Raw genomic sequence first — 57,671 nt, forward strand, 5'->3', positions numbered from 1 at the left:
TTCGCCCTTTTATCGGGGTTGCGGGATATACCGGGCATTGCCTTAACGGCCGTTGTGTCCATGATGGACAGCGGCGGCAGCACCGGTCGACTGCGGGACGAGCTGGGCACCTTGCCGCCGGGGGATGTTCTCAAATGCATCGTGGCCTTGTCGCCCCACCAGCAGTTCGCGCGGCAGATCCTGCAGAAACGCTTCAAAAAGGATCGGCGACTCGAAGGGCACAATGCCGGCAATATGCTGTTGACCATGCTGTCGCGCTACACCGGGAATTTTCCCTCTGGAGTGGCGGCGCTTTCCGAAATCCTGGACACCCGGGGCACCATTCTGCCGGTCACCACCGACCAGGCCACTTTGGTGGCCGAACTGACCGACGGCACCCGCATTTTCGGTGAACAGGCCATCGATGTGCCGCGGGGCCATCAACGCGAAAAAATCCGGGATGTCTTTCTCGTGCCCCACCACTGTGATGCCATCCATGTTTATCCGCCGGTGGTGGATGCCATTGCCGCGGCGGATTTCATCATCGTGGGACCGGGCGATTTGTTCACCAGCATCATCCCCAATCTGGTGGTCCCGGGCGTGGCCGATGCCCTGCGGGCATGCCGCGCACCGTTGCTCTACGTGTTGAACATCATGACCAAGTATGGCGAGACCCACAACTTTCTGGCCATGGACTTCGTGCAACGGTTGGAGGCCTATCTGGGCAAACGGGTCGACGGCGTGATCTACAACAATCGTCCCCCGAGTGAATCGATATGTCAACTCTATCAAGCCCAGAAAGCCGATTGCGTGCGACTTGAACCTTCCGATCCCGATTGGACCGGCCGCACAATGCATGCCGCCGACCTGATAGAAACCGACGGCCCGGTGGTGCGGCACGATCCGCGCAAACTGGCCGGATTGCTGCAAACGATTTTCTTTGCAGAAAAGGATCCGAAGGAGGTGTGATGGCGCGACCCTTGATTGTCGGGGTCATGGGCGGTGCCCGGGCCGAAGCTGCCGATCTTCAGGCGGCCTACCGGCTGGGGGCCTTGATTGCCGCCCAAGGCTGGGTGCTGCTCAACGGCGGGCGCGGAACCGGCATCATGGACGCCAGCGCCCGCGGGGCCGCCGAGGCAGGCGGATTGACCATCGGGGTGCTGCCCGATGCCGATAGGGCCCATGCCAGCGAACACATTCGGGTCGCCGTGTGCACCGGCATGGGCAGCGCACGCAACACCATCAATGTGCTCAGCAGCGATATCGTGGTGGCTTGTGCCGGCGGCGCCGGCACCTTGTCCGAAATCGCCCTGGCGCTCAAGCACGGCAAGCGGGTGATCACCCTGGGATTCGAGGCGGCGGGCATCCGTGGCTTGTTGGGACCGGACATCGCCCTGGACGCGGCGCAATCCCCCGAGGCGGTCATCCGCCTCATTCAAACCCATTGTCGGTGCAAGTAGGCTTCGGCCCGCTGCAAGTCCTCGGCGGTGGTGATCTTGATGTTGGTGACATCGCCCGGGATGGTGTGCACCCGCCCGCCCATCTGCTCCACCAGGGAGGCGTCGTCGGTCGCCACCTTGGCATTTTGCCGCGCCCATTGGTGGGCTTTGCGAATCAGGGACAAGCGGAAGGCTTGGGGTGTTTGGGCCATGCAAAGGGATTCACGGGCGACGGTTTCGATGATCACGTTTTGCGGATCCACCCGTATGAGGGTATCGGTGACCGGTACCACCGGAATGCACGCCCCCCAGCGCCGGGCGGCGTCGATACAGCGTTCGATCAACTCGCCTGTAACCAGAGGCCGCACCCCGTCATGAATCAACACCACATCGTCTTCTTCCGGCATGCGTTGCAGTCCGTTGAACACCGAATCCTGCCGCCGCGGCCCACCGGGCACCAGCAACGGTTCGCGGCGCAATCCGGCGCCGGCAATAATCTCCCGCCGGCAACGGTCCATCTCCTGCTCCGGTACCGTCACGACGATCTGTTGAATGCGTTCACAATTGTCAAAGGCCCGCAGGGTGCGGGTCAGGATGGGAAGGCCGCCGATGGTCAAGTACTGCTTGGGCCGATCGGCCCCCATGCGCACCCCTCTGCCGGCGGCCACGATCAGGGCGCTGCTCATCGCAAATACTTGAGTTCGTTGGGCAGGGGAACACCCTTGCCCATGGTGTCTTCACCGTAATTGGCGGCGGCCAGTATTTCGATATCCTTCAAGGCGCGCACATCGCCTTCGAAGTTCACGCGCTCGATGTTCTCCTTTTGAATCTTGCCACCCGCCCATTGGATATCCAGCACGCTGCTGGCATCGAAGCGGTCGGCACCGATGACCAGCTCCACCTGGCCGCCGTAGTACTGGACGATTTTGGCCACCATCAAGCTGGGGCGGCTGTGAAAACCCAATTTTTGGGGGATGGGCACTTCAATGCGGCCCCGTTCGATGTTCTCGTTGAGAATCTCCCGGGCCAGCTCCTTTCCGGTACTCAAATAGTGACAGGCATAGTATAGGCCGTAATTGACGGTGCATTCGAGCAGTTGATCGGGGTCGACCAGGGCCGCCAGGCGGTCCTGCACCTGTTTGTAGATGTTCTTGTAGCCGGCCTCGTGCAAATGACGTTCGTAGAGATGCAGCAAGCGCCCCATCATCTGCAGCAGGTGAAACACAACGGAAAAGTGGCTGCGCAATTGCTTGAGCTTGCGATCACCGAATCGGAAACCGCCGTGGATCACATAGGTATCGAAGGAGGATTGAAGGTTGTGCACCACCATCTCGAATCGGCGAATGGCCACCTCATTGACCTGCACCGGCACCAACTGCCGGATCTCTTCGATGCTGTAGGGCTCATACAAGCCGAGCTGGTCGAAGCGGGTCGAGATACCTAGAAATTCGCTGGCGATCTTAACGATGTGCTTCTTCTGGATGTCTTTGGATTCGTCGTCAATGCTATAGGGCAGCATTTCGCCGGTGGTGGTGCCGGGAAAGTCTTCCGGCCCGAAGGCATGCTCCGGAATGGGAATATTCAGATGCTTGGCCTCGTTGATGATCACCGGCGCCAGCTTCATCAATGCACTGTTAACGAAGCCGGCCGCTTTGCGACCGGCGTCGCTAAACTCTTCCGTTTGTGGCAAGTCATAGAAGATCAAACGATTGGCGATATGCTTCTGCGAGTATCCGCCCAGGCTCAAATGGCGTACGGCGGCGGCCAATTCGCGATAGCAGTACCACTGCGAATTGTTCTTGGCGCCGTGAAAATCGAGGAAATCCTCCAGCACCTGGGAGGTGGACACCAACTCGGAATAAAGCTTCTTGGTGAAGGCGGCGGCGGGCAGTGGTCCACTGGCCAAATAGATGCAGCACTTCAGGTAGTCGAAGGAGAAGAGCCGCACCTTTTCGGCAAATGAGATTTCACAATAGCCTTCATCGGCGGTAACGCAAGGATTCATCGCAGCTACATCATGTCCTTTTGGGTTTCGTGGATGATGCGGTCGATCTTCTGCCGCAATCCGGCGGGCAAGCCTTCAATGTCCACGTTCAAAAACCCCCGAACGATCATGGAGACGGCCTCGTCTTCATCCACGCCGCGGGCCATCAGATACTCGATTTCGCCCTGGTCGATCTTGCCCACGGCCGCCTCGTGGGACATCTCCACTCCCGGCACGTAGCCGCGCAGCTCCGGGATGGCGTGCATCAGCCCCTCTTTGAGAACCAACCCTTTGCACTCTAGATGGGCCTTGACACCCGCCACTTTGCCCACCAACTCCCCCCGCGCCACGATGGTGCCGCCGGCGGCGATGGCGCGGGAAATGATTTCCGCCCGGGTGCCCGGTGCGTTGAGCACCACCCGGGAACCGACGTCCAGATGGCAGCCCTTGGCCGCCACCAGCACGCTGTTGAAGCGCGCCACCGCCCCTTCGCCGTCCAGGTAGGTGATCGGATTCATCTGCAAGGAGCCCACCGGCTTGAGGGAGATGTAATTGGAGACAAACACGCCCCCCTCTTCCACATGCACCACCGTCCGCGGGCGCACATTGACCCGCTCGCCCCAATCGTGAATCATGGTGAAGTGCAGTTGGGCGCCTTTTTTGACATAAAACTCCGAAACGCCGACGTGGAGGCCGGACACCAGATGGGGCGAGGTGGCACAACCGGTGATTACCTGCAAGCGGGAATCGGGTTCGGCGATGACCACATTGTGCACGTTCTGGGAAAACTTCTCTTTGGCGATATAAAGGCAGGCCTGGACCGGTTCTGTCACGTGGCGACCCGCCGCCGATCGAATGAAGTAGCCCTCATGAGGGATCTCCTTCGCACGGCTGGTAAAAGTATCTTGGGCCGGATCGATGGAGCGCCAGAGATAGTCCGCCAGCCAATCGTGGGTCTGTCGGGCCTGGGTGATGGACATCACCTCCACGCCGTCTTGCCGGGCGTGGCAGTGGATCACCGAGCGATCCTTCTGGATGAAGGTGCCGCTGCGATCCTTTTCGCTGGTGTCGATGCCCACGTCGAGGAACTTGCGCGCATCGTCCCCCGTGATGTCGGTCAGTTGCGTCACATAACCATGGTTTTCGGCCTCGGTCTCATATTCAGGCCAGTCGATGCCGTCGGGGGCATCGTTGTCTACAGTTGAACGTCCATTGCGCATCGAACACACTCCTCGTATCCAAATTCACCGATCCACTTGAGGATCTCCCGAGCGTTGCGCGAGCAGCACAAATGCCCGTTGAACAGCACCTGTCCTCTGTCCGCGGTGATGTAGTCCAAAATATGGCCCGTGTGGGTGATGATCAAGGCCGACTTGGTCTGGGGCGCGATCCGTTCCTGGTGGGATTTGCCTTTGGCGCATTTGACCCCCCGCCGCAGCAGGGTGTTGATGGTCTCGCCGATCAAGGCCATGTTCTCCAGGTCCACGCCCGACTCGGGCTCGTCCAGCAGAATCAGGTCCGGATCCTGGGCCATCAGCTGCAGCAGTTCGCTGCGCTTGATTTCGCCGCCGGAGAACTTGTGGTTCACGTCCCGATCGAGAAAGGCAGCGAAATTGACCTCTTCAGCCAACTGTTCGATATCCACGGCCCGACCGCTCAGCTTGCCGCACACCTGCACCAGATTGCGGGTTTTAAGCCCTTGGATCGTGGGCGGCCGCTGCACCGAGACCCCGATCCCCAGACGGGCCCGCTCGTGGATCGGCATGTGGGTGATGTCTTCGCCCTTGAAGGTGATTTTGCCGTGGGTGACATGATAGCCGGAAAACCCCATGATGGTCATCATCAGGCTGGTCTTGCCGGAACCGTTGGGGCCGAAAAGAATATGGGTTTCGCCTTGGGGGATCTCCATATTCAAATTGTTGAGGATCGTACGTCCGCCGACCTCAACCTGCAGCTCTTCGATGGTCAACATCCCTCTACCTCTGGCAAGTTGGGTTGTCCGAAGGGACAGTTTATTCAGCCGGACTTTGCCGCGTCCGGCATTCGGATGGATTCGGCGGCCGGAGCAGGCCGTAAGCCGAATTCTGTATCCCGCGGCGGTTACCCGCTGTCGGGATGGCGATCATTCATCTAGGATGCCGGTTGCCCGGCACCTCAAGCGACCTACCCGGGAGCTTGGACGGGCCGCCCTCAAGCACTCCCCTATTTGGTCTTGCACCGGGTGGGGTTTACCTAGCTTCCCCGGTCACCCGGAGAACTGGTGCGCTCTTACCGCACCGTTTCACCCTTACCCCGCCGCAGCGGGGCGGTTTGCTTTCTGTTGCACTTGCCTTCGCGTCACCGCGACTCCACGTTATGGAGCACCCTGCCCTGTGGTGTTCGGACTTTCCTCCGATCCGGTGGCACCGAACCGGCGAACGCCTGGCCTACTCCGGCCGCCAAACTCATATAATTATAGATGCATGTTACACGTCTTCGTCGATCATCGCCTTGGGATAGATGATCCGCTGGCAATGGGGGCACATCTGCATGGCGTCCATGCGCATCAATTCGATGAAGCGCTGGGGCGGCAGGTTCATCCGGCATACTTGGCACACTTCGTTATCCACCGCTGCCACCGCCACCCCGCGACCTTGCTGCTTGGCGCGGGTGTAGACGGTTTGCATCTTGGCGTCCAACCGCAGCCAAATGGATTCCCGTTTACCGGCCAGTCGTTCCTTCTCCGCACGCTGGGTCTTTGCCTCCCCTTCGATTTCCGCCTGGCGTGCTTGGATCTCCTGCTGCATGTCGGCAAGGTCGGCCTTGTGGCAGGTCACTTCCTTTTCGGTACCCTCCAGCTGCTCCAGCATGGCGATCATCTGATCCTCGATGGCGGCTTTGCGCATCTTCAGATCATCGATCTCCCGCAGCATGCTCTGATACTCTTTGTTGGTCTTGACCGAACGCAGCTTTTCGTCGTTGCGGGTCACCCGGTCCTCGATGGAACGAATTTCCTCCTCGTTGGATCGGTAGGTCTTGCGCAACTCTTCCAGACGCTGCTCGCCTTCGGCCACCTTCCGTTTAAAGTCTTCCAGCTCTGTTTCCAGCGCTGCGATACGCTGCTCGACACCGGCCAAATGCTGATTGATCAACTGTTCACTGCTGTCGACCAGCTGCAAGCTCGCCAGTGTCTCCAAGCATTCCCTGATGGTATTTGTCATCTACCCCTTCACTTTCACCCTTGGCTATAAAATGGATCTTGCTCCAAGGCGCACGCGTCAATCCGCACCGCCCGACCTGCATCCGACATCAGTTGACGCAACTGCGCGGCCAGCGGTTCGACAATCAAATGTTCCGATGCAAAATGGCCCACATCGATCAGTCCGCGTCCCGCCGCCTCCACGTCTCGCGCGTCATGATAGCGCAAATCGCCGCTGATAAACACCTCCGCACCGGTTTCGAAAAAGGCGGCCAACAAACCCGAACCACTGCCCGAACAAACGGCCGCCTGTTGCACCATCATGTCCGGATCCCCGGCAACCCGCACTTGGTGCAAGCCCAACCGCTGCCGCACCGCTTCAGCCAACCGGCCAAGGGTCATGGGCTGTTCGAGGCGACCGATGCGTCCCATGCCCATCCCGGCGGCGCTGCCGTCATTCGTTGCGGCAGGGGGGATCATGGGCACCAATTGTTGCAGCCCCAAGGTACGGGCCAACACCTGGTTGACCCCTTCCCGGGCACTGTCCAGGTTGGTGTGGGCGCAATAGAGGGCCATGCGTCCCTGCAAAGCGGCTTCAATCACACGACCGATGGTGCTTTCCACATCGATGGTACGCAGCGGGCGCAAGATCAAGGGATGGTGCGTTACCAGCATGTCCACCCCGTCCCGTACCGCTGACTGCACCACGGACAGCAGCGGGTCAAGGGATACCCGCACCGAACCTACCGGCCATCGTAGCGATCCGATCTGCAGCCCGCAGTTGTCCCACTCCTCGGCAAGATGCGGAGGCGCGATGCGTTCCATGGCCTTGACCAGGTCCGCAACGCAGGTTTCAACAGGGCTATCCGGGGCCATCGCGTACCATCCTTTCCCTGGTCCGAACAGATTAAAAAAGGGCGCGGTCCGTTGGATGGAACCACGCCCTTCATGAATCTTTTGATATGCATGGTGACAAGCGCAACGGGCCGCTCTGTTCATGAATCGAAGTGGGCCCACCTGGGCTCGAACCAGGGACCGACCGGTTATGAGCCGGTGGCTCTACCAACTGAGCTATGGGCCCGTCAACGACGCAGGCTTCTCTTATCGGTCACCTTCGGGTTTGTCAAGCAATCCGATCCGACCGCTCCCGGTGATCAGCGACGGGCCTGTAAATGGGCAAAATCCACCCACCCCCGGGCGTGCCCGGACAGTTAGCTCTCGATGAAGCTCTTGAGCTTGCGGCTGCGGGTTGGATGCCGGAGTTTGCGCAAGGCCTTGGCCTCGATCTGCCGAATGCGTTCGCGGGTCACGGTGAAATCCTGCCCCACCTCCTCCAAGGTGTGATCCGCCTTTTCGCCGATACCGAAACGCATGCGCAACACCTTTTCCTCGCGGGGCGTCAATGTGGCCAACACCTTGCGGGTCTGTTCGGCCAGATTGAGGCTGATGGCGGCGTCCGAGGGCAACATGAATTTCTTATCCTCGATGAAATCACCCAGATGGCTGTCCTCCTCTTCACCGATGGGCGTTTCCAGGGAAATGGGTTCCCGTGCGATCTTGAGCACCTTACGCACCTTGTCCAGAGGGATCTCCATCTTTTCGGCGATCTCTTCGGGACGCGGTTCGCGCCCCATCTCCTGGACCAGATAACGAGAGGTCCGAATCAGCTTGTTGATGGTCTCGATCATATGAACAGGGATCCGTATGGTACGCGCCTGGTCGGCGATGGCCCGGGTGATGGCCTGCCGGATCCACCAGGTGGCATATGTGCTGAATTTATATCCGCGCCGATACTCGAACTTGTCCACCGCCTTCATCAAGCCGATATTGCCCTCTTGAATGAGGTCCAGGAACTGCAATCCCCGGTTGGTGTATTTCTTGGCGATGCTGACCACTAAACGCAGATTGGCCCTGATCAGCTCGCTTTTGGCCAGCTTCGCCCGGGCCCGGCCTTCATCGACATTGGACAATATCCGCTTGAGCACCCGGCTACTGGCCTTGACCTCGTTCTCCTTGGCGCTGATTTGTCCCTGCACGTTGCTGACATGATTATAAAGAAGCTCCAATTCCGCCCGCGGCAAGTCGGATTTCGACTGCACCAGTTTCAAGAAGCGGGCACGGGTGGTCAGGCTCTCGCGCAAGGTCACCACCGGGATGCCGAGGGTTTCGGCAGTGGCCGTGATCACCCGGTTCATGGCATCGAACCAATCGATCAGATTACGGATATCCTCCTCCATCTGGTCGATGACGCTGCCCTCCAAACGCCACTCCTTGAGCAGATCGAAAAGCTTCTGGTTGCGACGGGTGATGCAGCGGCGTATGCGGCGCTGCTCATCCGACTTGAGATGGTCGTCGTTGAACAGTTGCTCGCGAAAGGACATGTTTTCGCCATGCACCTCCGCGATGGCCCTTATGGTGCCCACAAAGGCGTCGATCTGCACGAACTCGTCCTGGTAAGTGTCGCCCTCGTCCACATCCCGCAACACGTGCTTGGGACGCAACATTTGATTTTCGATGCGTGAACCCAAATCGAGGATGAACTGCACGCCGATGGTGGTTTCCAACAGCGCCTTGAGGACATCCTGCTCACCGGCCTCGATCTTCTTGGCGATCTCCACTTCGCCCTCGCGACTGAGCAGGGTCACCAACCCCATCTCCCGCAGGTACATCTTCACCGGATCGGTCACCGTCCCGTATTCGGACATGCCGTTGTCGTCGGAGGTGGTGCTGAGATCCAATTTTTGAGTCTTTTCCTTGGTCAAATTGCGATTGTTTTCATCGATGATATCGATACCCAGATCATCGAACATCATCAATGTGTCATCCACTTGATCCGCTGCCAACATCTCGTCGGGCAGGGCGGTATTGATCTCGTCATACGTCAGGAAACCTTGTTTCTTGCCCTGGGCGATCAACACCTTCATGGCCTTTTCCGTGACGGCCTTGGCACCCTTCTGGTCGCCGCCCGGTTGATGCCCCCGGGCCTTTACCGCGGCGGCGGTCAGCGCCGCGTCATCGTTCTTGGCCGCGGCATGGTCCGCCTTTGGGGTCGGTGTCTTGGCGTTTTTGGTTTTGTGATCCGTTTTTTTTGCTGCCATTGGTTTGAGCCTCCAGCACCTTGCTACAATTTGGTCAATCCCCTACCCGCCTGCTGTTGTTTTTGCATCAACAGTTTTGCAAGCAACTCCATATCGTTATTCTTTTCCGCCGATTCGATCCGGCGTTGCAGATCCTGTCGCAACCGGCGGCGGCGCCGGTCTTCGAACTGCGCCAACAGACGTTCGCACCCCTGCCGGTCCCACCTGTTGTCTTCAATGGCCAGGCGGGCCAGCAGGCTGTCCATTTCGGGATCGTCAATGGACGCCGGCAGATCCAAGCCTCGGTCGGCCGGCCGGTCGCCTTGGCGTACCACCATCCGGGCCAGCGATCGACACTGGTCGTCCTCGAAATCGTCAATCACATTGCGCCCCACGATCTCCGGAATCATGGCAGGGCAATGCAACATCATGGCGATGATGCGCATTTCCAAACGGCCGCGGTCGACCATGGCGGTTGCCGCACCGGTTGACTTGTCCGCAGCCGCCGACCGCGAACGTCCGCCGATGGGGGCATGTTGCGCCGCCTTCCGACGGATCTTGTCCAGTATGGCCGCCTCATCTATGTTCAACCGTTCGGCCAACTGCTTCACATAAAGCGAACGGGCCAGGCTGTCCTGGATCGCCGCCAGCGGCGCCTGCATCTCGTCCACCACCTTGATTTTGCCCTCCAGGCTGAGGCCATGGGTGTCGATGGCCATCTCGATGATGAACGGCATCATTGCCAGAGCATTATCGGCCGCTTTGAGAAAAACATCAGGCCCCTTTTCGCGCAGAAAGGTATCGGGATCGTGCCCTTTGGGCAGCACAAGAATGCGAGCGTCCAGGTAACCTGCCTCGAACACCTCCACGCTGCGCTGAGCGGCATTCAGCCCCGCCTGATCGGAATCGAACACCAGGATCGCATGGCCGGCGCGGCCTACCATACCCTTAAGTAATTGCACATGCTCGGGTGTCAAGGCCGTACCCAGGGTCGCCACAGAATTCTCGATGCCGAAAAGGTGCATCGCCAGAACATCGAAATACCCCTCCACCACATACACCTTGCCGGTAGCACGGGCGGCCCGGTTGGCCTTGTCCATGGCGTAAAGACAGCGCCGTTTATTGTAAACCGGGGTTTCGGGCGAGTTGAGATATTTGGGTTTGCCGTCGCCCATCACCCGCCCACCAAAGCCGATCACCTGCTGACTGAGATTGAGAATCGGAAAGATCACACGGTCCCGAAAACGGTCATAGTGCCCCCGATTGTCCTTGCGCGGCACGACCAGCCCGCTTTTGCGCAACAAGTCGTCGGGCACTTTCTGTTTTTCGAGATGGCGCGACAATCCGTCCCACCGATTGGGCGCGTAGCCCAACTGATGGCGCTGAATGATGTTTCGGGTCATCCCCCTGCCCACCAGGTAGCTCATCGCCCGAGCCCCTTCGACGCCATCGGCGAGGGTTTCCTGAAAAAAGCGCATGGCCGCCTCGTTGACGGCCAAAATACGCTCGTTTTCCGTGAGTCGCGCCTTTTGCTCCGGACTCATGTTGGCGACGGGCACCTCGATACCATATTTGGCAGCCACCCTGCGCACCGCGTCCCCGAAAGAAAGCCCCTCAAGCCGCATCAGGAAACTGAACAGCGAACCGCCGGCTTGGCAGCCGAAACAATAGTAAACCTGCTTCTCCGGGCTGACCGTGAACGAAGGCGTCTTTTCGGCGTGAAACGGGCATAGACCGGTGTAGGCACGACCGGCCTTTTTCAGCACGACGTACTCTCCCACAACCTCAAGGATATCGGCGGCGTTCTTGATCCGATTGATGGTCTCTTCAGGAATCTGATAGGCCAAAGAGAACACCCTCCATATCATCCAGTGGGCTTGTTGGGGAGGCCAACGGCCAGGGCAGACGCATCTGCTGAATCCGGCACCTCATCACGACCAAACGCAACCTTCGGTCATAATGGCGGATTTCCGGCAGACGGTAAGGGGCGGTGAATCATCGGCGGCATGGTAACACCTCGGCGGCTTAATTGATGCTCAGGTCATCAAAATTTCTGAAACTACCAAAACAGGTGTTTGGTGTCAAGGCAGCATAATAATCACGAATCGGCGCGGTGCTACCCTCGAACGAAGAAAAAACAATGTTCGGCGGGAAAACTTACAACGCACCCTTGGAGGAGGGAACACCCACCACTCCTTCATCCAAGCCCGCGGCTTGCCGCAAAGCGCGGCCCAATCCCTTGAAGACCGCCTCGATCATGTGGTGCCAATTGTCGCCATAGGCGATCTCGACATGCAGGTTCATACCGGCTTTGTAAGCCAAGGCGCGTAAAAATTCCTTGGCCAGGGAAAGGTCGAAGTCGTTCTGGCGCGGCATTGGTGAAGGCGCGCGCACATACAGGTAGGGACGATTGGACAGGTCCACGGCCACCTTTGCGAGTGCGTCATCCATCGGAATGACGGCATACCCGTAGCGGCAGATGCCTTTGCGCTCTCCCAGCGCCTGGGACAGCGCTTGGCCCAAGACCAATCCCACGTCCTCCACCGTATGGTGATAATCCACCTGGATGTCCCCTTCTGCGGTCACCGTCAAGTCCAACCGTCCGTGCACGCACATCAGGGTCAACATATGGTCGAAAAAACCAATGCCGGTGGTCACTTCGCAACGGCCATCGCCGTCGATGCACAAGCAGGCGCGAATTTGCGTCTCTTTGGTTTTCCGTTCCAACTCGGCAACGCGTTTCATGTAAGATCCTCTGCTTTATATCCGGGGGCGTGGGGGTGGGTTGCACATTGGTGCTAACAGATCCTGGAACGTCCAGCCAAACATCTGATTCATACAAGATATGAAGTGGAATTGCAACCTTGGCGACAGTTCGGGTTTGTTGTGTTTGCTCGGTCAAAAAACGCCATCACGAACCTTGATTTGCGGCGAACGGTTGGATAAAAAGACCCACCATGTTGTCAGAACATCGCATCACAACCAAGGAGAGTGCATTTGAACCAGCCCCGACCCATTGTTTTGCAAGATGCTTTTAAACAATTTCGCCACGATCAGGAAAAAATACAAGCGCCGGAAACCACCGTCGCACAATTCAAAGAGAAACTGGCCGCCAGCGGCTTGAATCTGCTGGAGGACATCGTGCGTGTCGACAACGGCCGCTTGGACATCCCGGTCTATTTCAGCATCTGCGGTTCGGACGCCCGCAATGCCATCGGCAACTACAAACAGATGGGCAAAGGGGCCACCCCGGCACAAGCCCGGGCCAGCGCCGTGATGGAACTTGGCGAGCGTTTCAGCCTATACAGCTTCCGTGCCGATGATACCCGTTTCATCGATGCACCGTTCAACGCACTTGAATCCCCGACCCTGCCCCTCGAGGCCATCGCCCGTTCCGTGAACGACGCCTCCGACGACCTGGCGGTGGCCCTGGAGGTGTTCAAACAACTGCCCTTGCGTTGGACCTGGGCTTTCAATCTGACCCGCGGCGAATCGATGCTGGTGCCCTTCAATTGGTTTTGGGCCATCAATGAATTCAACGGTGCTTCAGCCGGCAATTGCATTGAGGAGGCGCTCTGCCAGGGCATTTGCGAAGTGGTGGAACGCCATGTGTCGGCCCTGGCCGGTCGGCCGGATGCGCCGTTGCCGGCCATCGATCCCGCCAGTGTCAACGACCCGGTGGCGCGGGAGCTGCTGGACAAGTATCGAAACGCCGGCGTCCAAGTGCACCTGTCCGATCTATCGATGGAGGTAGGCATTCCCACCGTCGGTGCCCTGGCATGGGATCCGGCCACTTTCCCTGATAAAAGCGAGGTTGTGTGGACGGCCGGGACCACCACCAATCCCGCCAAGGCCCTTTGCCGTACCCTGACCGAAGTGGCTCAACTGGCCGGAGACTTCAACAGCGGCGGCAATTACGTGGCCAGCGGCCTGCCCAAATTCAACCATCCGGAGCAAGCCCGTCATGTGACCCATCCGCAAAGCCGCGTGCCACTGGACGCCTTGCCAGACGTGGGGGATGACAACATCAAGACCGAGGTGTTGCGCTGTGTGGCGGCTTTGGCCCGGCGCCGGATGGAGGTGCTGGTGGTGGATGTGCGCCATCCGCGACTGGACATCCCCGCTTTTTACACCATGGTGCCCGGCACCCGTTTCCGCGAGCGGGCAGCCGGCTCAAGTGTCGGCATGGTGTGTGCCAAGCTGATCGCCGAGCAAATGCCCGTGTCCCTGGCCATCGCCCAACTGGCGGACCTTGAGCGTCGGATGCCGGGCAAACACTACACCCCTTTCTATTTGGGGAAATTGTACCTGGACCAGGGTGCCCACCCCGATGCCCTGAACCACTTGCACCGAGCCGCCGAAAGGGAACAGCCTGCCGAAGACCGGGCCAGTGTGTTCACCTACTTGGGCATCGCTTATAAAGAGATGGGGCAGTATGGGGAAGCGCTGGCAGCCTTGTCGCAAGCCGACGCCATCGATCCCGAGCGCACCGACACCCTCAATTTGATGGGATTTTGCCACTTTAAAAAGGGGGCCCATGAGATGGCCATCGCCTGCTTCGAGCGCGTCGTCAAGTTAAATCCCGGTTCGGCCATCGACTATGCCAACCTGGCGGTCAACCATCGGGCCATCGGTAACATCGAGCAAGCGAAAACCTATTACCGCCTGGCCCTCTCCCTCGACCCGGAGATCGATTTCGCCCGGCAACACCTGGAGCAGCTGGAAAGCTGAACGCGGTGGTGCTCACCCGCCCATGCGCTGCAACAACTCTCCGGCGGCGTTGTTGTAGTCCTGCGCGCCGAAACTGCTCGTACGGTAAAACACCACCGGTTTACCCACATCGGCACTTTCGGCGATGGTGGTGTTGGCGCGCACGGTGGTGTCGAACAGCAGCGGACGGTAGCGGGGCGTTTCCTGCAGGGCCTGCAAGACGCGCTGGCTGACCCGTGTGCGGGCATCGAAAAAAGTGGGCAGGATGCCCACCACTTCGATGTCGGGATTGATGTGTTCCTTGACTGCGGCGATGGTTTCGAAAAGCTCTCCCAAGGCGCCGAAGGCGTAAGGATGGGTTTGGCACGGAACCAGAACGTAACGGGCATAGGTGAACACGTTGACCGTCAGCAGTGAGAGGCTCGGGGGCGTATCCAACAGAATCACATCGTACTGCGCCTCGATATCGGCCAGGGCCTCTTTGAGCCGATTCTCCCTTCCCTCGACGTCCGCCAGCTCCACCTCCGCCCCGGAGAGGTCCACATGGGAGGGAATGATGTCCAGGCCCGGCCATCTGGTGGACAGAACGGTTTCCGCAGCCGACAGCTTACCGTCCGGTCCCACCAAGTCATAGACAGACGGCACCTCTTCGTCCGTTTCAATCCCCACCCCCTTGGTGGCATTGGCCTGGGGATCCATGTCGACGATCAACACCTTGCGGCCCATACGACTCAGTGCAGCGCCCAGGTTGATCACGGTGACGGTCTTTCCGACACCCCCTTTTTCGTTGGCAACGGCAACAGATCTGGTTTGCATCCTCATGCCCTCCTTCTATGCAGTGGCTTCCGTTGTCGGGAAATCCTCGTTCATCAACAGGTCGATTTTGTCACGCAGGCTTGCCAATCGATCTCGCAGGTGGTTCATGGTCTGTTCGATATCCGCCAACCGGCCCTCGACCAGCGCCTTGTCGCTGCGACCGGCTTCAACGGCAGCGGCCAGCTGCTGCACGTCGCCCACGTAGGTGGTGAACTGTTGGGTCAGAAGGTCGTAGAGCCGGTTGCCGACCACCCGTGTCATGGGTTGTATATATTGGAATTTGAGATTCTCCTTGTAATCCTTGAAATGGGCGATGACCGCCCTTTCGGTTTCCCGTTTCATGCGGCGCACCCCATCCTTCAATGCCTGGATACCTTCGACGGGATCATCGGGGGATGATTTTTTCAGCACCTTGCGCAAAACACGCACCAAGGCATAAAAACCCAGACGCATCACCGCTTCGGTTTTGATGGCGGCGGAATATCGCATGGTGGCCGCCGCCGGCGGCAGGGACAATGCCATGTCGTTTTTGATCGACGCCAAATCCAGGGCGCCGTCAAATGTCCATTGGTTGGTCATGGGGTTCAGGCCGAACTGCTCCAGCGCCTCCTCGTAGCGCGCCAGGGCATCGCGCACCATGGCCTCATAGGGTTCGGCCACCAGGTGCAACTGTTCCTGCAGCTCCTTCTCCCGCTGTTGGACAAAGCCTACGATTTCGGGATTGATCTTCTCGGCCATCAATCCGTCCAGCGCCTGCTTCAGTTCTTGAAACACCCAATAGAGGGTGTGCGTGAAGCCCGAGGCGGCAAGCCGCTCACGGCAATTTGCAAGATCGACCCTGTAATCCCGCACGAAAGCCAGCACCTGTCGCAGCAACGCCCCACTGCGCGGATCGAAAAAGCGGTCCACTTCCGCCTTCAGCTCACGGGATATTTTGGCGATGGCGCCGTCCAAAGTACTTTGTATCATAGCCTCGACCCGGGACATACGATCCTGATGGATTTGCAATCGTTCGGCCATGTCGCGCGCATCGCCCGTATCCCGCCGCAGCAAATCGCGATTGAGTTGCAACCACTGCCGCAACCCGTTGAGCGTAACCGCGATGCGTGCCAACTGATTTTGCAGCAGCAGCGCCGAACGCTCGCGGGTCAATTTGTGATCCAAAACGGTTCGCAAGCGACGCAGTTCATCGGTGGAATAAGCACTGAGCGTCTCCGCCTTGCGCCATTGGTTCAATCGCTCCTGATCTTTTGGCGGCAAGGTGGCCGTGATCTTATCGAAAAGGGCGTACAAGGCGGAAAGCACGAACGGCTGGGGATCCGGCACCATCATGCTCAGCTCTTCCCGGATGCGTTGCACGAGCGCTTTCAGGTCCGCCATGCCTTCGTGTTCGTTCAGGTCGCAGTTGACCACGAACAGCATGTTGCCGGCAATGCCCATGCGCTTGATGATGGATAGAAAACGAATGTCCGCCTGACGCAATCCGGTTCGACTGCTGATGACATACAGCACCAGATGGGCCTTGAGCAGATAGTCCTGAATCATGGCCAAATGAAGGGGGTTGGGCGAATCACTGCCTTGGCAGTCGGCCATTTCCATATTGGGTGCCAGCACATCGCCCGGCACGGCCAACTCGATATCCCGAAGAAAAACCGCCAATGCGTCGTTGCCCACGAAATCGCGATGATCGGCGAACCGGTTACCGTCAAAGGAACGAGTGGTCCCTTCATCTGCGATGAACGCCTGCACCTGGTCGTACCCTTTTAAATACGAGGCCAAGAGCACGCCATTGGCGTTGAGGCTATCGTGCACGATGCGCAACTCGCTGTCCAGGGCATCCAGGGCGGATTGGAGATCGCGTCGATCCTGCCCGCGGCGAATATCGAACGCCTGTTCCCGTGATCGCCATGCATCCGTGGGGAAAAGGACCAGGGCCTGCTGCACCTCGGCGTTGACCTCGTCCCAGGATTTGAAATAGAGCTTGGCTTGCAATGCCTCGCCCTGCCGCAAGCGGGTGACGATGGAGGTCACCACGCCCGCCCCCCGCTTCAGGTAATCGCCTTGCAGCAGTGCGTTGACCAGCGTGCTTTTTCCCGATTTGATCGCCCCCACCACGGCGATACGTACCACGTGGTCATTCAATTGGCGGGCGATGGTGTCGCAAGTCGATTCCCACTGGTTGAATGCCGCCCCGCCGCCGTTGAGCACGCCGGCGGACTGCCGCAACAGCGTCTTGACTTCTGCGTTGATGGCGAGAACTGTTTCCCTGTATTGCTGATAGCGATCCATAGATGCTTTCCGTCTTCGGCACAGTTGCCGTTATGCGCCAATACCGCCTTTCGGGCCGAAGGTTGGATATAGCAACGCTTGGTCCGAATTGTCAAAACCTACCATCACCATTGATCCCCACCGGATCCCGCCAAAATGATGCGGGATTGTAAATCCAATGATTTTGTGGTATTGGAGTTAAAGTCGGCGGTGCCGCACGCAGTCCATATTAAAGGGGAACCACGATCCATGTCTGAAAAGCATCCGGAGTGCCCGCTCTACAATCCCTTGAATTGCAAAGAGTACTACAACCCCAAGTTGTGTGCCTTTGTTCGCAAAGACAAGGATTGCCTGAAAAAGAAAAAGCCGAAACAGAGCCCTGAAAAGAGCGAAGCGTGATTCGGCACGGATGCCATGCATTGTATAAAAAAGGGGGCGTCGTGGACGCCCCCTTTTTGTTGGCAGGTCTGTTCAGGCATGGCCGGCCGTGCCGGACAAGGCATGGGGATCGATTCCCAGCTTTTCGATAGCCCTTTGCCAACGCTCCGGCGGCGGAATGTCGAAAATAATGTCGCGACTGCCCGGGGTGACCAGCCAGGCGTTTTGGCTCATCTCCCATTCCAACTGCCCCGGCCCCCATCCGGCGCAACCCAGGGTGATCAGAAAGTCCTCAGGCCCCTCGCCGCGGGCGATGGCTTCAAGTATGGCGCGTGAATTGCTCAAAGCCAGCGTATCGCCGATGCGCAAACTGTCGGGCCAATCCAGGGGTGGTCCATGCAGTACGAAGAGTTCATTGGTGTGCACCGGCCCGCCGACATGGATGGCCAGGGACGCTGCCGCCGGGCTGTTCGGTATCTCCAGCTCGTCGAAAATCATGCGCCCTTCGACCCCCTCATAAATTTGATTGATTACCACACCCACGGCACCTTCATCCGTATGGGCGGCAATGCACGTCACGGACTGCCTGAAATTGGGGTCCATCAGCGTGGGCATGGCCATCAGCAGGTATCCCTGCAATGATGTGGAAGGAAAAAGTTGTTCCATGTGCGGCACCCTCGATGGTTGACGGCCGATGGATTCGGCATTCGTTTGTTCGACAAAGCCAAATGAATCCCTATCATAAAAACCGCGCCCCAACAAATCCGGCGTCGCGCAGGGTGAATTGCCTGCGGCATGTCGACGATCGAAGCCTGAAAATAATATGATGGAAATTCATTCGGATGGACGTTTGTGATCCTGGCCGAAAGCGTGTCCGGCAAGATTTTGACTTGCACCTGTTTTTGTGAAGAAAATTCTTGACACTGCGGGACGCCTGTTGCTAAACAGCCGATAACTCGCTTAGGATTGCCGAAATGAAACGCCATATTGCCCGAATCATCCTTATCAACCTTATTATTCTCGTACTCGGTGTCATTGGCGGCGCCGGGCCAAAGGGGCGGTAATGGTGTAAGCAAAATCCCCGGTGCAACAAACAAACCGTTACCCGCCCCGAATGGCCGGTAACGGTTTTCTTTTTGGAGGAGATGATAACAATGAAAAGCGAACAGGTAAAACAAGGTGTGGAACGCGCGCCCCACCGCGCACTGCTCAAGGCTTGCGGATACACGGACCATGAGATTCGGCGTCCCCTGATCGGCATCGCCAATTCGGCCAACACCGTCATCCCCGGCCATGTCCATTTGAATACCCTGGCCGAGGCGGTCAAGGCAGGGATTTACATGGCCGGCGGCACACCGGTGGAATTCGGCATCATCGGTGTCTGCGACGGTATCGCCATGAATCACGAAGGCATGAAATACTCGCTGGCCAGCCGGGAGCTGATCGCCGATTCGGTGGAAATCATGGCCAAGGCGCACAGCCTGGACGCCTTGGTGATGATCCCCAATTGTGACAAGATCGTTCCGGGCATGTTGATGGCGGCGGCCCGCCTGGACCTGCCGACCATTTTCGTCAGCGGCGGCCCCATGCTGGCCGGCCGCGATCCCCGGAATGCGGGGGCCGGCAAGATCGACCTGATCACGGTGTTCGAAGCCGTCGGGGCGGTCAAGGCAGGCCGCATGAACGAAGGCGAGCTCGCCGCCATCGAGGATGCCGCCTGCCCCACCTGCGGCTCCTGCGCGGGCATGTTCACCGCCAACTCCATGAACTGCCTGACCGAAGCCATCGGCATGGGACTGCCCGGCAACGGCACCATTCCGGCGGTGATGGCGGCCCGCACCCGCCTAGCCAAACAGGCCGGCATGCAAATCCTCTCCTTGTGGGAAAAGAATATCACCCCGAGCCGCATCATGACCCCCGAGGCCTTCGGCAATGCCCTGGCGGTGGACATGGCTTTGGGCTGTTCGACCAACACGGTGCTTCACCTGGCCGCCATCGCCCGGGAGGCAGGCGTGCCCTTCGAGCTGGACCAAATCAACACCATCAGCGGCCAGACGCCACACCTCTGCTCCTTGAGCCCCGGCGGCATTCACCATATCGAAGATTTGGATCGTGCCGGCGGTATTCAGGCGGTGCTCAAATTGCTGGCCGCCGCCGGACGGATCGATGAAACCTGCATCACCGCCACCGGGTGCACCGTGGGCGAGAACATTGCCGCCGCAAGGGATGCCGACCCGGAAGTGATCCGATCCTTGGACAACCCCTATCATGCCACCGGCGGACTGGCGGTGCTGCGCGGCAACCTGGCCCCCGACGGCTGCGTGGTCAAACAGACGGCCGTTCGACCTGAGATGATGCGCCACAAGGGCCCGGCCCGCGTATTCGAATCGGAAGAGGAAGCCACGGCGGCCATTCTCGGCGGCCGCATCCAGGCGGGCGACGTGGTGGTGGTGCGCTATGAGGGCCCCAAGGGCGGACCCGGCATGCGTGAAATGCTCACCCCCACATCGGCCATTGCCGGCATGCAACTGGACGGCCAAGTAGCGCTGCTCACCGACGGACGCTTCTCCGGCGGCACCCGCGGCGCCGCCATCGGCCACATTTCGCCCGAAGCCGCGCAAGGCGGACCGATCGCCCTGGTCCAGGAGGGCGACATCATCACCATCGACATACCGGCCAAGGCGATCTCCCTGGAGGTGGATGAACAGCAACTGGAAACCCGCCGCAAGACCTGGCAACCACCCGCACCGCGGGTGACAAAAGGGTATCTGGCGCGCTACGCCGGCGCCGTCGGCTCAGCCGCCGGAGGCGCCGTTTTCGAATAGGCATGCAGGGTAAAGGGCGCCGCTCGAGGCGGCGTCGAACCCACCGTTGTCGAAACGATCAAGGAATGGAAACAGCACAATGAAAAAGACAGGCGCGGAAATCTTGATGGAGATCCTGAAAGAAGAGGGTGTGGACACTCTTTTCGGGTTCCCCGGAGGCGCGGTCATCGACCTTTATGATGCGTTGATGCGCAGCGATTTGAGACATCTACTGGTGCGTCACGAACAGGGCGCCGTGCATGCAGCCGACGGCTACGCCAGGGCAACGGGCAAGGTGGGGGTCTGCCTGGTCACCTCCGGACCGGGGGCCACCAACACGGTTACCGGCATCGCCACCGCCTACCTCGATTCCATCCCCCTGGTGGTCATCACCGGCCAAGTGCCGACCCAACTGATCGGCAACGATGCTTTCCAGGAAGTGGACATCGTGGGCATTACCCGCCCCTGCACCAAGCACAACTACTTGGTCAGCCGAGTGGAAGACCTGGCGCGCATCCTGAAAGAGGCCTTTCACATCGCCCGCAGCGGACGACCGGGACCGGTCCTGGTGGACATCCCCAAGAACGTCGGACAAGCCGTTACCGACTATGCACCCGTCGGTCCGGTGAGCATCAAGTCCTACAACCCCACCTATGCGCCCAACATCAAACAAATCCACAAGGCAGTGGCGTTGATTCGCAACGCCAAGCGACCGGTGGTCTTTGCCGGCGGCGGCGTGATCTTGTCCGATGCTTCCGCCGAGCTGACCACCCTGGCCCGCACCCTGCAAATCCCGGTCACCACTTCCCTGATGGGGCTGGGCGGCTTTCCGGGAACCGATCCCTTGTGGCTCGGCATGTTGGGCATGCACGGCACTTACCGCGCCAACATGGCCATCTCCCACTGCGACCTGTTGATCGCCGTGGGGGTGCGATTCGACGACCGGGTGACCGGCAAAACCGACTGCTTCGCCTGCAACGCCAAAATCGTGCACATTGACATCGACCCCACCTCCATCCGCAAAAACATTGCCGTGGCCGTTCCGGTGGTGGGCGATTGCAAACACAGCCTGACGGAAATCAACCAGGTGGTGGAAGAGCAGGGTCTGGGGCGTGACAGCGAAAAGCATGCGACGTGGCTGGAACAGATCGACACCTGGCGCAAGGAGCATCGTCTGTCCTACCGCCAGCAGGACGTGATCAAGCCCCAGTACGTTGTGGAAAAGCTCTTTGAATTGACCCGCGGCGATGCCATCGTCGCCACCGAAGTCGGCCAGAACCAAATGTGGGCCGCCCAATTCTATCACTTCAAGCGTCCCCGGCAATGGATCACCTCCGGTGGCCTGGGCACAATGGGATTCGGCTTGCCGGCGGCCATCGGCGCCCAGGTGGCCTTTCCCGAGGCCGTGGTGGTGGACATCGCCGGTGACGGAAGCATCCAGATGAACATCCAGGAGATGGCCACCGCCGTACAATACGGCCTGCCGGTCAAGGTGGTGATCCTCAACAATCGCTGCCTGGGCATGGTGCGCCAGTGGCAGCAGTTGTTCTACGACAAACGCTACTCCCAAACGCTCCTGGAGCAAGGACCCGACTTCGTCAAACTGGCCGAGGCCTACGGTGCCGCCGGCTTGCGAGCGGTACATCCGGACGAGGTGGAAACGGTGCTGGCCAAAGGGCTGGCCACCGCCGGACCGGTGATCATGGAGTTCCTGGTGGACAACGAAGAGTGCGTCTACCCCATGGTGCCGGCGGGCAAGCCCATAACGGACATGCTGTTGGTGTAACACCGGGAACCAGTAAAGCGAGTTCCCTAATCGGGTCGGCTTCAAGCACAAGTTGTAAAGTGAGTTGCCGGCCTAAGCCTTGGAAGAAGACAGGGACCTATGAAATCCGAAAAACATACATTGACCATGCTGGTGGATAACGAGCCGGGCGTCTTGTCCCGGGTGGTGGGCCTGTTCAGCGGCCGGGGATTCAACATCGACAGCCTGTGCGTGGCGGAAACCATGGATCCCAAGGTGTCGCGGATCACCATCGTCACCCAGGCCAACCCGCTGCTGTTGGAACAGATTGAAAAGCAGTTGCGCAAACTGATCAATGTGGTCAAACTGCGCGAAATGTCCGATGACCGGGCGGTACGGCGCGAAATGGCGTTGATCTGCGTTCACGCCCGAGCGGAGAATCGGGACGAAATCTTGCGCCTGGTCAATCTGTTCCGGGCCAAGATCATCGATGTGGCATCCAATTACTACATCATCGAAGCAAGCGGCGACGCGGACAAGATGACTGCCCTGATCGGGCTGCTCAAACCCATGGGCATCAAGAAAATCGCCCGCACCGGCACCGTCGCCCTTTACCGGGAACCCAAACGGGGCATTTAACCGTTCAACAAGTTGTGCGAACCTTCGCATGGCAATTCACTAAAGGAGAGATTAACACCATGGCACAGATCGATTTTGGCGGAGTTGTGGAAGAGGTGATCACCTCGGAAGAGTTCACCCTGGAAAAAGCGCGGCAGGTGTTGGCCGACGAAACCATTGCCGTGCTGGGGTACGGCGTGCAGGGCCCGGCCCAGGCGCTGAACATGCGGGACAACGGTTTCAAGGTGATCATCGGTCAACTGGAGTCGGACAAGGTTTACTGGGACAAGGCCGTGGCCGATGGCTTCGTGCCCGGCGAAACCCTTTTCTCCATCGAAGAGGCGGCCAAGCGGGCCACCGTGATCCAATATCTGCTCTCCGATGCAGGCCAGATGGCCACCTGGGACGCGGTCAAGGCTTGTCTGAACCCCGGTGACGCCCTTTACTTCTCCCATGGTTTCTCCATCGTCTACAAGGACCAGACCAAGATCATTCCGCCGGACAACGTGGATGTGATCCTGGTGGCGCCCAAAGGCTCCGGACGTAATGTGCGGATGAACTTTTTGGACGGCAGCGGCATCAACTCCAGTTTCGCCATCTTCCAGGACGCCACCGGCCGCGCCAGGGAGCGCACCCTGGCCTTGGGCATCGCCATCGGTTCGGGCTACCTCTTTCCCACCACCTTCGAAAAAGAGGTCTACAGCGATTTGACCGGTGAGCGGGGCGTTTTGATGGGCTGTTTGGCCGGCGTGATGGAGGCCCAGTACAACCTGCTGCGCAAACACGGCCACAGCCCCAGCGAAGCTTTCAACGAGACCGTCGAAGAGCTGACCCAGAGCCTGATTCGCCTGGTGGCGGAAAACGGCATGGACTGGATGTACGCCAACTGCAGCACCACGGCGCAGCGGGGTGCCCTGGATTGGGCACCCAAGTTCCGGGATGCGGTGGTGCCGGTTTTCGATCGGTTGTACGAAAGCGTAATCGACGGCTCGGAGACCCGCCGGGTGCTGGAAGCCAACAGTACCCCCGACTACCGCGAGAAACTGAATGCGGAGCTGGCCGTCATCGGCGATTCGGAAATGTGGCGAACCGGCCGTGCCGTGCGCAGTCTGCGTCCGGAGAACCGAGGAAAATAGAAGGGCAAAAAGAGATAATTGTCATGGAAAAGGTACTGATCTACGACACCACCTTGCGCGACGGCAGCCAGGGGGAGAACATCAGCTTCTCCTCCGACGAAATGCTGAGCATCGCCAAGCGATTGGACCAGATCGGCGTCCATTACATCGAGGGCGGGTGGCCCGGCTCCAATGCCCGGGACGCCCGCTTTTTCGAACTGGCCGCCAGGGAAGGTTTCGTCAACGCACGCATAACGGCCTTCGGCAGTACGCGCAAACCTTTCACCGAAGCTGCCGACGACCGCAATCTGCAAGCCTTGATCGACAGCCGGGCCCCGGCAGTGGCCATCGTGGGCAAGTCCTGGACCCTGCACGTGGAGCAGATCATGGAGAACACCCGGGAAGAGAACCTGGCCATGATCCGCGACAGCATCACCCTGATGAAAGATCACGGGCGTGAAGTGATCTACGATGCCGAACATTTCTTCGACGGTTATCGGGAAGATGCGGCCTATGCCCTGGAGACGGTGACGGCGGCGGCCCGCAGCGGCGCCGACGCCGTCATCCTCTGCGACACCAACGGCGGCACCCTGCCCTTCGACATCGAAACCGTTTTCGACCAGGTCCGCCGATCCCTGGCGGCACAGGATCTGCCGGTGCGCCTGGGTATCCATGCGCATAACGATTGCGGCCTGGCGGTGGCCAACAGCATCGCGGCCGTGCGCACCGGTGCGACCATCGTTCAAGGGACCATCAACGGCTACGGCGAACGGTGCGGCAATGCCGACCTGATCACCATCATTCCCATCCTCAACCTGAAGATGGGACGCGCCTCCATTCCCGACGACCGTTTGGCGCAACTGAAAATCCTTTCCCGGTTCGTCAGCGAAACGGCCAACCTGGTGCCTCTCAACTCCCGCCCCTTCGTGGGCCGCAGTGCCTTCGCCCACAAAGGCGGCCTGCACGTCAACGCCATCATGAAAGCACCCCGGGCCTATGAGCATATCGATCCCGCCCGGGTGGGCAACAAGCGACGGGTGCTGATGTCCGACCTGGGCGGTAAAAGCAACGTGGTGTACAAAGCCAAGGAGTTGGGGGTGGAACTGGGGTGCAACGGCCTGGACTGCCAGCGCATCGCCACCGAGATCAAAACCTTGGAGGATCAGGGATACCAATTCGACGTGGCGGACGGATCGATGAAGATTTTGCTGCAGAAATTCACCGAACAGTTCAAGCCGCTTTTCGAGCTGCAATCGTTCCGCGTCACCGTGGAAAAGAACCAGTCCCAGCCTTGCACGGCCCAAGCCACCATCAAAATCGCCGTGGACGGCAACGATGAAATCACCGCCGCCGAAGGCGACGGGCCGGTCAGCGCCTTGGACAACGCCCTGCGCAAGGCCCTGGCCAAATTCTACCCCGGACTGGAGGCCATGCGCCTGGTGGATTTCAAAGTGCGGGTGATCGACGGCAGGGAAGGAACTGCGGCCCGGGTGCGGGTCTTCATCGAATCCCGGGACCACAACGACATTTGGAGCACCATCGGGGTCTCCGAAGACATCATCGAGGCCAGCTGGCACGCCCTGGCGGACAGCTTTCAGTACAAGTTGGCCAAACAGCAGGAACAGACCGAAGGATGACCACCCATGAAGAAGGCAGGTAAATACGCCGCAGGGTACTCGATTACCCTGCGGCCCATGCTTTGCTCGTGTTGGCGACCGTGAACGATACGAAACATCCATCACCCATCAACCGAGCGAGGTAAACCATCATGACCGAAATCGTCAAAATCTTCGACACCACCCTGCGCGACGGCGAACAGTCCCCCGGCGCGACCATGAACACCGGCGAAAAGCTGCGCCTGGCCATGCAGTTGGAAAAGCTGGGCGTGGATATCATCGAAGCCGGATTCCCCGCCGCCTCCGAAGGGGACTTCGACGCCGTGGCCCAGATCGCCGGCAAGCTCAAGCGCACCGAAGTGGCCGGCCTGTGCCGCACCGACAAGCCCGACATCGACGCCGCCTGGGGGGCCATCCGGCATGCGGTCAAACCGCGCATCCACACCTTCATCGCCACCTCGGACCTGCATCTGGAGTACAAGCTCAAAAAGACCCGTGACCAGGTGTTGGCCGACATCAAGAAGGCCGTGAGCTACGCCAAGACCCTGTGCGAAAACGTGGAGTTCTCCGCCGAAGACGGTTCGCGCAGCGATCGCGATTTTCTGTGCCGCGCCTTCGAAGTCGCCATCGCCGCCGGTGCCACCACACTCAACCTGCCCGACACGGTGGGTTACGCCATCCCCAGTGAATTCGCCGAACTGGTCCAATACGTGATGCAGCACACCCCCAACATCCACCAGGCCGTGCTCAGCGTCCACTGCCACAACGACCTGGGGCTGGCCACGGCCAACACCCTGGCGGCCCTGGCCGTCGGCGCCCGCCAGGCCGAAGTGACCATCAACGGCATCGGCGAACGGGCGGGCAACACCTCCCTGGAGGAGGTGGTGATGGCCCTGCACACCCGCAGCAACCTGCTGCCCCTGACCACCAACATTCAGACCGAGCAGATCCATCCCACTAGCCGTCTAGTGAGCATGATCACCGGCATCATGGTCCAGCCCAACAAGGCCATCGTCGGCGCCAACGCCTTTGCCCACGAAGCGGGCATCCATCAGGACGGGGTGCTCAAAAACCCCATGACCTATGAAATCATGCGCCCGGAAACCATCGGCCTGAGCGCCAACAAGCTGGTGTTGGGCAAACATTCGGGCCGCCACGCATTGCGCGACCACCTGAAGAATCTGGGTTACGATTTGTCGGCTGAAGAGCTGCAGGTGGTGTTCACCCGCTTCAAGGCACTGGCCGACAAGAAAAAGCATGTGATGGATGAGGATCTGGAAGCCATCATCACCGAAGGGGTGCTGCGCACCCACGAGACCTTCGTGCTGGAGTACCTGCACGTCACCGCCGGCACCACCGTGCTGCCCATGGCCAGCGTCAAACTGGCCATCAACGGCCGTTCGGTCCAGGGGGCCGGCTATGGCAACGGTCCCATCGATGCCGCCTACAACACCATCGCCAAGCTCACCGGCACCGAGGCCGAACTGATGCGATTCTCCATCAGCGCCCTGACCGGCGGCACCGATGCCCAGGGCGAAGTGACGGTCCGCTTAAGAGAAAACGGACTTGTGGCCCTGGGCCGCGGTTCGGACATGGACATCATCACAGCCAGCGCCTTGGCCTTCGTCAACGGCTTGAACCGTTTGGAATACCTGAAAACCCATCCGGTTGAAAAGGCCCAAAGCCTCTAAATGCCATGGGCCGGGGAGGCGGACACGCCGCCTTCCCGGCCCCTTACCCGTAATAGATCATCATGGTGACGGACATGACGAACCATGCAGACAACTTGGCGCGCCTGCGGGAACTGATTGCCCAAAGCAGTCGAATGGTCGCTTTCACCGGGGCCGGCATCAGCACCGAATCTGGCATTCCCGACTTTCGCAGCCCCGGCGGCTTGTGGACCAAATACCGGCCCATCGAGTTTCAAGACTTCATGGCATCCGAAGAGATGCGGCGGGAATCGTGGCACATCAAATTCGCCACCGAGAAGGTGATTGCCGACGCCAAGCCCAATAAGGGACACCTGGCACTGGCCCACCTGTACCGACAAGGCAAATTGAGCAGCGTCATCACACAGAACATCGACGGGCTGCACCAGGTGTCGGGCATCCCCGACGACCGGGTGATCGAGCTGCACGGCAACACCACCTACGCCCTCTGTCTGGATTGTCATCAGCGCTACGAATTGGACCAGATACGGGCCATCTTCCTGCCCGATGAAACCGTCCCCCATTGCGACCGGTGCGGCGGTTTCATCAAAACGGCCACCATCTCCTTCGGCCAGGCCATGCCGGTCGAGGAGATGCGTCGCGCCGAAGAGGAGACCCTGGCCTGCGATCTGTTCGTGGCGCTGGGATCGTCGCTGGTGGTTTTCCCGGCCGCCGGTTTTCCCTTGATGGCCAAACAGAACGGCGCCCGCCTGGTCATCATCAACCGGGATGCCACCAAGCAGGACCCCTATGCGGACCTGGTGATCAACGGTTCCATCGGCGAGGTGTTGGGCGGTCTGCTGGACGGTGATGAATTATCAATGGGAAGGGACGATTAATCCACCTGCAAAGTGCCGATCAGATCCCTCACGCGGGTCATGCCGTGGGCCAGCAGGTAATCGGCGATACCGTCGACGATTTGCATGGTGCAGCCGGGATTGACGAAATTGCCGGTGCCGATCTGGACGGCCCCGGCACCGGCGATGATGAACGCCAAGGCGTCCTCGGCGTTCATGATACCGCCGATACCGATGATCGGCAGCTTGACCGCCCGGGCCACCTGCCACACCATGCGCAAGGCCACCGGTTTGATGGCCGGCCCGGACAGGCCCCCGGTGATGTTGGCCAGTTTCGGCCGCCGCGTATTAATATCGATGGCCATGCCGGTGATGGTGTTGATCAGGGAAACCGCGTCGGCACCGCCGTCCGCGACGGCGCGGGCAATGACGGTGATATCGCTCACATTGGGCGACAGTTTGACCACCACCGGCCCCTTGTAACGCACGCGCACCGCCTCGGTCACCTGCTGCGCGGTCCGCGGATCGGCACCGAAGGCAACCCCCCCCTCCTTCACATTGGGACAAGAGATGTTCACCTCCACACCTGCCACGCCCTCAATCTCGCTAAGGCGCGCCGCCAACTCGGCGTAGGCCTGCACATCGGTACCGTAAATGTTGGCCAGCACAGGAGTTTGCAGACGCCGTAAAAATGGCAGCTTGTCCCGCACAAAGGCCTCCACCCCCACATTTTCCAGGCCGATGGCATTGAGCATGCCGCAAGGGGTCTCCACGATGCGCGGCGGTGGATTGCCCTTGGCCGGCAGCAACGACAACCCTTTGACCACAATGGCGCCCAAGCGGTTCAAATCCACCAGCGCGTCAAACTCCTTGGCATACCCGAAGGTACCCGAAGCGGTCATCACCGGGTTTTGCAATTTCAGCGGGCCGATGGCGACGCTCAGATCGACGTTTGTCATGCTCGTTCACCCCTTGGGTTGCCGGTTGCGCGGTGGCCGAAGGGCGCCGAACCGCCCCTATCGTACCGTGGCACCCTTCTATATCGCATACGGAAAAATATGCAAGACAACCAAGCAACACCCGCATGAGTGACCGGACACGTCGCACCACAAAAGGGTGACTGCATCCAAATCGAAATCGAAATCGGGATCGAAATCAAACAATCAACAAGACGCTACGCCACAGTCTGCGAATTAAATAAAAGCGATTTCGATCCCGATAGCGATCCCGATTTCGATTTATAATGGGGGCAGGTCCGAACATGGGCGTTGTAGATAAACGCATAAAGTTTTTCCCTCAAGGGGCGATATCTTACGAAAGAGCAATGGTCGCCTGCGGCGATACCGGATCGTTGGCGGTCGGCCGATGCAAATACCATTACCGGCACCGAACACAATTGTGTGTTGCAGGCACCACGGATTTTTAAAACCATGGGATGGTTCAGCCGAAACAACGGATCAACGGAAGACACCGATCTCCAGCTTGCTGCCGAACAGAGCGCCTTGCTGGAGGAGCGCAGCGCCATGCTGCTGCGGACAGTGAATGTGCTGCTTCACCTTTTGCAAGCTTTTGCCTTGGATATCAAAGAGATCCACGCCGATCGCTTCAAGGAGGAACTCCAGGCGCTCAACGAACGACTGCAAAGCGCTGAAAAGCCCAAACGGCTTGAGGTCCATTTTGAACACCAGAAAGAACGCATGTTGGCCTTCATCGACCGGCAGCGCGGCTATCTCGAAGACCGCGAAAAGGAGTTGCGGGACATCATCGATTTGCTGACCCGTGCCATGGCCAATCTGAACGTGGAAAACCGGGAATTTTACGAACGCATCTACGACCAAAGCGACAAACTGATCGCCCTCAACGACTTGGACGATATCAAAAAACTCAAAAGCGCCTTGCAGGCGGAAGTGGACCAGATGCGGGATATGGTCCACATCAAACAGGACCAGGAACAGCGCCAAATCCAGTTGCTGGCCGGACAGGTCCAAACCCTGCAAAACGAGCTGCACAAGGCCCGGGAAAAGTCCATGACCGATCCCTTGACCGGCATCTACAACCGGCAAGCCCTGGACGATGTCCTGGCCGAACGCATCATGCGCAGCCGAATCGTCGAAAGCGATTTCTGCCTATTGATGATCGATGTGGATGACTTCAAGCAGATCAATGACCGGTATGGTCATATCATCGGCGACCGGGTGCTGATCGCCATGGCCCAGAAATTGCGGAACGCCATCCGCGGCGACGATCTGCTGGCCCGCTACGGCGGCGAGGAGTTCACCATCATCCTGGAAGGCGCAATTCTACGTCATGCTCAGAAGAAAGCACGACAAATATGTGACACCATCGCATCGGTCCGCTACGCCACCAGCGAGACCCAAACCGACAATTATCTTACGCTCACCGTCAGCATCGGGGTAACCGCTTATCGCAATGGCGACACCGCCGAGGACTTGATCGGTCGCGCCGATCAGGCGTTGTACCAAGCCAAGCATAAAGGTAAAAATTGCGTCGTTGCCAAAAAATCTTGAACAAACCATCAATCTGGATTAGAAACAAACAGATTTGGCACCGGGCGGCCGATAGCACCCTGCCTGAAGGCGTAACCGCCCCAATACCTTATCGCCATCGCCGAATCCATCAAGGAGCCTTATTTCATGCATTCCAATGATCGTGTTCAATTTGCGAAGCCGGACTTGGCTTTGCTCGCCGAAAACCATACCGTCGTCGACCTCCATTTCCATTCCACCTATTCCGACGGATTGAACCGCATTCCCAAAATTGCGGCCCGTGCCCGCAAATTGGGGATCGGCATCGCCATCACCGACCACAACGAGATCCGCGGCGCCCTGGAGATCGAACAATACGACGACCTTCTGACTATCCCGGGCATCGAGCTGACGGTGGCCGAAGGTTCCCACCTGCTGGTCTATTTTTACACCACGAAGGCGCTGCGCCGTTTTTACGAGAAGGAAGTGGCGCCCCACATGGGACAGGGCGTGATGCACTCACTGCGGCTGACCATGGTCGAGGCCATCGAAAGGGCCCGGCGCTACGATTGCGTCATCATCTTCCCCCACCCGTACTGTGCCATGTACACCGGTATCTGCAATGTGCAGTTTTCCGAAGCGCAAGTGGGTCGAATGCTCGAAACAGTGGACGGTGTAGAAGTGATCAACGCCAACAATATGAGCAAGTGGAATCTGAAATGCGCCGTCCTGGGTTTCAACCTGGGCAAAGCCATGGTGGGCGGCAGTGACGGCCACGCCTTGCATCACATGGGTCGGGCGGTCAGTTTCGCCGACTGTGCCGCCAACCGTCACGACTTTCTGGATGCCGTCCGCCACCATGCCAACCAAGTGGTGGGCAAGGAGATACCGCTGCTGCACAAAGTGACCACCAACGGTCTCAAAATTCGCAAGAGTATCGGCAACTGCCCGGACTTGTTCGAAAAAAATATCCGATACGGCCGCACCTTCATCAACGCCAAGTCCAAGGCCCTGTGCGGCCGAATTCAACGCCGCGTCGGCCAACACGTCAAGACCCAGGATCTGTGGAGCCACTTCGGGATGTGAGGTTGTCCCGCAGTTGATCGACGAATCCGCCGATGAGGTGGTGCACACGCGACGATCCCTCGCCGCGTAGAATGCCGTGCCGGTTCATGTGAAAAAGGACATAGCGCTTGTCCGCGGAACCGATGCGTTGAAATATGCGCTCGGATCCTTTGGGATTGACCACGGGATCTTCATCGGCCTGCACCACCAGGGCGGGAATGGTGATGTTGCCCAATAAAGGCTCCACCCGATCCATCAAGCGCTCCAGCTCCCGCACGCCGGATATGGGGTTGCGCAGGTAGTTGATCTCAGGATTCTCCGGGTGGTTCTCGACAAACAATTTGCGCGCCTCCTCCCAGCGCATCTTTCCCATGAAGCGGTTCCAGGCATCCACCACCGGCGCCAGCTTGGATGCCGCGTACTGCAAACGCAACGGGGTGGCCACGGCGAACACACCGGCCAACCCATCGATGCGGGCGGCCAGTTCCAATGCCAGTGCGGCCCCCGTTGAAAAACCGCCCACCGCCACCCGCCGGCAGCGGTTGCGGATCAGCAGATACCCCTCTTCCACCGATCGAATCCAATCCATGTAAGTGCAGCGGGCCAAATCCTCCGGCGCCGTTCCGTGCCCCTTCAGGCGGGGCGCATGGACCCAATACCCCTTGGCCCCCAAATACTCCGCCAAGGTTTGCACCTCCGCCGGTGCGGCCATGTAACCATGACAGAGCAAAATACCCATTTGCCTGGAGCGACCGCGAATCAACAAGGGGTGCCCGATGTCGCGGGGTTTGCTTTCCCCATCGATGGCATAGTGGCGGTAGTCGGTTTCGAATTCCAACTCGCCCTTGTCCAGAAACCAGCGAAAAATCCGGCGCTGCAACCAGAAACGGGGCGTCCGGCACAACCGGGACACCCTTTTCTGCAAACCGTTCAACGGCTCGACCTCATTGGCCATCACGGCCACCGGATTATCGATACGGGCCCGATGGAAATCGAAAAAGGTCTTGAGCTTGCGGCGGTTGCGAATCAAGTAGGGGGGCACATGCTGCACCACCTCCGTCTCTTGGGCGACCGAGATGAAATCGGCCAGTTGTTGAAAGCGATCATCGAGCAACAGATGGTTCTGATTCTCCTGCAAACTGGTGTGCAGGTGAATGGCGGGCTCGGCCGTGCCCTGTTGAATGGCCAGAAAGGCGCGTCGCAGCAGATCCGCCACATGAATTCGGTCATGCAGGCTGTGTTTGAGTAAGGAGGCGAAGATGTGATCATGATTGACCGTGGTCAGTCCGTAAATGGCGCCCATATAGTGCTGCATGATCAGCCGGGCGTTTTTGCGCAATAGCTTGAGGCACGACAGGCGGTCATCAAAATCGATGGATTGGGGGCGGCGAATGTCGCGCAGAATCTTGCGGTGACGCAGCCACGGATCGATGGCGATGGGCCGGCCGAAGCGAAGGTCGATATCCACCCCGGAGAGCAGCATGGCCCCTTCGGTCATCAACTCCTCGGTCAAGCGCTCCGGCACCGTATCCATCAACCGTTTGGCCAACTTGTTGAGAATGTTGATGCGTGCCCGCAAGGGATAGTAGGTCAAGTTGACCGGCACGATGTGGGTTTGCCGCGAGCTGAGTTGGGAAACCCCATCGATCCGGAACAGGGAAAGCAACCGCTGCGCTTCCGGATCGCCCTGTTGTGTCAGCCACAGCAACCGTTGGCGATAGAACTCAGTGCGCAGCGCAAGGTTGGCCGCGCCGGTGTGGGGTGCATGCTTGCCGGTGGCGGAAGAAACGATGAATCGGCCCTTTTCCACGATCTTCTTGTTCTTTACCATGCGGCCTTCCGGGAAGATGATCCAATCCGCCTCGCCTGTGAGCAGCGTTTTGACGATCAGGCGATCCCGGTGGGGATCATTGGTGGAGACGGCGCCCACCGCATCGAGGAAACGGCCTATTGCGCCGACGAAAAACTCCTTCGATGCCAGCGACCAAATCGGTTTTTGCAGCAAATTGTGCAGATAGAAGGGGATCAGCACCGTTTCCAGGCGGGTGAAATGGTTGACCACGAAGATGTTGGCCCCTTCGGGAATGTGGTCGGTGTCGTGCAGCACGACCCGGGCTTTGGTCAAGTTGGCGAAGGTTTTCAGCACCAGGTTGGTGGTGCGATAGGCAATCGGATTCATAAGGTGCAGGCCATCCCAAGGGTGTTGACAGAAGGTGCGGTTCCCACTACAAATAGGTGCTCAGCGACCAAAGACCGCCCCACCGATGCCGCCGCCAAGCGACCATGGGCGCTATATGGCCGCAATGTAAGGCATCCGGAGGTTATCGTGTATTCCAAAATTCTCGTCCTGCGTTTTCCCAAAAACGAGGTCCAAAAGCCGCTGGTCTGCAATCTGTCCCGCAACCACGACCTGGTTTTCAATATCCTCAGTGCGGGCATCCTGCCCGGCAAAGAGGGTTACATGGTCCTGGAGCTCTCCGGCCAGCACAAAAATTTCAAGGAGGGCGTCCAGTACCTCAAATCCCAGGGGGTTGATGTACAGAACGCCTCCCAGGAAGTCAAACGGGATGATGCGGTTTGCATCCAGTGCGGCGCCTGTACGGCCGTTTGCCCCACCGGCGCCCTCTCCATTCAACGCCCCGAGATGGTGGTGCTGTTCGACCAACGCAAGTGCAGCGTCTGCGAACTGTGTGTCCCCGCCTGCCCCCCGCGGGCCATGCGGATCCGCCCCGCGAAGCAGGTGCTCAGCTGAATGGGTGAAACCATCGCCGTTGCCTTGAGCGGTGGCATCGATTCAATGGTGGCGGCCGGCCTGCTCAAGGCACAGGGACACCGGTTGATCGGCCTCCATTTCCTCCATGGGTACGAGACCGGCATCCCGCAAGGCCATACCGCGGACGCCGCGGGAGATCCTTTTGCAGCCGTTCTGAACCGTGCCCGGCGGACCATGGCGGAGCTGGCTGAGCAATTGGGCATCCCTGTACATATTATCGACCTGCGCAAGGAATTCCAAAGCCGCGTGGTGGATTATTTTGTCGCCACCTATGCCGCCGGCGCCACGCCCAATCCCTGCCTGGTCTGCAATCCCTCGATCAAATTCGATCTTTTGCTTCGTCAAGCACGCACCCTGGGGGCCGAGCGTTTGGCCACGGGCCATTACGCCCGCATCGCACCGGCGGAGGGCCATCGACGAATACGCCTGTTGCAGGGGGTCGACCCACAGAAGGACCAATCCTACTTTCTGGCTCGCCTCACTCAGGATCAATTGGCCGGCGCCGTATTACCCCTGGGCGACCTGCACAAAAGCGAAACCCGCCAAATGGCACGCCGCCTGGGATTGGTTGCGCCTGTAACAGGCGAAAGTCAGGATGTCTGCTTTATACGGGACAACCGCTACGCCGACTTTCTCGGGCGCAGCGTCGGTTTCAAACCACAACCTGGCCCCGTCGAAGACCTGCACGGCAATGTCATCGGCCGCCATCCCGGGCTGCACCATTTCACCATCGGTCAGCGGCGCGGCATCAATTGCCCCGCCGCGGCACCCTACTACGTGGTTCGTCTGGATCACAAGCGCAACTGCCTGATTGTCGGCGGTAAAGAGGACCTGCTGCAATCGCGTTGCACGGTGACGACGATCAATTGGATCGCACCGCCGCCGGCGGCGCCCATGGCGATCCGGGTCCGCATTCGTTACCGCCACGCGGCAGTGCCGGCCACCCTGGTGCCCACGGCCGCGCAACAGGCGGAAATCCATTTCGCCACCCCCGAAGCCGCCGTCACCCCGGGCCAGGGTGCCGTCTTTTATTGCGGCGAAGAGGTGTTGGGAGGTGGATGGATCGCATGAAGCGCTATCGCATCGTCACGCTGGGTTGCAAAGTCAATCAATGCGAATCGGCCGCCATCGGCCACTTGTTGGAGCAGCAAGGTTTCGACTGCGACGCCGGCGCCCCTGATCCGGACGTGGTGGTGATAAACACCTGTACCGTCACCGGCAAGGCGGCGATGCAATCCCGACAGGCCATACGCAAAGCCGTTCGCAGTCATCCCGGCGCACGCATCGTTGTCACCGGCTGCCATGTCGAAGTGGCCGCTCCAGCGGTGGGTGCCATGGAAGGCGTCCACCTGGTGGTCGACAATGGGAACAAAATGGAACTGGTCGCCCTGCTGGACCGCCTGTCCCCCGCCGGCGGGTCGGCGGCGCCTGCATTCGCGCTGCGCGATGGCTGCACCGACCACTGTTTCGCCGCCTTACCGGCGGTATCGCGAGATGATCGCACACGGGCCTTTTTGAAAATTCAGGATGGCTGCAACACCTGTTGCACCTATTGCATTGTGCCCCGCACCCGCGGTCCGAGCCGCAGCATGCCCACGGCCGATGTGCACCGACACATGCGCCGCCTGGGCGAAAACGGCTTCCGGGAAGTGGTGCTGACCGGCATCCACCTGGGTGCTTACGGCCTCGATCTGGAACCGCCCACAACACTGACCGATTTGATCGACAGACTCTCGAGCCCGCCCATGGTGGATCGCCTACGGATCAGCTCCATCGAACCCACCGAGATCACATCCGCACTGGTGGCACTGTTCGCACAACGCGCTGGTGCCCTGTGCCCCCATTTTCATGTGCCGCTGCAAAGCGGCGACAACGGGGTGCTGCGCCGCATGGGCCGCCAGTACACCCGCGAACAGTATACCGAGGTTATCCACACCATTGCCCGTTCATTGCCTATGGCGGCCATCGGCGTGGATGTGATGGCCGGTTTTCCAGGCGAAAGCGAAGCCGCCTTCGAGCAAACCTGCGCGCTCATCCAATCTTTGCCTGTCACCTATTTGCACGTATTTCCCTTCTCTCCGCGCCAGGGAACACCCGCCGTGCGGTTCACGGCTAAAGTGCCCGAACGGATCGCCAAGGAACGATGCCGTTATTTGCGGGCCATCGGTGAAGAAAAACGCAGGCGTTTCATGCAATCCATGGTGGGACGGGAACTTGTCGTACTGACCCAGACCCTCTCATCCACCCCCTGCCCAACTGCGCGGGGGATGAGCGAAAACTACCTTCCGGTGCTGCTCAGCGGTGTGCGCCTGGAAACGAACAGTCTGGTACGCGCCCGAATTCAAGGCGTTTCAGATGCGGGCATTCTGCTTGGCGAACAGTTGCCCCCCGTCAATCCATGAACCTGGAGGAAGCCGCCTGCTTACCTGCGGATGACCCGGTGCCCCCCTGATCGGTCCTCTTCGTGTGCTGGCAGGATGGTGCCGGCGAGCGCAATTGCCGTACCTTTTGCATGAGGGCATCTTCGAGCCACAAAGCAGGAAAAACCGCCAGATCGTAAAGCTGCACCACCAAACGGCCGGCGTAAAACGCCAAATGACCGGTCAACCGCAACAGCAATGCGGTCATGCGCAGCAGCCAAGCCGCAAAGCCACCGATCAGCGCGCGGGTCGAGGTGACAAACGACTCGAAGGGGATGGCCACGAAGGCCAAAACGAAGGGCAGCGTGAATCCCATGATCATCTGCCCGATGGTGGGAATTGCGCTCTCGACCATGGGCGCCAGTTCCTCGCCGGCCACGGCCTGCCGCAACGCCTCCATTTCACCGACCAAGCGGTCCCTTAGAAAAGCCAGGGAGGCCTCCATGCCGGCCAGCACGGCCAAAAAAAGCAGCAGCACCCAGAACAAAACCTTCCGTTGGCGCTCCGCCAAATGGCCGATAACGGAAAAGAGGCGGGTGATGCGCAAGGCATCCATCAAGAAGAAACCCACCACGATTTGCAGTGCGACAAGGAAAACGCCGGCCACGTCGGCGGTTTTGAAACTGCCGATAAAGCTGTTGCCGCCCACCATCTCTGCCATGGGCAAGGCCACAAGGTTGAAATTGATCACCGCGCCGACCGCCGCCACGGCCAAGACCAATGCGGAAACGAAAAAGCGGGTCAAGGAAGAGGCGGCCAGATGTCGGCGGGCCGGATCGGTCTGTGCCTGGACCGCCTCGAAGTGGTCCATGTAGCGATCAATCTTGTTGGATCTTTCGGTCAGGCGGGCGATTGCCTTTTCAACATTGCCCAGGGAGCGTTGTACCCCCCGCCAGAAGGGCAGCATGCGGCTCAGAATGGCATGGCGTTCGGCCATGTCCCGCCGGTGACGCTCCAGGGCGGCCCGATGCTGCTCGCTGAGGGTCTGGTGTATCTCCTCCAACATATTGATCACCATACGGTCACCGCTGGGCTTGATATGGGCAATGGCGTCGATCACCTTGACCCAGTCGGGCAACGCCTGGGGAACGGCGGCACTCTTGGCGTAATCCTCCTCGATCTTGGCCAGGTCCTGCATGACCGTTCGCTGCAACCGAGGATAGCCTTCCAGATCCCGTTGCACATCCTCACTGATGCGCGCGAATTCGAGTGCGACTTTACGATCCGCCAAATCGAGGCCTTCGCGCATCAAAACCTGGTGATTGCGAAGCTGAAGGCGCTTTTCGGCCAACCTCACCGAGGCCGCAGCTACGCGCATGGCATTGCGCACCATGCGGCCCACGGCGTACACCGTGCGATGAAACGGCTTGCGCGCCAAGTACATGGCCGATATCAACAACACCAGCCATACTAAAAGGGAAAGCAACGGCACGGGCGTAATGGACCAGAGACTCTCCATGGGCCCCTCCTCTCTTATATGGTATCGGCGTGCCCCGGCGACCTGTCGTCCGAAGTGATCGGGCGATGGTTGGCGGCCAGGGTCTGGTTGCCCTCCAGGCGCACGTCATAAAACACGTAAGCTTTGGCCATGGCCCGCAGGTTTTCGATGGCCCCTGCCAGCTGGTCCAAAGCCGATTGAAGCTCCGTTGCGGATGAAGCACCCTTTTCGTAAGCCGAACCCCGCCGGAGTGTCTCTAAACTGTGGGCGCACTGCCCGGTCTGCTTCCAGATATGCAGCAACAGCTCTTGCAGATTGGCCGCCAATTCGTTGATGCCGTTGCCGATGCGACCGAATTCGTCCGCAGTGTCGATGGCAATGGTTTCGTTGAGTTTGCCCTGGGCCATGCGATCCACCGCATGCTGTATCTTTCGAATGGGGTGTTGAATGGCGCGCGCGGCAATGCGCAGCCAGAGCAAGGAAACCAAAGCGGCGGCCGCGCAGCCGCCCCCGATGATCAACAAGAGGCGATATTTGAGTTCCGCGACAAGAACGGCGGCGTCTTTGGGCAGTTGCCGGCCGGCATCGGCATCCGAATGGACCAACAGTGCCAAAGCGTCCGAAAGCTCATTGAACACAAGTAGGTAGGTGCCGACGATGGTGAACCCGACCAGCAACATGAACAGCCAAAACCATCGACGTATATAGGAGAAACCATTGCGTTTCATCGGCGTCCATGCCGGCGATTCGAGAGTCGGCCTTAAAATTCGAAGCGTCCGATCAACAGCCGGCGTTTCCCTTGCCTACTTGACAGGGATGCTCTCCAGGACGCTGACCTCGTCAGCCCTGAAAATACGATCCAGGGCCACAATCATCATCATGCCTTTGTCCGTCTCGCAAACGCCGCGAATGTATTTGCTGCGCAAACTGGACAGCAACATATCCGGCGGCGGCAGAATCGCATCGGCGCGCATGCGGACGATGGGGATCACCCCGTCGACGAGAAAGCCCACCCGCCGCCGGCCGGCCAATCCGATCAATACCCAGGGCCGATCATCCAACCCGCGCCGGCCGTCCACTCCCAAGATACTCCCCAATGAAACCAACGGGAGGTATACCCCCCGCAACCGGATCAAACCGTGCACGAAGTCCGGATCCCCGCTGTTCTTCTGCTCCACAACGGGGTTGCGCAATATCTCCCGCACGGTCAGAATGGTCGCACCGAACAGCTTGGTGCCGATTTGAAAACCGATCAGTTGAACAATATCCACATCTTCGTTGAGCAGTGCCACGTTGGACTCGCTTTCGACACTCGTTTCCCGACGATCCGGCCGAAATCACCTGCCGCCGGTTCCCCGGTCCACAAGCCGCGCTTCGGCCGGACCGGAGCTCTCAACTGTTCACGGCAGCCCCGTTGGGAGCAGCGCATCAGGCTTCGACATCCGGCTTCTCGTCGGGGTTGTCCGCTGCCATCTGCATTCCTTCAACCACTTCACCTTTTTGAATCTTGAACTGGGCCACCTGACGCGTCAGATTGGCCGCCAAGCGTTGCATCTCCAGGGTGATCCCCACCACCTGACCGGCACCGCTGGCGGTCTGCTTGGCGCGCTCCGCGGTTGTGGTGGTGATTTCCCGCAACTGTTGGGAGCGGCCGGCCTGACTGTCGGTCATCTTCTTGACCTGTTCGGAACGCTGCACGATGGCGCGCATCTCGCCACCCACATTGGTGGCCTGTTCGGTGGTTTTGGATACCTGCTGGGAAATGGCGTTGGCTTTTTCCACCAAGGCGGCCAAGGCCCGCTGAGCGGCTTCGCGCCGTTGCCCCTGTTGGCCGGCCATGCCCACAATTTCCTGGGCGAGGCGGTTCAAGTCTTCTACCAGGCTGTTGACCTGCTCGGTGTTGTCGGCCAGCAATTCCGATGCATGGGCGATCTCCTCGATGGCCCGCATATTGATCTCACCGCCGCGGGCGATCTTGTGCAGCACATCCTGGGAGCGGTCGGTCAACCGGGTACCTTCTTCCACCTTGTTCGTGGAATCCTTGATCAACTGGGTGATCTCCTTGGCGGCTTCCGACGAACGCTGGGCCAACTTACCCACTTCATCGGCAACCACCGCGAAACCGCGGCCGTGAACACCGGCACGCGCCGCCTCGATGGCGGCGTTGAGGGCCAGAAGGTTGGTTTGCTCGGAAATCTCGGTGATCACGGTGATGATCTCCGAAATCTGTTCCGAGGATCCCTTGATGGCGGCCATACCGTTAACGGTGGCATCCACGGTGGAACGGCCTTCCTGGGCGGCTTCGAGCACCACACGGCCTTGCTCGGTGGCGCGTTCGGCGGCACGGGTCATCTCTTCCACCGACTTGGCGATGGCGCGCATCGACCGTGTCATCTCCAACACCTGTTGGCCCTGTTGCTGGGCCGTACCGGTTACCTTGGCGGCGGTTTCACCCATGGCGGCCACACGTTCGGTGGCGACACTGGCCTCTTGAATCTGATCGCTGGTGGCCTCATCGACCTGTTTCATGTTGGCGATCAGATCCGCCATCCGTTCGTAGGATTGATTGGCCACCTCGGCCTGCGCCAAGGACGCCTGCTGCACCTGACCTGCCGTTTGGCCCATCTGGCTCACGGTGTCCAGGATCTCGTTCATGTACTTCTCATCCTGCTCGGCACGGTCCCGGTTGGCGGTGGCGCGCTTGGCCACCTCGCCCGATTGACTGTTCACGCCCTTGGCGGCATCTTCCACCAAGCCGAAGGACTCCCGCAGGGCCGTCATCATGCTGTTGAACTCGTGGCCCATCAGGCCGATCTCGTCCTTCGACGTAACGGGCACGTCCAGGGTCAAATCGCGTTCCTTGGCCACTTGGCGGATGGTGTTGGCCATGCCGAGAACGGGCCGCGTCAAGTTGCCGACCAGCAACCAGACAACGACCGCCAGAATCACGAGGGCCAAAATGCCGATGGCGGCAGCTTGATAGACGATCTGGCGCGCCCGTTCGTTGATCACCTCCAACGGGATGTTGGTGGCGATACTCCATGCCTTGTCGGCAAAACCGACCCGAATCGGTGCGAAGGCGTAAAAGGTTGTTTGTCCTGTGGTCAGAGACACTTTATATTCCGTGGTCTCCAAACCGTTGCGAACAGCCTCGATGCTCTGCGGCAAAAATTCGAAATACTCCATGGGCAGGCCGACGTTGGACCAACGGGTGGGGTGCGCCGCGAACATCCCGTTGTTGGCGATCAGGAAACCGTAGCCCACCTCGTAAAAGCGAACCCGTTTGATCATCGGCTCAAAGGCGCTCAAGGGGATGTCGATACCCACAACACCCACCGTCTCGCCTTCGAACCGAACCGGCACGGCCAGTACGGTTTTGTGCTGTTCAATGCCGTTCATTTCAAAGGTGGAGGGATCGAAGATCACCTCCTTGCCGGTGCGCAAGGGCTCCAGATAGTAATCGCCACGGCCCTCGACATCGTAGGCATGCAGCGGTGAAACCGACGGGATGCCGTCGAGCCGGTTCCAATAGGGTATGAAACGCCCCGTTTCATCGTGCCCGATGGCGTTGGCGAACTCTTTGTCCCGGCCGTCCAGAGCATTGGGCTCCCAGCAGGACCAAACCGCCACGAAGTTGGGGTATTCGTCCAGCACGTTGCGCAACATCCCGTTGACCATGTCGCGCGGCGGGGTCCCCCTCTTTTTCATGCCTTCGAAGGCCTGGGCCAGGGTACGCGCGGTATCCATAGCCACCTGCATATCCGCCTGAACCACGGTCGCCCAGTGGCGGGCAACTTCGACGGCCGCCTCTTCGGCTTGCTCCATGGCCGACCGCCGGGCCTGCCAGCCGATGTAACCAATGGACAAAAAAAGCGCCAAAACGGCGACCAGCAAGATCTGGGCCGCCATCTTCTGTCTCATACCGAGTGATCTCATCCTCTCCCACATACGCTTTGCCTCCTGTCCGTGTTTCCCGATGGCCTCTGCAGGCAATACTCACGGTGCAACCGAATATGTAAACAATCTCTGGCAGCCGGTCGGCCGTTTTCATGGCGTGTCGCGCCATTACGAGACGGTTTGAAATCAACCGCGCCAAAGCAGATCATTGAACGCCTGATGGGTGGTCGGCACCGCACGGGCATAACGACAGCGCCTCCGGTAATCCACCAGTCCCGGTTTCCCTTTACCATCTATCGGTCGTCGTTGAGATTTCTTTACATAAAATTTGCATCGATAGGTGATTACGAATCGAACCATGCACCGACGGTGCATCAAAGCCTGTCTTACCGAGCATGTGTTGAAAAAGGTATATAGAGCAATGCATCGAAGGTTGTCAAACAAAAGATCGACGGCGGCATTACGGAATTGATAGCAATATTTGGAGGTTGTTCCTCATGGAAGGCCGGGGCGGCGTCATCGTCCCGGTAAAACGGTCCCGCAGGCCATCACGATGGCGGTGATGGTCGGGAAGTCGCCTTGCGGCTACGGCTCAAAGCGTTGATCTGGATCTGTTGCGTGAGGGACGGCTTGTCGAAGGCAACGCCGATGCGCCGGATGGGCAACGAGGGCAGCCCACCGTCGGTGCAGAGAGTGATGTTGGAAACCACCCTTGCGGACACTCGGCGCAGGTAATAACCTTGACCTGCGGCGAACAGGTCCAGGCAAAGCCGTTCCCGCCCGCCGAGCCGTTGGCCGGCATCCCCCATGTCCACAAAGGTGAAGGCCATTCCAGTGGCACTGATTTCGATCATCTGCCCAACGATCTCAGGCTGCGTGTCGATCACCACGTAAACCTGGTTGTCAAAAACGGTGCGCTCCTCTTTGCGACGATTTGCAGCGGTGGATGGGTCCATTTTCTTCCTTTATCAACCGAATGGTGAAACGATGACCTTGTGCCGATGTCCCATGCCTTGCAACGGGGCGTGTTGCACCTCCACCCGCGACAGGGAACCGGTTGCGATGGGGATTGTTCGGCCACGTGTGCCGCAACCTGGTGGGCGGAGCTTGTCGAAGCAACGGGTGAAGCAAGGAGTGTGCCACACACTGATCGTGCTGTACGAACGCTTTGATGCGCTACCCCCGGCGTGCGCTCCGCTTGAAAGTTGCGCGTTTGAAGCAATGTGCACCATTTTTGCGCACTTGTCATATCGACCTGTTTTCGTTATGAATGAAATTCAAACTCACCTCCAAGAAAGGTTGCCTCCTCCCCATGGCCCGCTTCGCCCGTTTGATATGCGGATTGGCGATATTCCCGATCTTCTGCTGGGCTTCGCCGGCCCATGCATTGGAGGTTATCGAACAGGATCGATTTTATGTTTATGCCGCGCCGGCCCAAAAGCATATCGCCGCAGCGCTTTTGAAGGCCTGCGGACCGATGGCCGCCTTTCTCGAAACCAAGGGGTTGCCGGTGCGACGGCCGTTGCACATCATCCTGGATGACACACTGGATCGCCCCCAACCCCGTGTCCACATGATCCCTCACCGCGAAATCCGAATACCGATCCGAGCGCCGGGCGTGCTGGAAGACGGTTTCCAGGAAGCCGATCCATGGCGCTACTTCCTTTTCCTGGGATTGAGCGCCCAGGGGATCTACAGCGAGCGCTCCGGTCTTCCCGCGGCAGCCCACCGCTTGATGGGCGAAATCATCTCGCCCACCATCATTTTACCGGAATGGTGCATCGACGGTATCGGCGCCCTGTTATACGAAGAATTCAAGCAAGGCTCCGCGCTCCACGCACTGGACGCCATGAAGGCCCGCATCGGCCCGATTCCAGCCCTGGACCGTGTCAGCAACCACCCCGATATCTGGCCGGGACGCTTCAGCTATCGTATCCATGGGCGCCCCTTTGTACAATGGCTCAGCAGCCGCTACGGATGGGAGCGGCTTCACACTTTTATTCGCCTGCACGGCAGGGGCATCGTGCCGTTGGAAATCGACACCAAAGCCCGCACCGCCTTCGGCCGATCATGGGCCCGGCTATGGGACGCCTATCGCGCGACCCACCCACCGGCTGTGGCCGAAGGGGCCGCACTGCCCATGATCGGCTACTGGAACGCCCCCTTCGTCTACTGGAACGACATGGGCGTTTATCCGGGTTTGCGCCGCAACGCCCACCGTGGTCGATACGGCCATGTGAACCCCGAGGGATGGCTGCATATCAGCCAATTCGATGCCGACGGCGTATCTCGATTGCAGGCACAACGGGGGGACCGGGTGCGGCGGGCCCCGCGGCCCCATATCTGGGATCCGGGCCCCGGTGATGTGGCCGTTACCCGCGAGGGCCATCGGCCCCTGTTGATGATCGGCACACCCATTGAAACCGGCGAGCGATGGTTGCCGGGATCCGCATCGGAGCGGCCGGTCACGCTGATCCCACCCCCGGAAGGCATGCTGCAGCTTTCCGGTCCCGTTAGGGGGCCGGACGGTACCGTGGCGGTGGCCGGCAATATGCACGGCCAATGGGATATCTGGTGCTATGACGGCCGGTGGCACAACCTCACCGACCGGCCCGCCATCGATCTGGATCCCTGGTTTGAAAACGGGCGACTCTTTTTCAGCTCCAATGTCCGCGGCCGTTTCCAGATCCATGATGCCGGCGACCGACCGGTTACCGCCAGCGCCACCGCCGCCATGCTGCCGCGGGGAGACACCTATGTCGAACTATCCCCCGGCGGATGGACACTCCGCCCACTGCCGGAACAGCAAGCACAACAGACCATGTCGGACGTCCCGACGCCATCCGATGATGCCGCATATGAAAAGAAAATAAGCACAGCCGACGGCACCGCAACGGCTGAGAAGTTGATGACGGCCCCGGCGCCCAAACCTTACCGCCCCTTCAGAACCCTTGGCACCAATTACATCTCGCCGGACATTTTTTACGATGCCGAATCGACCCAATTCGGACTGGTAACCGACGGCCGCGATGTGACCGAGCAGTACGCCTGGAACGCCGGCATCCGCTACTCGCTGGACCACGCCTTGCTCTCATGGCGCATGGGCGCCGGCTATCGCGGCTGGCAGGGACGGGCGACCCATTACCCCATGGATTACACCACCCACCGCGGCACTACTGTGGCCCAAAGGCGGTACGATGTCCGTTTGAGTTGGTCACCGTGGCCCGGCGAAGCATTGGATGTGGGCGTCAACTGGCGCCGCCATGCACCGCTGCGCGGCGAAGAACTCTGGTCCGACGAGTGGTGGGGCAGCCTCGGCTACGGCCTCGCCTTCGGCAACCTGCGCATGCGACTGACAGGCGATCTGTTCGATGGCGGCGACCCATCCGTGTACGGCGACATCCTCTACTGGTACGGCGAACGCATCACCACCATCACGCGTCTGCGGGCCGGCAAGGCCTGGGGCGATCCGCGCCCGGGCCACAACACTTTTCGCATCGGCGGCAACACCAGTGAAGGGTTTTTCACCCAGCGCCCCACCCGCCTATTCCCCTTGCGCGGATTTAAAACCAATCTGCTGGAAGCCGAACTGGCCGCCGCCGGCACGGTGGAGATCGTCTGGCCCCTGATGGAGCTGCAATCGGGATACAAATCGTTGCCCCTGTTCTTGCGCAATCTGCGCCTGGGCACCTTCGTGGATGCCGGCTTTGCCGCCGACAATTTCAGCAGCGACGAACTGTTGATCGGCGCGGGATTTCAGTTGATCACCGGCATGGAGATCGCCTGGAGGTTCATGGCCGATTTCAGCATCGGGCTGGCCTGGCCGGTCAGGCAGCCCGACGACATGCACTACTCCGGGCCCCAATTTCTCATCCAAATCGGCCGCCCGTTGTAATTCCCCGACGCTGTGATATAGAGGCGTTCCGTGTGACCCTTGAACGAGGCTTCAACATGAACAGCTTTGCCCAATGGTGGCAGTATTTGCCCCATCACATCGATCCGGTCATTTTCCAGGTCGGCAGTTTCCGTTTGCAGTATTACGGTTTGATGTACCTGGCGGCCTTCGGTCTGACCTATTTACTGGCCCTCTACCGAATCAAAAAAGAGACCCGTTGGACCCTGGACAACGATCATCTGCAGGGCATGCTCACCGCAATGATCATCGGCCTTATCGTCGGCGCGCGCCTGGGCTACGTGATTTTCTACCAGCCGGCCTACTATGCCTCGCGTCCGCTGGAGATTTTCCTGCCCTTCGGGTTTGACAACGGCTTTCACTTCACCGGCATTTCCGGCATGTCCTACCATGGTGGTTTGATCGGCACCACCATCGGCATGGCTTGGTATGTGCGCAAGTATCGTCTGGGTTTCCGGGAGATGGTCGACCTGCTGGCGCCGTGCATCCCGGCCGGGTACACCTTCGGCCGTATCGGCAATTTCATCAACGGCGAGTTGTGGGGCAGGATCACCACCAGCCCCGTCGGCATGTACTTTCCCCATGCCCCGGGCAATTTTCCCCGCCACCCCTCCCAACTTTATGAAGCATTCGGCGAAGGCGTTCTGCTCTTCGTGGTGTTGTGGGCGTTGCGCAAGCGCATACAAACCCCTGGCGCCATGCTGGCCTTCTACCTGATCGGCTACGGCAGTGTCCGTTTCGTCATCGAGTTCTTCCGCGAACCGGATGCCCACTTGGGCTTCATCCTTTTCTTCTTCTCCATGGGACAACTGCTTTGTATGGCCATGATCGCCGCCGGCGTCATCCTATACGGGGTGTTTCGCCGCATGGCCTACAAGTCGATAAAATAGCGGTGAAAGGCATCTCCGGGGTGCAACTCGGGATGAAAGGTGGTGGCCATCAAGCGGCCGTGCTGAACAAAAACCGGATCATTGTCCATGCACGCATGCACCGCTACCGCGTCGCCCATGGACAGGATACGGGGCGCCCGGATGAAAATGGCCGGGTAGGCCCGCAGTGCCAGCAGCGGCACATCGATGGCGTGGGTGTCGCTGGCGATTTGGCGCCCGTAAGCGTTGCGCTGAACCGCGACGGGCATTCCCCCCAGCGATCCGGGATGCCCGTCCACCTGATCGGCCAGCAAAATGGCGCCGGCGCACACCCCCCAGACCGGCATGCCGTCATCGATCCGGCGCCGCAGCGGCCCTCGCATGCCGAAAGCCTCCAAAAATTTTGCCATCACCGTGCTTTCGCCACCGGGGATGATCAAGCGGTCGACGGTCGACAGGGCCTGTGCATCGCGCACGATACAAGGCGTCACGCCGCAACGGTGCAAGTGGGCAATGTGATCCAGAAAGGCGCCTTGCAATCCCAGCAATCCGACCCGCATGGAGCACCCCCGCAACGCCCTCTATACCCCTCTCTCCGCCATCTTGACGTCCAGGGCGCTGTTCTCCAGCCCGATCATCGCAGAGCCGAGATTCTTTGAAATTTCAATTAGTCTGACCGGATCCTGGTAGTGGATCACCGCCTGCACGATGGCTTGGGCCATGCGGGGTGGATTCTGTGATTTGAAAACGCCCGAACCGACGAACACCCCGTCGGATCCCAGGGCCATCATCAAGGCCGCGTCGGCCGGTGTCGCCACGCCGCCGGCGGCAAAGTTAACCACGCTCAGACGGTCGAGGTCGCGGGTCTGGCGCACCAATTCCACCGGCACCCGCAGCTCACCGGCCAATTGCACCAATTGATGATCGTCCAAACCCTTCAGGGCGTTGATCTCCTCGGTGATGGCCCGCATGTGGCGCACCGCCTCGACGATGTTGCCCGTTCCCGCCTCCCCTTTGGTACGGATCATGGCCGCCCCCTCGTTGATCCGTCGCAACGCTTCGCCCAGGTTGCGGGCACCGCACACGAAAGGCACCTTGAACAGGGACTTGTCCACGTGACGGCTTTCGTCGGCCGGGGTCAGCACCTCGCTTTCATCCACAAAATCGACCCCCAACGCTTCCAGAATGCGGGCCTCCATGAAGTGGCCGATCCGCACTTTGGCCATAACGGGAATGCTCACCGCATCCATGATGGCCTGGATCATGGCCGGATCGCTCATGCGGGCCACCTGCCCGTCCTTGCGGATATCGGCCGGCACCCGCTCCAGGGCCATCACCGCGCAAGCGCCGGCCTCCTGGGCGATCAGCGCCTGTTCGGGGGTGGTCACATCCATGATCACACCGTTTTTGAACATCTCGGCAAAACCTTTGTTGACTTGTTCGCGTGCCATGTCGCTTTCCTTTGCATAACGGGTTATGGCCCGCGTTCGGCGGGACCGCGTCGATGCCGGCAGCGCCGGGGCGATACCGGTTGCTTTTAACGCCACAATGTATTAAGTGGGTTAGTACAATTAATACTTTGTATGGTGTGTGTCAAGAATGAAATCCAAACAACCCCTCTATGCTCAAATCGCTGCCGTGATCAAAGCCCGGATCGTCGAAGGCCTTTACAAGCCGGGCGAAAAGATCCCGCCCATCCGGCAGCTCACCGAAACCTTCGGTGTCAACAAGGCCACGGTGCACAAAGCGTTCGAGTGTCTCAAGCAGGAAGGGGTTTTGGAAAACCGGGTGGGCAGCGGCTCGTATGTGCGCTATCCTGAAAAAATCGCCGCAGCGCCGGGTTTGTTCGACTTCCGCACCGACTATCTGCATGAGCGCTTTTTCCCCCACCAGCAGGTGCAGACCGTGTTCAACACCCTGTTCGAGCAGGAAGGCGCAGGTGCCCTGGCACCTGTGCCCACCGAAGGAGATCCTGAACTGCTGCAAGTGTTGGGACAACACTACCACTTGCCGGCCGAGCGCATGCTCATTGTATCCGGCGCCCAGCAGGGGTTGGACCTGGTAGCCAAGGTGTTCAGCGCCGATATCAGCGCATCGATGCTTTTCGAAGACCCCACCTATCCGGGCGCCATTTCCCTTTTCAGGGCGCGCCATTTCGTACCCCTTGAAGCGGACGGCCCCGACCTGGCTCATATGGATCGGCTGTTGCCGGGCCAGATCCGCCTCTATTATGCCATGCCCTCGGTCCACAACCCGACGGGCATCGCCTACTCCCTGGAGAAGAAAAGCGCCGTTGCCCGAAGGGCCCGGGACCATGGCTTTTTCATCATCGAGGACGATTATCTCGGCGAGCTGAAACCCGACGCGCCGCGGCTGGTGGATCTGGCGCCCGAGCGCACCATCCACATCAAATCCTTTTCGCAAACCACCCTGGCCGGTTTGCGCCTGGGATTCATGGTGGTGCCGACAGACCTCTACAAGCGTTTTGTCTTTGCCAAATACTCGTCGGACATCACCTCCTTCGGATTGCTGCAAAAAGCGTTGCGCGAATTCATCCGCCAGGGGAAATACAGCCGCCACCTGGCCGATTTGCGCCGCCTCGCCGCCGAACGGCGGCGGCGACTGCTCGATCTGTTGCAATCCTTCCCAGCGCTGCACGCCGCCAATGACCGGTGGGGCTACAGTCTGTGGGTGCGCCCCGCAACGCCGCTGCAATTGGACGCGCCCCCCTGGTCCCGTGGCGAGGAGTTCTCCTTCTCGCCCACCCTACGCCACTGCTTCAAACTGGCCTTCATGCACATGGACGATGCCGCCTTCGACCAAAGCTTGCCCTATTTGCAGGACCTGCTGCGCCGCGGCATTGCCAATGGAACCGTTTGATGCAATCAGCACCGCGCATCCTTTACAGCGACGATGAGATCGTTGCCGTGCACAAACCGGCGGGCCTCAAAGTACACCGCTCCGGCCGCCAGGGCGCAAACACCCCGACGACCCTGGCCTGGGTGCGCAACCACCTGGGGCAATGGGTCTATCCGGTCCATCGGCTGGATCAACCCACCTCGGGGGTATTGCTGTTTGCGCGCAGCCCCGAAGTCGCATCGGTTCTGGCTGCCGCCTTCGCCGGGCAGCAGGTGCACAAAACCTATTGGGCCGTAGTGCGTGGACACACACCTCCCGGCGGCCTGATCGACCACCCCCTGGTGGGCAACATTCACCGTCCCAAGGCCGGCCAAGTGCCGAAACCGGCCCGCACCGCCTTCGAGCGGTTGGCCGCCGTTGAATTGAATCACCCTGTGGGACAATATCCCACCAGCCGCTATTGCCTGCTCCGGGTTCATCCCTTAACCGGCCGCATGCATCAGATTCGGCGCCATCTACACCACATCAGCCACCCGGTGATCGGCGACACCACTTACGGAGACGGCCGCCACAACCGTTTTTTCAGGTCCCATTTCGATTGCCGCCGGTTGTTGCTGGCCGCCGTGCAAATCGCCTTGCGCCACCCCCGCACGGGCCTTGACCTTACCATCACGGCACCGCCGGAATCCTCCTTCGCCGCCGTTTTGCGTAAGATGGGGATGGTTTTTGACGGCCACATTCCGCCTGACGGCTACAAGCCGGTTGTTTAGCAGCGAGGCACTGGCGGGCACTGGCGGGCAGTTTTAAGTTTTAAGTGTTAAGTTTTAAGTTAATGAATTCTATCGATTACAAAGAGTTGCAAGAGGGTTTCCTGCCGTAAAAAGTGAAATTGCTTGTTCTCGCACGGAGGCGGGTGGGTCGGGGGGCTGGGTGATGCAATGCGTGCAGGCGCATAGGGGCCGTTATGGGGTGGGCGCAGGGCGTTCGGCCCGGATTTTTTGAGCGCTACGCGTTTGCGGGTTTAACGCCTCCTTGCGAAAATAGACAATAATTCTCTACCGGTTGCGAGAATCGATTCGTAGCATACACATCTGCTCGTCCGCTCTAACCACCTATAATCGATAGAATTCCTCAACTTAAAACTTAACACTTAACACTTAAAACTCCTTGCCAGATGCCCCCTGTTGGGATACTAAATTCCTTTTTGCAACCCTGTAGCAACGGAACGGCCAATGATCACTTTGCTCGATTATGGCGCCGGCAACGTCCGCAGCGTCATCAACGCCATTGAACACCTCGGCGGATCCGTCCGCGTGGCCGAACGCGCCGAGGACATCGCCTCGGCCGAAAACCTGGTCTTTCCGGGGGTCGGCGCCTTTGGCAGCATGATGGAACGGCTGCATGCGGCGGGGTTCGTGGCACCGCTCAAGGCCTATCTACAATCGGGCCGCCCTTTTCTGGGCATCTGCCTCGGCATGCAGGCGCTGTTCAACGCCAGCGATGAGTCGCCGGGCATCCCCGGTCTCGGTCTGTTCAATGGCACCGTGCGGCGTTTTGCCACAGGCCTGGCGGTCCCCCACATGGGATGGAACAACATCCGCATCCGGCAAGCGTCGCCCCTGTTCGCCGGCTTGCGGGGTGACGAAAAATTTTATTTCGTGCACTCCTACCACGTCACCGCCGACAACCCGGAGGAGATCCTCACCACCACCGATTACGACTACTCCTTCGTCAGCGCCGTTCAGCGCGGCGCCATCGTGGCGACCCAATACCACCCGGAAAAAAGCGGCGCGGCCGGCCTGCAACTGCTGCGCAACTTCCTGGCCGCCGGCACCGCACCGGTGTGCCCCCCCTGCCCGGAAGGGCCGACCCGTCTGGCCAAACGCATCATCGCCTGCTTGGATGTACGGGCCAATGACCAGAACGATTTGGTGGTGACCAAGGGGGATCGTTACGATGTGCGTGAAGCCGGCGCCGTGCGCAATTTGGGTCAACCGGTTGCCCTGGCCCGCGCTTATTATGAAGACGGGGCCGATGAAATCACCTTTCTGAACATCACCGGTTTCCGCGATTTTCCTCTGGAGGACATGCCCATGCTGGCGGTGCTCAAGGAAACTTCGCGCCGGGTATTCGTCCCCCTGACCATCGGCGGCGGCATCCGGGACTACACCGACGTTCACGGTCGCCATCATGATGCACTGGCGGTAGCGGCCGAATATTTCCGCTCCGGGGCCGACAAAATTTCCATCGGCAGCGACGCGGTGGATATCGCCGAAACCTACCTGCAGCGGGGCCGCGCCACGGGCGACAGTGCCATCGAGCAGATCTCGCGGGTCTACGGCAGCCAGGCCGTGGTCATCTCTATCGATCCGCGCCGGGTCTATGTGGCCACACCTGACGAGGTGCCGCACCATGTGCTGCAAACCGCCATCCCGGGCCCCCGGGGTGAACGCTACTGCTGGTACCAATGCACCGTCAAAGGCGGGCGCGAAGGCCGACCCATCGATGCCGTGACCCTGGCGCGGGTGTGCCAGCAACTCGGGGCGGGGGAAATCCTTCTGAACTGCATCGACCGCGACGGCACCCGGGACGGCTTCGACATCGAGCTGATCGATGCCGTCAAAAAGGCCGTCCGAATCCCGGTCATCGCCTCCAGCGGCGCCGGTTCGGCCGCCCATTTCCTCGAGGTGTTCACCCGCACCGGCACCGAAGCGGCCTTGGCGGCAGGCATCTTTCACCGTCGCGAGCTCTCCATCCAGGAGGTCAAAGGCTTTCTGGCGGACAAGGTCGAAATCCGGCGTTAAAGTTGACCGTTTTCCATCAGGCTGTATTGCCGTTCGTGATTGAATATGATGTGGTCCAACACCCGGATCCCCAGGGTCTCCCCGGCGGCTTTAAGCTGTCGGGTGACGGCCAGGTCGTCGGTGCTGGGTGCCAAATTGCCGGAGGGGTGATTGTGCGCTACGATCACGGCCGAGGCCCGGTCGGTGATCGGATCGGCAAACACCTCGCGGGGATGCACCAAGGCGCGGTTGACCAACCCCACCGATACCGTGCGTACGGCGATCACCTCGTTGGCACCGTTGAGGGAGATGCAGAGAAACTGCTCTCGGGTGCGATCCGCCATATGGCGGATCAACGGGTAGGCATCGGAGGGAAGGGCGATCTTCACCCCGTGGGGTCGAATCCGGCGGCGGGCGAATTCAAGTCCGGCCACCACCAATGACGCCTTGGCCCGGCCCACACCCGGAATGGCCACCAACTCCTCCACGGTGGGGGCCGTGCCCACACTGTCCAACAAAGCCAACAACCGCGCCGACAAGGTGAACACATCGACTTGGCGGTTGCCGCTGCCAAGCAACACGGCCAGCAACTCCAGATCCGAAAGGGCCTGGGCGCCCATTTTGTGCAGTTTTTCCCGCGGACGCTCATCCAGCGGGAGTTCCTGAACCCGTTTCATAAAGGTGTTGCGTCTCCAAATCATGAAGGTAAACAAACGAAAAGCGCCTTGCCGAAGCGCTGGTGGCGCAAGCGTTGGAAGATGCGTTCCGGGTCAAAGCCGACTGCGGGTGGGGGGGCGTGCGCACTTCTATTTGACACTGCAGCCCAATATAATCTATTTTCGAACCTGTCAATTTCTCTTTTTCGGGCTTCACTTGCGCATCGAAATCAGCAGGACATGATCAGGCGATGCTGAAACAGGACAGGAACCAACTTCCATATCCGGTTGCCAAGACGGCACTGCTTGCCCGACTCTGCCGCACCTGCGGCCAGTGGCGGCAAGAGGACCTGTTGCTGGAACAAATTGTGGATGCCATACCACAATTGCTCGACAGCCAGGGGAGCATGATGCTGCTGTTGGACCAAAGCCAAACCGGGCTGCTGATCCCCGCGGTCCGGTTGGTCGGCCCAGCTGACACACAATCCTTGGCATCGATCCGTTTGCCGGCGGCCCTTGAAATGGCCGGGGAGGTGTGCCGCACCGGACAACCCCTGATTCAGCACGATTTCGGCAACTCCGCCTACGCGAAAACCCTTGCGCCGACCTCACTGCACCACCGGATCACGGACCGCTTGGATGTTCCGCTGCAATTGCAATCGCAGACCATCGGCACACTCTGCGCCATCAACAAAACCAAAGGACATTTCGGAGCGCAGGATGTCGATCTTCTGTCCGCCCTCGCCGGCTTGTGCGCCCTGGGACTGGAAACCATCCGCCGGCGCAAGAACGCGGTTACGGCCGATTTACGCATGGAAGCGTTCGACCACGCCCGCGACCGGGTGATAAACGATGTGTCCCACGCCCTCAAAACGCCGCTGGCGGTATTGACCGCCTCGCTCAAATTGCTTGAAAAATTTCTCGTCTGCCTGCCCGACCGGCAATGGCAGCCGATTTTCCAACGGTCCCAGCGCAACCTGACCCGTTTGCTGCGCATCGAGTACGATTTGGAAGATATTTTGCGGCGCACCACCGAGGATGGTCCGAACCTGGATCCGGACGCACCAGAAAAGGACCACTTCTTTGAACAAGTCAACATCCCCTTTCTGGTTCACGAACTCAAGGAACCTATCAGTGTCATCGAAACAGCAAGCCGGATGCTGTTGGACCGACAGCCCACCGATCATCCCATGGCGCCGGCTCAGCATCGGTTTATTCAGCGGATCGTCCGCAACACCCGCAAAGCCCGGGACATGTTGGGCGCGCTGTTGGAGGTCGGCCGTGCGCAGGCGAACACCTTCCAGTGTGAATCCTTCGCGCCGTGCGAACTTTTGCAAAGTTTAATCCTTGATATCATTGAATTTCAAGCGCCTGAGTTGAACGACGCCCTCTCGGACCTGCCGGAGACTTCCGTCAAAATTGCGGCGCTGGCGAAAGCGGGCATCCGTTTGGACGTGACCCCGTTGGCAGCGACGATACGCATGGCCCATGACGAGACCAAGTTTCGTCAGGTGGTGGGCAACCTGTTGAAAAATGCGCTTTATCACCGGCGGCACCATGTGTTGATCCATCTCTCGTGCCAAAGGGAGCAAGTCACGGTGGCGGTACGCGATGACGGGCCCGGCATCGCCCCGGCCTATCATGAAACAATTTTCCAACGATACAAGCAGGTTGCATCGAGCGATAGTGTGGCGCGCGCCGGACATGGCCTCGGGTTGGCCATTGCGCGAACCCTTGCGCGATCCATGGGCGGCGACATCACATTGGAAAGCGAGCTTGGCCAAGGCGCCGTGTTCCGCTTGACCTTGCCGATCAGCTTTGCATGCGAAAATGTGACGGATTTCAAGAAAAGGCTAAATTCCCGGTAAAAACGGCCGATAGAGAATTAGGTTTTTTTTTCATGTCATGGTATATGAGGCCCTTGAAGGCCTGAACAGTATCAGCAAAAGGGGGTAATTTCATGAGAAGAACGAAAAAGTTCGCCTTGATGGTGGCGCTCTGCCTGGTGTCCATGCTCATGGTCACCACCGCCTGGGGTCAGAACAGCATCCGCATCGGCGTCATCGGGCCGATGCAGTTCTCCCAAGGCCAAGGCCACTGGAATGGCGCTTTGATGGCGGCCGAAGAGCTCAACGCAAGAGGGGGCGTTCAGGTCGACAATCGTACGATGAGAATCGATCTGGTCCAAGCCGACTCCAACGAGTTCATCAGCCTGGAAGATGCCGCCAAGGCCATGAACCGGTTGATTGCCCGCGACAAAGTGGATTTCGTCATCGGCGGATTCCGGACCGAAGCGGTGCTGGCCATGCAGGATGTGGCCATGGACGCCAAGAAAATCTTCGTCGGTGTCGGCGCCGCCCACCCTGAGTTGTGCAACCGCGTCGCCCGGGATTATGACCGATACAAATACTTTTTCCGCAGCGCGCCGTTCAGCTCCGCTTATTTGGTTAAGACCGTTTTCATTCAATTGCGCACCGTCGGTTCCTTGTTGCGACAAACACTGGGGGTCGGCCGGATCAAGGTCGCCATTGTGGCCGAGCAAGCCATGTGGGCCGATCCCATGGTGGCCGCTGCGGAAAATTATATCCCCCGCATGGGCATGGAAGTCGTCGGCGTTTGGCGGCCATCCCCTCGGGCAACCGATGTATCGGCCGAGCTTGCCGCGATCCAACGCGCCGATGCCCATATGGTCTTCACTATCTTCTCCGCCCCCGTAGGGGTGGCCTTGGCCCGCCAAGCCGGCGAGATGAAGCTGCCGGCCGCCATTGTCGGCATCAACGTGGAAGCTCAAAAAGAGGAGTTCTGGGAAGCCACCAATGGGGCGGCTGACTACCTCATGACCATGTCCACCTACGCCAGGGGCATGGCCTTCAATGAGCTGACCCGAGATTTTGTGGATGGCTACTACAAGCGTTTTGGCGAAACCCCCAGCTTCACCGCGGACACTTACAGCGCAATCAAACATCTGCTGGCGCCGGCCGTAGCCGCCACCGGCGGCCTCGATGCCGAAAAGATCATCACTTACCTAGAGGAAACGGTCCACCTTATCCCCTCCGGGAAGATAGCGTTTCTTAAAGACGAGCAGGGACGCCATCTGCACGATCTGGCCTGGGGACCGGGGGGGCAAACCGGCATCGCCGTTCAGTGGCAAAACGGCCGTCAAGTGCCGGTCTGGCCCCACTTCAAATGGATGAGCCCCCAGTGGGAGTTCAGCGCCGAGCCGCCCGAAACACCCCACGAGATGTCCTACGAGGGTATTCAACCCTATGTGATCGCACCGTGGGTCATTGCCGCCCATAAACAATAAAGGCCACCAACGGACGGATCGTTGGCACCGCCTGCGCCTTCAAACCGGTTGTTCGCATCGTATTCGTAATCGCAGCGTCACCCGCCATTTCTGATTGCGAATACGATCAACAACCGTTACCGTGTTGCTTTTCCCACCCGCACCATCCTCTCGGCCGCTGCTTTCAACCGTCCGGAGCGATGCAACCAACCAAAAAACCCACCTCTACCTCTGTAAACACCTAAAACGTTACCGTATTTTCAGGGTGTTTATTTGGTATTGTGTTTTGTCATTTTACTGGTATACTTCGTCGCAGCTTACTTCCTGCGGAGAGCGAAGTTACGGTTGACCCTGGAAGAAACGCATACTGCCTTAGGTTTCGCTGCTTACTCGGTTAAAAGGAGAGATGGAAATGAAAGAGCTGATCAGTTTCATTGCACAGTCATTGGTGGATCGCCCCAACGAAGTCAATGTTTCGGAGGTGGAAGGCAACCAGACCACAGTATTGGAGTTGAAGGTAGCCAAGGAAGACCTTGGAAAAATCATCGGCAAACAAGGACGCACCGCCCAGGCCATGCGCACGATCCTCAGCGCCGTCTCTTCCAAGGTGAAAAAACGAACGGTACTGGAGATCATTGAATAGCGAGATGACTTGATCATTCGGCGCGAGCGCGCCATTTTCGACCTCCGGGAACGACGGGCACTCCCATCAAAATAAGGCTTCAGCCCACTGTCCGACTCGCGAGGGATACCGCAACGCTTCGTTCAACATCAACATAAAATCGGTTCGAGAGAGCAGGCGTGCGCCCATGCGCTGCATGTGATCGGTAGGCACCTGGCAATCGATCAAGCGGTAGTGTTGCCGAACGAGATGGCGCGCCAGGTGGACCAAACACACCTTGGATGCATCCCTGCGCATCGAGAACATGGATTCGCCGAAGAAGGCCCTGCCCAGGGCGATACCGTAAAGTCCGCCGCTGAGGCGACCGTCACA

The 57,671-nt window shown here is 59.4% G+C and carries 48 protein-coding genes, 1 tRNA gene and 1 other RNA gene (2 of these 50 running past the window's edge); 24 read left to right on the forward strand and 26 right to left on the reverse strand.

Annotation, left to right across the window (positions count from 1 at the left end; translation table 11 throughout):
• Nucleotides 1-948: the 3' portion of a gluconeogenesis factor YvcK family protein gene (locus MRX98_RS08415; protein WP_246905427.1), read on the forward strand. 66 nt of this gene lie to the left of the window's left edge; only the last 948 of its 1,014 coding nucleotides appear in the window; the start codon falls outside the window, past its left edge; the stop codon is at nt 946-948.
• Nucleotides 948-1,439, forward strand: a complete 492-nt coding sequence (locus tag MRX98_RS08420) for a TIGR00725 family protein (RefSeq protein WP_246905430.1) — start codon at nt 948-950, stop codon at nt 1,437-1,439. The genes MRX98_RS08415 and MRX98_RS08420 overlap by 1 nt, the downstream gene beginning before the upstream one ends.
• Here the strand turns inward: MRX98_RS08420 and ispD are convergent.
• From ispD to hisB, 11 genes are all read right to left on the reverse strand, one after another.
• On the reverse strand, nt 1,415-2,104 hold the full coding sequence (gene ispD, locus MRX98_RS08425) for a 2-C-methyl-D-erythritol 4-phosphate cytidylyltransferase (RefSeq protein ID WP_246905433.1): 690 nt from the start codon (nt 2,102-2,104) through the stop codon (nt 1,415-1,417). The two genes, MRX98_RS08420 and ispD, sit on opposite strands and share 25 nt — an antisense overlap.
• Nucleotides 2,101-3,423, reverse strand: coding sequence for an HPr family phosphocarrier protein (locus MRX98_RS08430; RefSeq protein WP_246905436.1), 1,323 nt, complete (start codon nt 3,421-3,423; stop codon nt 2,101-2,103). Before MRX98_RS08430 ends, ispD begins: the two co-directional genes overlap by 4 nt.
• A 5-nt stretch (nt 3,424-3,428) precedes the next feature.
• A complete protein-coding gene (locus MRX98_RS08435) occupies nt 3,429-4,622 on the reverse strand; it encodes a SufB/SufD family protein (protein ID WP_246905438.1) in 1,194 nt (397 codons plus the stop codon).
• Entirely contained in the window at nt 4,598-5,374 is a 777-nt protein-coding gene (locus MRX98_RS08440; protein ID WP_246905441.1) for an ABC transporter ATP-binding protein, read from the reverse strand. Before MRX98_RS08440 ends, MRX98_RS08435 begins: the two co-directional genes overlap by 25 nt.
• A gap of 86 nt (nt 5,375-5,460) precedes the next feature.
• Nucleotides 5,461-5,835: RNase P RNA component class A (gene rnpB / locus MRX98_RS08445), an RNA gene on the reverse strand.
• Nucleotides 5,836-5,867: 32 nt separating this feature from the next.
• Nucleotides 5,868-6,602, reverse strand: a complete 735-nt coding sequence (locus MRX98_RS08450; RefSeq protein ID WP_246905443.1) for a zinc ribbon domain-containing protein — start codon at nt 6,600-6,602, stop codon at nt 5,868-5,870.
• A 14-nt stretch (nt 6,603-6,616) separates the two neighbouring features.
• Nucleotides 6,617-7,456: a Nif3-like dinuclear metal center hexameric protein gene (locus MRX98_RS08455; RefSeq protein ID WP_246905457.1), complete on the reverse strand. Its 840-nt coding sequence runs from the start codon at nt 7,454-7,456 to the stop codon at nt 6,617-6,619.
• Nucleotides 7,457-7,588: 132 nt separating this feature from the next.
• Nucleotides 7,589-7,661: transfer RNA gene (locus MRX98_RS08460), tRNA-Ile, on the reverse strand.
• 130 nt (nt 7,662-7,791) lie between these two features.
• Nucleotides 7,792-9,678, reverse strand: coding sequence for an RNA polymerase sigma factor RpoD (rpoD, locus tag MRX98_RS08465; RefSeq protein ID WP_281432273.1), 1,887 nt, complete (start codon nt 9,676-9,678; stop codon nt 7,792-7,794).
• A 23-nt stretch (nt 9,679-9,701) separates the two neighbouring features.
• Nucleotides 9,702-11,504: a DNA primase gene (dnaG, locus tag MRX98_RS08470; RefSeq protein WP_246905460.1), complete on the reverse strand. Its 1,803-nt coding sequence runs from the start codon at nt 11,502-11,504 to the stop codon at nt 9,702-9,704.
• 310 nt (nt 11,505-11,814) lie between these two features.
• Complete coding sequence (hisB, locus tag MRX98_RS08475; protein WP_246905463.1) at nt 11,815-12,402, reverse strand: imidazoleglycerol-phosphate dehydratase HisB; 588 nt, start codon at nt 12,400-12,402, stop codon at nt 11,815-11,817.
• Nucleotides 12,403-12,654: 252 nt separating this feature from the next.
• Here hisB and MRX98_RS08480 point away from each other — a divergent pair, with 252 nt between their 5' ends.
• Nucleotides 12,655-14,388 (forward strand): YcaO-like family protein, encoded by a 1,734-nt coding sequence (locus tag MRX98_RS08480; RefSeq protein WP_246905465.1) that lies wholly within the window; start codon nt 12,655-12,657, stop codon nt 14,386-14,388.
• Nucleotides 14,389-14,400: 12 nt separating this feature from the next.
• Here the strand turns inward: MRX98_RS08480 and MRX98_RS08485 are convergent, their stop codons facing one another.
• Nucleotides 14,401-15,183 (reverse strand): ParA family protein, encoded by a 783-nt coding sequence (locus MRX98_RS08485; protein ID WP_246905468.1) that lies wholly within the window; start codon nt 15,181-15,183, stop codon nt 14,401-14,403.
• 15 nt (nt 15,184-15,198) lie between these two features.
• The gene (locus MRX98_RS08490; protein WP_246905471.1) at nt 15,199-17,472 is read right to left on the reverse strand and encodes a dynamin family protein; all 2,274 of its coding nucleotides are present in this window, start codon (nt 17,470-17,472) and stop codon (nt 15,199-15,201) included.
• A 228-nt stretch (nt 17,473-17,700) separates the two neighbouring features.
• Between MRX98_RS08490 and MRX98_RS08495 the strand changes: the two genes are divergently transcribed.
• Nucleotides 17,701-17,850, forward strand: a complete 150-nt coding sequence (locus MRX98_RS08495; RefSeq protein WP_246905474.1) for a hypothetical protein — start codon at nt 17,701-17,703, stop codon at nt 17,848-17,850.
• Nucleotides 17,851-17,922: 72 nt separating this feature from the next.
• Here the strand turns inward: MRX98_RS08495 and MRX98_RS08500 are convergent, their stop codons facing one another.
• Nucleotides 17,923-18,495 carry a YqgE/AlgH family protein gene (locus MRX98_RS08500; RefSeq protein ID WP_246905477.1) on the reverse strand — a complete coding sequence of 191 codons (573 nt, stop codon included), beginning with the start codon at nt 18,493-18,495 and terminating at the stop codon, nt 17,923-17,925.
• On the reverse strand, nt 18,450-19,007 hold the full coding sequence (locus tag MRX98_RS08505; RefSeq protein WP_246905480.1) for a hypothetical protein: 558 nt from the start codon (nt 19,005-19,007) through the stop codon (nt 18,450-18,452). The genes MRX98_RS08500 and MRX98_RS08505 overlap by 46 nt, the downstream gene beginning before the upstream one ends.
• Here MRX98_RS08505 and ilvD point away from each other — a divergent pair.
• The 7 genes from ilvD to MRX98_RS08540 all read left to right on the forward strand — a co-directional run bounded on the left by ilvD (nt 18,984) and on the right by MRX98_RS08540 (nt 28,274).
• The gene (ilvD, locus tag MRX98_RS08510) at nt 18,984-20,654 is read left to right on the forward strand and encodes a dihydroxy-acid dehydratase (protein WP_246905483.1); all 1,671 of its coding nucleotides are present in this window, start codon (nt 18,984-18,986) and stop codon (nt 20,652-20,654) included. The two genes, MRX98_RS08505 and ilvD, sit on opposite strands and share 24 nt — an antisense overlap.
• A gap of 79 nt (nt 20,655-20,733) precedes the next feature.
• Nucleotides 20,734-22,419, forward strand: coding sequence for a biosynthetic-type acetolactate synthase large subunit (gene ilvB, locus MRX98_RS08515; protein WP_246905485.1), 1,686 nt, complete (start codon nt 20,734-20,736; stop codon nt 22,417-22,419).
• Nucleotides 22,420-22,518: 99 nt separating this feature from the next.
• On the forward strand, nt 22,519-23,016 hold the full coding sequence (gene ilvN / locus MRX98_RS08520; RefSeq protein WP_246905488.1) for an acetolactate synthase small subunit: 498 nt from the start codon (nt 22,519-22,521) through the stop codon (nt 23,014-23,016).
• A 59-nt stretch (nt 23,017-23,075) separates the two neighbouring features.
• Nucleotides 23,076-24,131 (forward strand): ketol-acid reductoisomerase, encoded by a 1,056-nt coding sequence (ilvC, locus tag MRX98_RS08525; protein ID WP_246905491.1) that lies wholly within the window; start codon nt 23,076-23,078, stop codon nt 24,129-24,131.
• A 23-nt stretch (nt 24,132-24,154) separates the two neighbouring features.
• Complete coding sequence (gene cimA / locus MRX98_RS08530; protein ID WP_246905504.1) at nt 24,155-25,747, forward strand: citramalate synthase; 1,593 nt, start codon at nt 24,155-24,157, stop codon at nt 25,745-25,747.
• A 131-nt stretch (nt 25,748-25,878) separates the two neighbouring features.
• The gene (locus tag MRX98_RS08535; protein WP_246905506.1) at nt 25,879-27,417 is read left to right on the forward strand and encodes a 2-isopropylmalate synthase; all 1,539 of its coding nucleotides are present in this window, start codon (nt 25,879-25,881) and stop codon (nt 27,415-27,417) included.
• A gap of 74 nt (nt 27,418-27,491) precedes the next feature.
• A complete protein-coding gene (locus MRX98_RS08540; protein ID WP_246905509.1) occupies nt 27,492-28,274 on the forward strand; it encodes an SIR2 family NAD-dependent protein deacylase in 783 nt (260 codons plus the stop codon).
• On the opposite strand, the gene MRX98_RS08545 is transcribed toward MRX98_RS08540, so the two are convergent.
• Nucleotides 28,271-29,191, reverse strand: coding sequence for a dihydroorotate dehydrogenase (locus tag MRX98_RS08545; RefSeq protein ID WP_246905510.1), 921 nt, complete (start codon nt 29,189-29,191; stop codon nt 28,271-28,273). The genes MRX98_RS08540 and MRX98_RS08545 overlap by 4 nt on opposite strands.
• 471 nt (nt 29,192-29,662) lie before the next feature.
• On the opposite strand from MRX98_RS08545, the gene MRX98_RS08550 reads away from it, so the two are divergent.
• Both MRX98_RS08550 and MRX98_RS08555 read left to right on the forward strand, forming a co-directional pair.
• Complete coding sequence (locus MRX98_RS08550; protein WP_246905522.1) at nt 29,663-30,760, forward strand: GGDEF domain-containing protein; 1,098 nt, start codon at nt 29,663-29,665, stop codon at nt 30,758-30,760.
• A 126-nt stretch (nt 30,761-30,886) separates the two neighbouring features.
• Entirely contained in the window at nt 30,887-31,804 is a 918-nt protein-coding gene (locus MRX98_RS08555) for a PHP domain-containing protein (protein ID WP_246905525.1), read from the forward strand.
• Here the strand turns inward: MRX98_RS08555 and MRX98_RS08560 are convergent.
• A complete protein-coding gene (locus MRX98_RS08560) occupies nt 31,767-33,962 on the reverse strand; it encodes an alpha/beta fold hydrolase (RefSeq protein ID WP_246905528.1) in 2,196 nt (731 codons plus the stop codon). The two genes, MRX98_RS08555 and MRX98_RS08560, sit on opposite strands and share 38 nt — an antisense overlap.
• A 147-nt stretch (nt 33,963-34,109) precedes the next feature.
• Between MRX98_RS08560 and MRX98_RS08565 the strand changes: the two genes are divergently transcribed.
• Genes MRX98_RS08565 through mtaB form a run of 3 tightly spaced genes read left to right on the forward strand, consistent with a single transcriptional unit; the run spans nt 34,110 to nt 36,958 of the window.
• Nucleotides 34,110-34,535: an NIL domain-containing protein gene (locus MRX98_RS08565; RefSeq protein WP_246905530.1), complete on the forward strand. Its 426-nt coding sequence runs from the start codon at nt 34,110-34,112 to the stop codon at nt 34,533-34,535.
• Nucleotides 34,536-35,627, forward strand: a complete 1,092-nt coding sequence (gene mnmA, locus MRX98_RS08570; protein ID WP_246905533.1) for a tRNA 2-thiouridine(34) synthase MnmA — start codon at nt 34,536-34,538, stop codon at nt 35,625-35,627. It abuts the gene before it with no gap.
• Nucleotides 35,615-36,958, forward strand: coding sequence for a tRNA (N(6)-L-threonylcarbamoyladenosine(37)-C(2))-methylthiotransferase MtaB (mtaB, locus tag MRX98_RS08575; protein WP_246905547.1), 1,344 nt, complete (start codon nt 35,615-35,617; stop codon nt 36,956-36,958). The genes mnmA and mtaB overlap by 13 nt, the downstream gene beginning before the upstream one ends.
• On the opposite strand, the gene MRX98_RS08580 is transcribed toward mtaB, so the two are convergent.
• From MRX98_RS08580 to MRX98_RS08600, 5 genes are all read right to left on the reverse strand, one after another.
• Entirely contained in the window at nt 36,948-38,435 is a 1,488-nt protein-coding gene (locus MRX98_RS08580; protein ID WP_246905550.1) for a hypothetical protein, read from the reverse strand. The genes mtaB and MRX98_RS08580 overlap by 11 nt on opposite strands.
• A 14-nt stretch (nt 38,436-38,449) precedes the next feature.
• Nucleotides 38,450-39,142 (reverse strand): HAMP domain-containing protein, encoded by a 693-nt coding sequence (locus tag MRX98_RS08585; RefSeq protein ID WP_246905553.1) that lies wholly within the window; start codon nt 39,140-39,142, stop codon nt 38,450-38,452.
• Between the two features lie 75 nt (nt 39,143-39,217).
• Nucleotides 39,218-39,706 carry a chemotaxis protein CheW gene (locus MRX98_RS08590; RefSeq protein ID WP_246905556.1) on the reverse strand — a complete coding sequence of 163 codons (489 nt, stop codon included), beginning with the start codon at nt 39,704-39,706 and terminating at the stop codon, nt 39,218-39,220.
• A 136-nt stretch (nt 39,707-39,842) separates the two neighbouring features.
• The gene (locus tag MRX98_RS08595) at nt 39,843-42,335 is read right to left on the reverse strand and encodes a methyl-accepting chemotaxis protein (protein ID WP_246905561.1); all 2,493 of its coding nucleotides are present in this window, start codon (nt 42,333-42,335) and stop codon (nt 39,843-39,845) included.
• A gap of 524 nt (nt 42,336-42,859) precedes the next feature.
• Nucleotides 42,860-43,267, reverse strand: coding sequence for a PilZ domain-containing protein (locus MRX98_RS08600; protein WP_246905564.1), 408 nt, complete (start codon nt 43,265-43,267; stop codon nt 42,860-42,862).
• Between the two features lie 356 nt (nt 43,268-43,623).
• On the opposite strand from MRX98_RS08600, the gene MRX98_RS08605 reads away from it, so the two are divergent.
• Complete coding sequence (locus MRX98_RS08605) at nt 43,624-46,206, forward strand: BamA/TamA family outer membrane protein (protein WP_246905565.1); 2,583 nt, start codon at nt 43,624-43,626, stop codon at nt 46,204-46,206.
• Between the two features lie 56 nt (nt 46,207-46,262).
• The gene (lgt, locus tag MRX98_RS08610; RefSeq protein ID WP_246905576.1) at nt 46,263-47,114 is read left to right on the forward strand and encodes a prolipoprotein diacylglyceryl transferase; all 852 of its coding nucleotides are present in this window, start codon (nt 46,263-46,265) and stop codon (nt 47,112-47,114) included.
• On the opposite strand, the gene pdxT is transcribed toward lgt, so the two are convergent.
• Together pdxT and pdxS are read right to left on the reverse strand one after the other, a co-directional pair.
• Nucleotides 47,096-47,653: a pyridoxal 5'-phosphate synthase glutaminase subunit PdxT gene (gene pdxT / locus MRX98_RS08615; protein ID WP_246905579.1), complete on the reverse strand. Its 558-nt coding sequence runs from the start codon at nt 47,651-47,653 to the stop codon at nt 47,096-47,098. The genes lgt and pdxT overlap by 19 nt on opposite strands.
• A 21-nt stretch (nt 47,654-47,674) precedes the next feature.
• Nucleotides 47,675-48,544: a pyridoxal 5'-phosphate synthase lyase subunit PdxS gene (gene pdxS / locus MRX98_RS08620; protein ID WP_246905582.1), complete on the reverse strand. Its 870-nt coding sequence runs from the start codon at nt 48,542-48,544 to the stop codon at nt 47,675-47,677.
• 148 nt (nt 48,545-48,692) lie between these two features.
• On the opposite strand from pdxS, the gene MRX98_RS08625 reads away from it, so the two are divergent.
• From MRX98_RS08625 to hisF, 3 genes are all read left to right on the forward strand, one after another.
• Nucleotides 48,693-49,973, forward strand: a complete 1,281-nt coding sequence (locus tag MRX98_RS08625; RefSeq protein ID WP_246905584.1) for an aminotransferase-like domain-containing protein — start codon at nt 48,693-48,695, stop codon at nt 49,971-49,973.
• A complete protein-coding gene (locus MRX98_RS08630; protein WP_246905586.1) occupies nt 49,973-50,722 on the forward strand; it encodes a pseudouridine synthase in 750 nt (249 codons plus the stop codon). The genes MRX98_RS08625 and MRX98_RS08630 overlap by 1 nt, the downstream gene beginning before the upstream one ends.
• Nucleotides 50,723-51,184: 462 nt before the next feature.
• Nucleotides 51,185-52,756, forward strand: a complete 1,572-nt coding sequence (gene hisF, locus MRX98_RS08635) for an imidazole glycerol phosphate synthase subunit HisF (RefSeq protein WP_246905588.1) — start codon at nt 51,185-51,187, stop codon at nt 52,754-52,756.
• On the opposite strand, the gene radC is transcribed toward hisF, so the two are convergent.
• Nucleotides 52,753-53,412: a RadC family protein gene (radC, locus tag MRX98_RS08640; RefSeq protein ID WP_246905590.1), complete on the reverse strand. Its 660-nt coding sequence runs from the start codon at nt 53,410-53,412 to the stop codon at nt 52,753-52,755. The two genes, hisF and radC, sit on opposite strands and share 4 nt — an antisense overlap.
• Nucleotides 53,413-53,642: 230 nt before the next feature.
• Between radC and MRX98_RS08645 the strand changes: the two genes are divergently transcribed.
• From MRX98_RS08645 to MRX98_RS08655, 3 genes are all read left to right on the forward strand, one after another.
• On the forward strand, nt 53,643-55,259 hold the full coding sequence (locus MRX98_RS08645; RefSeq protein ID WP_246905593.1) for a sensor histidine kinase: 1,617 nt from the start codon (nt 53,643-53,645) through the stop codon (nt 55,257-55,259).
• 92 nt (nt 55,260-55,351) lie between these two features.
• Complete coding sequence (locus tag MRX98_RS08650; RefSeq protein ID WP_246905599.1) at nt 55,352-56,698, forward strand: ABC transporter substrate-binding protein; 1,347 nt, start codon at nt 55,352-55,354, stop codon at nt 56,696-56,698.
• A 391-nt stretch (nt 56,699-57,089) separates the two neighbouring features.
• Nucleotides 57,090-57,320, forward strand: coding sequence for a KH domain-containing protein (locus tag MRX98_RS08655; protein WP_246905602.1), 231 nt, complete (start codon nt 57,090-57,092; stop codon nt 57,318-57,320).
• 66 nt (nt 57,321-57,386) lie between these two features.
• Here MRX98_RS08655 and aat read toward each other — a convergent pair whose 3' ends face one another.
• A protein-coding gene (aat, locus tag MRX98_RS08660; RefSeq protein ID WP_246905606.1) for a leucyl/phenylalanyl-tRNA--protein transferase crosses the window boundary here: on the reverse strand, nt 57,387-57,671 show its 3' end. The gene runs 405 nt beyond the window's last position; 285 of the gene's 690 nt are visible here — the last part of the coding sequence; its start codon lies beyond the right edge, outside the window — the gene reads right to left on this strand; its stop codon occupies nt 57,387-57,389.

It is taken from the genome of Desulfatitalea alkaliphila (genome assembly GCF_022968795.1).
In the GTDB taxonomy this organism is placed as follows: Bacteria; Desulfobacterota; Desulfobacteria; order Desulfobacterales; family Desulfosarcinaceae; genus Desulfatitalea; species Desulfatitalea alkaliphila.

Coding starts and splice junctions, on each gene's coding strand:
- MRX98_RS08625 (WP_246905584.1), top strand. CDS start 48,693: ATGAAATCCAAACAACCCCTCTATGCTCAAATCGCTGCCGTGATCAAA.
- MRX98_RS08585 (WP_246905553.1), bottom strand. CDS start 39,142: ATGAAACGCAATGGTTTCTCCTATATACGTCGATGGTTTTGGCTGTTC.
- MRX98_RS08650 (WP_246905599.1), top strand. CDS start 55,352: ATGAGAAGAACGAAAAAGTTCGCCTTGATGGTGGCGCTCTGCCTGGTG.
- radC (WP_246905590.1), bottom strand. CDS start 53,412: ATGAAACGGGTTCAGGAACTCCCGCTGGATGAGCGTCCGCGGGAAAAA.
- MRX98_RS08560 (WP_246905528.1), bottom strand. CDS start 33,962: ATGAATCCGATTGCCTATCGCACCACCAACCTGGTGCTGAAAACCTTC.
- hisF (WP_246905588.1), top strand. CDS start 51,185: ATGATCACTTTGCTCGATTATGGCGCCGGCAACGTCCGCAGCGTCATC.
- MRX98_RS08645 (WP_246905593.1), top strand. CDS start 53,643: ATGCTGAAACAGGACAGGAACCAACTTCCATATCCGGTTGCCAAGACG.
- MRX98_RS08580 (WP_246905550.1), bottom strand. CDS start 38,435: ATGGAGAGTCTCTGGTCCATTACGCCCGTGCCGTTGCTTTCCCTTTTA.
- MRX98_RS08435 (WP_246905438.1), bottom strand. CDS start 4,622: ATGCGCAATGGACGTTCAACTGTAGACAACGATGCCCCCGACGGCATC.
- MRX98_RS08550 (WP_246905522.1), top strand. CDS start 29,663: ATGGGATGGTTCAGCCGAAACAACGGATCAACGGAAGACACCGATCTC.
- MRX98_RS08630 (WP_246905586.1), top strand. CDS start 49,973: ATGCAATCAGCACCGCGCATCCTTTACAGCGACGATGAGATCGTTGCC.
- ilvN (WP_246905488.1), top strand. CDS start 22,519: ATGAAATCCGAAAAACATACATTGACCATGCTGGTGGATAACGAGCCG.
- pdxT (WP_246905579.1), bottom strand. CDS start 47,653: ATGCGGGTCGGATTGCTGGGATTGCAAGGCGCCTTTCTGGATCACATT.
- cimA (WP_246905504.1), top strand. CDS start 24,155: ATGGAAAAGGTACTGATCTACGACACCACCTTGCGCGACGGCAGCCAG.
- MRX98_RS08500 (WP_246905477.1), bottom strand. CDS start 18,495: ATGGAACAACTTTTTCCTTCCACATCATTGCAGGGATACCTGCTGATG.
- MRX98_RS08450 (WP_246905443.1), bottom strand. CDS start 6,602: ATGACAAATACCATCAGGGAATGCTTGGAGACACTGGCGAGCTTGCAG.
- ispD (WP_246905433.1), bottom strand. CDS start 2,104: ATGAGCAGCGCCCTGATCGTGGCCGCCGGCAGAGGGGTGCGCATGGGG.
- mnmA (WP_246905533.1), top strand. CDS start 34,536: ATGGGTGAAACCATCGCCGTTGCCTTGAGCGGTGGCATCGATTCAATG.
- MRX98_RS08455 (WP_246905457.1), bottom strand. CDS start 7,456: ATGGCCCCGGATAGCCCTGTTGAAACCTGCGTTGCGGACCTGGTCAAG.
- MRX98_RS08495 (WP_246905474.1), top strand. CDS start 17,701: ATGTCTGAAAAGCATCCGGAGTGCCCGCTCTACAATCCCTTGAATTGC.
- MRX98_RS08535 (WP_246905506.1), top strand. CDS start 25,879: ATGACCGAAATCGTCAAAATCTTCGACACCACCCTGCGCGACGGCGAA.
- pdxS (WP_246905582.1), bottom strand. CDS start 48,544: ATGGCACGCGAACAAGTCAACAAAGGTTTTGCCGAGATGTTCAAAAAC.
- MRX98_RS08545 (WP_246905510.1), bottom strand. CDS start 29,191: ATGACAAACGTCGATCTGAGCGTCGCCATCGGCCCGCTGAAATTGCAA.
- MRX98_RS08490 (WP_246905471.1), bottom strand. CDS start 17,472: ATGGATCGCTATCAGCAATACAGGGAAACAGTTCTCGCCATCAACGCA.
- MRX98_RS08605 (WP_246905565.1), top strand. CDS start 43,624: ATGGCCCGCTTCGCCCGTTTGATATGCGGATTGGCGATATTCCCGATC.
- hisB (WP_246905463.1), bottom strand. CDS start 12,402: ATGAAACGCGTTGCCGAGTTGGAACGGAAAACCAAAGAGACGCAAATT.
- MRX98_RS08655 (WP_246905602.1), top strand. CDS start 57,090: ATGAAAGAGCTGATCAGTTTCATTGCACAGTCATTGGTGGATCGCCCC.
- MRX98_RS08420 (WP_246905430.1), top strand. CDS start 948: ATGGCGCGACCCTTGATTGTCGGGGTCATGGGCGGTGCCCGGGCCGAA.
- MRX98_RS08440 (WP_246905441.1), bottom strand. CDS start 5,374: ATGTTGACCATCGAAGAGCTGCAGGTTGAGGTCGGCGGACGTACGATC.
- mtaB (WP_246905547.1), top strand. CDS start 35,615: ATGGATCGCATGAAGCGCTATCGCATCGTCACGCTGGGTTGCAAAGTC.
- MRX98_RS08595 (WP_246905561.1), bottom strand. CDS start 42,335: ATGAGACAGAAGATGGCGGCCCAGATCTTGCTGGTCGCCGTTTTGGCG.
- ilvD (WP_246905483.1), top strand. CDS start 18,984: ATGAAAAGCGAACAGGTAAAACAAGGTGTGGAACGCGCGCCCCACCGC.
- rpoD (WP_281432273.1), bottom strand. CDS start 9,678: ATGGCAGCAAAAAAAACGGATCACAAAACCAAAAACGCCAAGACACCG.
- MRX98_RS08540 (WP_246905509.1), top strand. CDS start 27,492: ATGACGAACCATGCAGACAACTTGGCGCGCCTGCGGGAACTGATTGCC.
- ilvB (WP_246905485.1), top strand. CDS start 20,734: ATGAAAAAGACAGGCGCGGAAATCTTGATGGAGATCCTGAAAGAAGAG.
- lgt (WP_246905576.1), top strand. CDS start 46,263: ATGAACAGCTTTGCCCAATGGTGGCAGTATTTGCCCCATCACATCGAT.
- MRX98_RS08600 (WP_246905564.1), bottom strand. CDS start 43,267: ATGGACCCATCCACCGCTGCAAATCGTCGCAAAGAGGAGCGCACCGTT.
- MRX98_RS08430 (WP_246905436.1), bottom strand. CDS start 3,423: ATGAATCCTTGCGTTACCGCCGATGAAGGCTATTGTGAAATCTCATTT.
- MRX98_RS08555 (WP_246905525.1), top strand. CDS start 30,887: ATGCATTCCAATGATCGTGTTCAATTTGCGAAGCCGGACTTGGCTTTG.
- MRX98_RS08485 (WP_246905468.1), bottom strand. CDS start 15,183: ATGCAAACCAGATCTGTTGCCGTTGCCAACGAAAAAGGGGGTGTCGGA.
- ilvC (WP_246905491.1), top strand. CDS start 23,076: ATGGCACAGATCGATTTTGGCGGAGTTGTGGAAGAGGTGATCACCTCG.